Origin of the sequence: Geodermatophilus chilensis, from assembly GCF_002802985.1 — a bacterium.
Classification (GTDB): Bacteria; Actinomycetota; Actinomycetes; order Mycobacteriales; family Geodermatophilaceae; genus Geodermatophilus; species Geodermatophilus chilensis.
This window is the reverse complement of the sequence record NZ_NVPT01000015.1, coordinates 1-51837: the sequence shown is the minus strand read 5'-3', so window position 1 is coordinate 51837 and position 51837 is coordinate 1. Positions and strand designations below refer to the sequence as shown.

47 protein-coding genes are annotated in these 51837 nt (G+C 73.8%); 10 read left to right on the top strand and 37 right to left on the bottom strand.

Translation table 11 applies throughout. The annotated features are described in order from the left end of the window. From CNO22_RS04280 to CNO22_RS28815, 11 genes are all read right to left on the bottom strand, one after another. On the bottom strand, positions 1 to 264 hold a 264-nt coding region (locus CNO22_RS04280), incomplete at its 3' end, for a transposase (protein WP_198588089.1). A 57-nt stretch (positions 265 to 321) separates the two neighbouring features. After that, positions 322 to 711: a metal-sulfur cluster assembly factor gene (locus CNO22_RS04275; protein WP_100498114.1), complete on the bottom strand. Its 390-nt coding sequence runs from the start codon at positions 709 to 711 to the stop codon at positions 322 to 324. Continuing rightward, complete coding sequence (gene sufU / locus CNO22_RS04270; RefSeq protein WP_100498113.1) at positions 708 to 1208, bottom strand: Fe-S cluster assembly sulfur transfer protein SufU; 501 nt, start codon at positions 1206 to 1208, stop codon at positions 708 to 710. The genes CNO22_RS04275 and sufU overlap by 4 nt, the downstream gene beginning before the upstream one ends. After that, positions 1208 to 2536 (bottom strand): cysteine desulfurase, encoded by a 1329-nt coding sequence (locus CNO22_RS04265; RefSeq protein WP_100498112.1) that lies wholly within the window; start codon positions 2534 to 2536, stop codon positions 1208 to 1210. Before CNO22_RS04265 ends, sufU begins: the two co-directional genes overlap by 1 nt. Then, positions 2533 to 3306 carry a Fe-S cluster assembly ATPase SufC gene (gene sufC, locus CNO22_RS04260; RefSeq protein ID WP_100498111.1) on the bottom strand — a complete coding sequence of 258 codons (774 nt, stop codon included), beginning with the start codon at positions 3304 to 3306 and terminating at the stop codon, positions 2533 to 2535. Before sufC ends, CNO22_RS04265 begins: the two co-directional genes overlap by 4 nt. Before the next feature lie 15 nt (positions 3307 to 3321). Then, positions 3322 to 3687 carry a non-heme iron oxygenase ferredoxin subunit gene (locus CNO22_RS04255; protein ID WP_100498110.1) on the bottom strand — a complete coding sequence of 122 codons (366 nt, stop codon included), beginning with the start codon at positions 3685 to 3687 and terminating at the stop codon, positions 3322 to 3324. Between the two features lie 3 nt (positions 3688 to 3690). Next, positions 3691 to 5013, bottom strand: a complete 1323-nt coding sequence (sufD, locus tag CNO22_RS04250; protein ID WP_100498109.1) for a Fe-S cluster assembly protein SufD — start codon at positions 5011 to 5013, stop codon at positions 3691 to 3693. Then, complete coding sequence (sufB, locus tag CNO22_RS04245) at positions 5013 to 6455, bottom strand: Fe-S cluster assembly protein SufB (protein WP_100498108.1); 1443 nt, start codon at positions 6453 to 6455, stop codon at positions 5013 to 5015. The genes sufD and sufB overlap by 1 nt, the downstream gene beginning before the upstream one ends. After that, complete coding sequence (locus tag CNO22_RS04240) at positions 6452 to 7309, bottom strand: helix-turn-helix transcriptional regulator (protein WP_232806778.1); 858 nt, start codon at positions 7307 to 7309, stop codon at positions 6452 to 6454. The genes sufB and CNO22_RS04240 overlap by 4 nt, the downstream gene beginning before the upstream one ends. A gap of 229 nt (positions 7310 to 7538) precedes the next feature. Further along, entirely contained in the window at positions 7539 to 9827 is a 2289-nt protein-coding gene (locus CNO22_RS04235; RefSeq protein WP_232806777.1) for an ATP-dependent Clp protease ATP-binding subunit, read from the bottom strand. Further along, positions 9772 to 10080, bottom strand: a complete 309-nt coding sequence (locus CNO22_RS28815; protein WP_232806776.1) for a Clp protease N-terminal domain-containing protein — start codon at positions 10078 to 10080, stop codon at positions 9772 to 9774. Before CNO22_RS28815 ends, CNO22_RS04235 begins: the two co-directional genes overlap by 56 nt. Before the next feature lie 242 nt (positions 10081 to 10322). On the opposite strand from CNO22_RS28815, the gene CNO22_RS04230 reads away from it, so the two are divergent. Then, a complete protein-coding gene (locus CNO22_RS04230; RefSeq protein WP_100498106.1) occupies positions 10323 to 11267 on the top strand; it encodes a COX15/CtaA family protein in 945 nt (314 codons plus the stop codon). A 109-nt stretch (positions 11268 to 11376) separates the two neighbouring features. Here CNO22_RS04230 and CNO22_RS04225 read toward each other — a convergent pair whose 3' ends face one another. Next, the gene (locus CNO22_RS04225; RefSeq protein ID WP_198588088.1) at positions 11377 to 12291 is read right to left on the bottom strand and encodes a heme o synthase; all 915 of its coding nucleotides are present in this window, start codon (positions 12289 to 12291) and stop codon (positions 11377 to 11379) included. A 368-nt stretch (positions 12292 to 12659) separates the two neighbouring features. Between CNO22_RS04225 and tkt the strand changes: the two genes are divergently transcribed. The 6 genes from tkt to CNO22_RS27455 all read left to right on the top strand — a co-directional run bounded on the left by tkt (position 12660) and on the right by CNO22_RS27455 (position 20023). Next, entirely contained in the window at positions 12660 to 14873 is a 2214-nt protein-coding gene (tkt, locus tag CNO22_RS04220) for a transketolase (protein ID WP_100498104.1), read from the top strand. A 26-nt stretch (positions 14874 to 14899) separates the two neighbouring features. Continuing rightward, entirely contained in the window at positions 14900 to 16006 is a 1107-nt protein-coding gene (gene tal / locus CNO22_RS04215) for a transaldolase (RefSeq protein ID WP_100498103.1), read from the top strand. A 228-nt stretch (positions 16007 to 16234) separates the two neighbouring features. Then, positions 16235 to 17752, top strand: a complete 1518-nt coding sequence (gene zwf / locus CNO22_RS04210) for a glucose-6-phosphate dehydrogenase (protein ID WP_100498102.1) — start codon at positions 16235 to 16237, stop codon at positions 17750 to 17752. A 25-nt stretch (positions 17753 to 17777) separates the two neighbouring features. Next, positions 17778 to 18875, top strand: a complete 1098-nt coding sequence (locus CNO22_RS04205) for a glucose-6-phosphate dehydrogenase assembly protein OpcA (RefSeq protein ID WP_100498101.1) — start codon at positions 17778 to 17780, stop codon at positions 18873 to 18875. 73 nt (positions 18876 to 18948) lie between these two features. After that, positions 18949 to 19764: a 6-phosphogluconolactonase gene (pgl, locus tag CNO22_RS04200; RefSeq protein WP_100498100.1), complete on the top strand. Its 816-nt coding sequence runs from the start codon at positions 18949 to 18951 to the stop codon at positions 19762 to 19764. Between the two features lie 100 nt (positions 19765 to 19864). Next, positions 19865 to 20023: a hypothetical protein gene (locus CNO22_RS27455; protein WP_157936793.1), complete on the top strand. Its 159-nt coding sequence runs from the start codon at positions 19865 to 19867 to the stop codon at positions 20021 to 20023. Between the two features lie 66 nt (positions 20024 to 20089). Here CNO22_RS27455 and CNO22_RS04195 read toward each other — a convergent pair whose 3' ends face one another. The 17 genes from CNO22_RS04195 to CNO22_RS04115 all read right to left on the bottom strand — a co-directional run bounded on the left by CNO22_RS04195 (position 20090) and on the right by CNO22_RS04115 (position 40232). After that, entirely contained in the window at positions 20090 to 20431 is a 342-nt protein-coding gene (locus tag CNO22_RS04195; protein WP_100498099.1) for an RNA polymerase-binding protein RbpA, read from the bottom strand. Between the two features lie 117 nt (positions 20432 to 20548). Then, positions 20549 to 20782: a preprotein translocase subunit SecG gene (gene secG / locus CNO22_RS04190; protein WP_091376136.1), complete on the bottom strand. Its 234-nt coding sequence runs from the start codon at positions 20780 to 20782 to the stop codon at positions 20549 to 20551. Positions 20783 to 20905: 123 nt separating this feature from the next. Further along, a complete protein-coding gene (locus CNO22_RS04185) occupies positions 20906 to 22699 on the bottom strand; it encodes an ABC transporter substrate-binding protein (RefSeq protein WP_232806775.1) in 1794 nt (597 codons plus the stop codon). Between the two features lie 28 nt (positions 22700 to 22727). Continuing rightward, complete coding sequence (gene tpiA / locus CNO22_RS04180; protein WP_100498098.1) at positions 22728 to 23591, bottom strand: triose-phosphate isomerase; 864 nt, start codon at positions 23589 to 23591, stop codon at positions 22728 to 22730. Between the two features lie 15 nt (positions 23592 to 23606). Next, positions 23607 to 24800: a phosphoglycerate kinase gene (locus CNO22_RS04175; RefSeq protein ID WP_100498097.1), complete on the bottom strand. Its 1194-nt coding sequence runs from the start codon at positions 24798 to 24800 to the stop codon at positions 23607 to 23609. A 4-nt stretch (positions 24801 to 24804) separates the two neighbouring features. Beyond that, positions 24805 to 25809, bottom strand: coding sequence for a type I glyceraldehyde-3-phosphate dehydrogenase (gap, locus tag CNO22_RS04170; RefSeq protein ID WP_100498096.1), 1005 nt, complete (start codon positions 25807 to 25809; stop codon positions 24805 to 24807). A gap of 110 nt (positions 25810 to 25919) precedes the next feature. Next, on the bottom strand, positions 25920 to 26591 hold the full coding sequence (locus CNO22_RS04165) for a GGDEF domain-containing protein (RefSeq protein ID WP_157936792.1): 672 nt from the start codon (positions 26589 to 26591) through the stop codon (positions 25920 to 25922). A 43-nt stretch (positions 26592 to 26634) separates the two neighbouring features. After that, positions 26635 to 27603 (bottom strand): histidine kinase N-terminal 7TM domain-containing protein, encoded by a 969-nt coding sequence (locus CNO22_RS04160; protein WP_157936791.1) that lies wholly within the window; start codon positions 27601 to 27603, stop codon positions 26635 to 26637. 155 nt (positions 27604 to 27758) lie between these two features. After that, complete coding sequence (gene whiA / locus CNO22_RS04155; protein WP_100498115.1) at positions 27759 to 28739, bottom strand: DNA-binding protein WhiA; 981 nt, start codon at positions 28737 to 28739, stop codon at positions 27759 to 27761. 27 nt (positions 28740 to 28766) lie between these two features. Further along, a complete protein-coding gene (locus CNO22_RS04150; protein WP_100498093.1) occupies positions 28767 to 29855 on the bottom strand; it encodes a gluconeogenesis factor YvcK family protein in 1089 nt (362 codons plus the stop codon). Continuing rightward, complete coding sequence (rapZ, locus tag CNO22_RS04145; protein WP_100498092.1) at positions 29855 to 30862, bottom strand: RNase adapter RapZ; 1008 nt, start codon at positions 30860 to 30862, stop codon at positions 29855 to 29857. Before rapZ ends, CNO22_RS04150 begins: the two co-directional genes overlap by 1 nt. Before the next feature lie 35 nt (positions 30863 to 30897). Then, complete coding sequence (uvrC, locus tag CNO22_RS04140) at positions 30898 to 32946, bottom strand: excinuclease ABC subunit UvrC (protein WP_100498091.1); 2049 nt, start codon at positions 32944 to 32946, stop codon at positions 30898 to 30900. 104 nt (positions 32947 to 33050) lie between these two features. Next, entirely contained in the window at positions 33051 to 33971 is a 921-nt protein-coding gene (locus CNO22_RS04135; protein ID WP_100498090.1) for an alpha/beta fold hydrolase, read from the bottom strand. 86 nt (positions 33972 to 34057) lie between these two features. Next, the gene (locus CNO22_RS04130; RefSeq protein WP_100498089.1) at positions 34058 to 34351 is read right to left on the bottom strand and encodes a hypothetical protein; all 294 of its coding nucleotides are present in this window, start codon (positions 34349 to 34351) and stop codon (positions 34058 to 34060) included. Positions 34352 to 34461: 110 nt separating this feature from the next. After that, positions 34462 to 35691, bottom strand: a complete 1230-nt coding sequence (locus tag CNO22_RS04125; protein ID WP_100498088.1) for a saccharopine dehydrogenase family protein — start codon at positions 35689 to 35691, stop codon at positions 34462 to 34464. A 33-nt stretch (positions 35692 to 35724) separates the two neighbouring features. After that, the gene (gene uvrA, locus CNO22_RS04120) at positions 35725 to 38616 is read right to left on the bottom strand and encodes an excinuclease ABC subunit UvrA (RefSeq protein WP_100498087.1); all 2892 of its coding nucleotides are present in this window, start codon (positions 38614 to 38616) and stop codon (positions 35725 to 35727) included. Positions 38617 to 38753: 137 nt separating this feature from the next. Then, positions 38754 to 40232: an amidase gene (locus CNO22_RS04115; RefSeq protein WP_100498086.1), complete on the bottom strand. Its 1479-nt coding sequence runs from the start codon at positions 40230 to 40232 to the stop codon at positions 38754 to 38756. 50 nt (positions 40233 to 40282) lie between these two features. On the opposite strand from CNO22_RS04115, the gene CNO22_RS04110 reads away from it, so the two are divergent. Continuing rightward, positions 40283 to 40939, top strand: coding sequence for an MBL fold metallo-hydrolase (locus CNO22_RS04110; RefSeq protein ID WP_100498085.1), 657 nt, complete (start codon positions 40283 to 40285; stop codon positions 40937 to 40939). Positions 40940 to 41176: 237 nt separating this feature from the next. Further along, positions 41177 to 42508, top strand: a complete 1332-nt coding sequence (locus tag CNO22_RS04105; protein WP_198588087.1) for a YncE family protein — start codon at positions 41177 to 41179, stop codon at positions 42506 to 42508. A gap of 22 nt (positions 42509 to 42530) precedes the next feature. On the opposite strand, the gene CNO22_RS04100 is transcribed toward CNO22_RS04105, so the two are convergent. The 6 genes from CNO22_RS04100 to CNO22_RS04075 form a co-directional block, all read right to left on the bottom strand. After that, a complete protein-coding gene (locus tag CNO22_RS04100) occupies positions 42531 to 43292 on the bottom strand; it encodes an SDR family NAD(P)-dependent oxidoreductase (protein ID WP_100498083.1) in 762 nt (253 codons plus the stop codon). Positions 43293 to 43325: 33 nt separating this feature from the next. Beyond that, positions 43326 to 44327: an acetamidase/formamidase family protein gene (locus CNO22_RS04095; protein ID WP_100498082.1), complete on the bottom strand. Its 1002-nt coding sequence runs from the start codon at positions 44325 to 44327 to the stop codon at positions 43326 to 43328. Positions 44328 to 44335: 8 nt separating this feature from the next. Beyond that, positions 44336 to 45586 (bottom strand): alpha-hydroxy acid oxidase, encoded by a 1251-nt coding sequence (locus CNO22_RS04090; protein WP_100498081.1) that lies wholly within the window; start codon positions 45584 to 45586, stop codon positions 44336 to 44338. A 98-nt stretch (positions 45587 to 45684) separates the two neighbouring features. Then, entirely contained in the window at positions 45685 to 47688 is a 2004-nt protein-coding gene (locus tag CNO22_RS04085; protein WP_100498080.1) for a S9 family peptidase, read from the bottom strand. 24 nt (positions 47689 to 47712) lie between these two features. Then, positions 47713 to 48822: a TerC family protein gene (locus CNO22_RS04080; RefSeq protein WP_100498079.1), complete on the bottom strand. Its 1110-nt coding sequence runs from the start codon at positions 48820 to 48822 to the stop codon at positions 47713 to 47715. A gap of 427 nt (positions 48823 to 49249) precedes the next feature. After that, positions 49250 to 50407: a TerC family protein gene (locus CNO22_RS04075; RefSeq protein WP_232806779.1), complete on the bottom strand. Its 1158-nt coding sequence runs from the start codon at positions 50405 to 50407 to the stop codon at positions 49250 to 49252. A 312-nt stretch (positions 50408 to 50719) separates the two neighbouring features. Here CNO22_RS04075 and CNO22_RS04070 point away from each other — a divergent pair, with 312 nt between their 5' ends. Further along, on the top strand, positions 50720 to 51250 hold the full coding sequence (locus CNO22_RS04070; protein WP_100498077.1) for a hypothetical protein: 531 nt from the start codon (positions 50720 to 50722) through the stop codon (positions 51248 to 51250). A gap of 10 nt (positions 51251 to 51260) precedes the next feature. On the opposite strand, the gene CNO22_RS27260 is transcribed toward CNO22_RS04070, so the two are convergent. Next, positions 51261 to 51377, bottom strand: a complete 117-nt coding sequence (locus tag CNO22_RS27260; protein WP_232806774.1) for a UvrB/UvrC motif-containing protein — start codon at positions 51375 to 51377, stop codon at positions 51261 to 51263. Between the two features lie 42 nt (positions 51378 to 51419). Next, positions 51420 to 51677: a hypothetical protein gene (locus CNO22_RS04065; RefSeq protein WP_157936789.1), complete on the bottom strand. Its 258-nt coding sequence runs from the start codon at positions 51675 to 51677 to the stop codon at positions 51420 to 51422. Positions 51678 to 51837: the final 160 nt, after the last annotated feature.

Genomic DNA, 51837 nt, shown 5'->3' with positions numbered 1-51837 from the left:
CCGCAGATCGAACGTCAGCGCCTCGACCGCCTCCCGATCCGAGCGGCCCTCCAGCGCCTGCAGCACCAGCACCGCCGCGACGATGTCGGCCGGCACGCTGGGCCGGCCCAGCGGCGAGGGGAACAGATCGGCGAACAGCGCAGCCGGAAACAACTCCCGGCGATGCTCGGCCAAAAACGCGTACACGCTGCCCGCCGGCAAGAGGTGACCCGACACCAGCTCGGCATCCATCACCACATGCTCAGGGTGGGAAGTGCCCTGCACGACCCCCATCGTCCCGCCGCCGAAGCTCCCAGATCGACAACCTTCTTCAGCAGGCTCCTAGACGCGGAAGCCCAGCGCGCGCAGCTGCTCGCGACCGTCGTCGGTGATCTTGTCCGGGCCCCACGGCGGCATCCAGACCCAGTTGATCTTCACGTCGTCCACCAGGCCGGGGCCGGGGCCGCCGGTGAGGGCCTGACGGGCCTGGTCCTCGATGACGTCGGTCAGCGGGCAGGCCGCCGAGGTCAGCGTCATGTCGATGACGGCCACCTCGTCGACGACGTCGATGCCGTAGACCAGGCCCAGGTCGACCACGTTGACGCCCAGCTCGGGGTCGACGACGTCGCGCATGGCCTCCTCGACGTCCTCGAGCAGCGCCGACTTGTAGGCGGGGAGGTCGCCCGGCGCGCCGTCGGTCGCCGGGGTGGCGTTGTCGGTGGTCTCACTCATGCCTTGTCGCCTCCGGCTGGGGTGGTGGGGTGGGTGGTCGGCACGGCGGTGCTGGCCGCCAGCGCGCGGGCCGACGCGTCCTTGAGGGCCATCCAGCTCATCAGCGCGCACTTGATCCGCGCCGGATACTTCGACACGCCGGCGAACGCGATCGCGTCCTCCAGCTCGTCCTCGAGCTTCTCGGCCACCGACGCGTCGCCCTTGCTCTGCATCAGTGTCATGAAGTGCTCGCCGGTCTCCAGCGCCTCGGGCACCGGCTTGCCGATGACCAGGTCGTACATCGCCGACACCGACGCCTGGCTGATCGAGCAGCCCATCCCCTCGTAGGAGATGTCGGCGAGGGTGTCGCCGTCCAGGTGCACCCGCAGGGTGACCTCGTCGCCACACGTCGGGTTGACGTGGTGCACCTCGGCCTCGAACGGCTCGCGCAGGCCGCGTCCGTGCGGGTTGCGGTAGTGGTCCAGGATGATCTCCTGGTACATCGACTGCAGCTGCATCAGCTCACCTCGCCCTGTGCAACGCCGAAGAAGCGCTGGGCTTCCCGGACGGCGTCGGCGAGTGCGTCGATGTCGTCGTAGCCGGTGTGCACGTAAAAGGTGGCCCGCGTCGTGGCCGGGACGCCGTAGCGGCGCACCACCGGCCAGGCGCAGTGGTGGCCGACCCGCACCTCGACACCGAGGTCGTCGAGGACCTGGCCGACGTCGTGCGGGTGGACACCCTCCACGGTGAAGGAGACCGCGCCGCCGCGCGCGACGGTGTCGGGCGGGCCGATCACCGTGACGCCGGGGATCTCGGCCAGCTTCTCCAGCGCGTAGGCGGTGAGCGCCTCCTCGTGCGCCTGCACCCGCTCCATGCCGAGCTGCTGCAGGTACTCGACGGCGGCGGCCAGCCCGATCACCTGGGCGGTCATCGGGACGCCGGCCTCGAAGCGCTGGGGCGGCGGCATGAAGGTGCTGCCCTCCATGCGCACGACCTCGATCATCGAGCCGCCGGTCAGGAACGGCGGCAGCGCGTCGAGCACCTCGTAGCGGCCCCACAGGACGCCGACGCCCGTGGGCCCGAGCATCTTGTGGCCGGAGAACACCAGGAAGTCCGCGCCGAGCGTGGTGACGTCGACCGGCTGGTGCGGCACCGACTGCGCGCCGTCGACCAGCAGCAGGGCGCCGACCTCGCGGGCCCGCGCGGAGATGTCCCCCAGTGGGTTGATCGTGCCGAGGATGTTCGACTGCTGGGTGACCGCGACCAGCCTGGTCCGCTCGTTGACCACCGTGCCGAGGTCGGAGAGGTCGAGGCGGCCGTCGTCGGTGAGGCCGAGCCAGCGGAGCGTGGCGCCGGTGCGCTCGCACAGCTGCTGCCAGGGCACCAGGTTGGCGTGGTGCTCCATCTCGGTGACGACGATCTCGTCGCCCTGGCCGACGGCGTACCGCCGGAACTCCGGCTCCTTGGCCGTGGCCGCGTTCGACAGGGCGTAGGCGACCAGGTTGATCGCCTCGGTGGTGTTGCGGGTGAACACGACCTCCTCGGCCGGCGCACCGATGAACGCGCCGATGGTGGCGCGGGCCGCCTCGTACCGGCCGGTCGCCTCCTCGGCGAGCTGGTGCGCGCCCCGGTGCGGCGCGGCGTTGCAGGTCAGGTAGAAGTCCCGCTCGGCGTCGAGCACGCTGAGCGGCTTCTGCGAGGTGGCCCCGGAGTCGAGGTAGACCAGCCGCTTCCCGTCCCGCACGGTGCGGGACAGGATCGGGAAGTCCGCCCGGATCGCCTCGACGTCCAGAGGCAGGGGCGCCTTCTGCGCCCCGGCACCGGGACGCGAGACGGTCTGGGTCATGCCTTCGCGGTCTCCTTCGAGCCCTTGAGGTAGGCGGCGTAGCCCTCGTTCTCCAGCTTGTCCGCCAGCTCGCGACCGCCCTCCTCGGCGATCCGGCCGTTGACGAACACGTGCACGAAGTCGGGCTTGATGTACTTGAGGATCCGTGTGTAGTGGGTGATCAGCAGGATGCCCACGTCACCCTCCTCGCGGGTGCGGTTCACGCCCTCGGAGACGACCCGCAGCGCGTCGACGTCGAGGCCGGAGTCGGTCTCGTCGAGGATCGCGATGGCCGGCTTGAGCAGCCGCATCTGCAGGATCTCGTGGCGCTTCTTCTCGCCGCCGGAGAAGCCCTCGTTGACGTTGCGCTCGGCGAAGGCGGAGTCCATCTCGAGCAGGTCCATCTCGCTCTTGACGTCCTTGACCCAGGTGCGCAGCTTCGGGGCCTCGCCCTTGACCGCGGTGGCCGCGGTGCGCAGGAAGTTCGACACCGAGACGCCGGGGACCTCGACCGGGTACTGCATGGCCAGGAACAGGCCGGCGCGGGCGCGCTCGTCGACGCTCATGGCGAGGACGTCCTCGCCGTCGAGGGTCACGGTGCCGCCGGTGATCGTGTACTTCGGGTGGCCGGCGATCGAGTAGGCCAGGGTCGACTTGCCCGACCCGTTCGGGCCCATGATCGCGTGCGTCTCGCCCGAGCGGACGGTCAGGTCGACGCCCTTGAGGATCTCCTTGGCGTCGTCACCCTCCCCCACGCTGACGTGCAGGTCGCGGATCTCCAGAACGGACACTTCTCTTCTCGCTCCTCAGTTGCCGGCCGCGCGGGGAAGGACGTCGTCGGACACAGCGCTTGCCTCCGTGTCGACGAGCACGTCCTCCCCCTCCACGCGGACGGGGTAGACGTCGACCGGCTCGGTGGCCGGCAGGTTGGTGGGCTCGCCGGTGCGCAGGTCGAAGCACGACCCGTGCAGCCAGCACTCGATGGTGGGAGCGCCGTCGAACTCCTCGACGTCGCCCTCCGACAGCGGGACCTCGGCGTGCGAGCAGACGTCCTGGATCGCGTAGACGTCGGCCTCGTACCGGACGACGGCGATGTCGACGTCGGAGAGCTCCACCCGGAGTGCCCCGTTCTCGGGCACCTCGGAGAGGGCGCAGACCCGCTCGAAGGCCATGGGTCAGGCCACCTCGACCGGCTGCTCGTCCAGGCCCGGCAGCGCACCGAGACGGGTCTCGATGGTGCCCATCAGCCGGTCCTGCAGCTCGTCGACGCCGATGCGCGCGACGACGTCGGCGAAGAAGCCGCGGACGACCAGGCGCCGCGCCGTCTCGGCGTCGATGCCGCGCGAGCAGAGGTAGAACAGCTGCTCGTCGTCGAAGCGGCCGGTGGCGCTGGCGTGGCCGGCGCCGACGATCTCACCGGTCTCGATCTCCAGGTTGGGCACCGAGTCGGCGCGGGCGCCGTCGGTGAGCACCAGGTTGCGGTTGAGCTCGTAGGTGTCGGTGCCGGTGGCCGCCGGGCGGATCCGGACGTCGCCGATCCACACCGTGCGCGCGCCCTCGCCCTGCAGCGCGCCCTTGTAGAGCGCGTTGCTGGTGCAGTTGGGCACCGCGTGGTCCACCCAGAGCCGATGCTCCTGGTGCTGGGTCTCGTCGGAGAAGTAGACGCCGAAGAGCTCCGCCGTCCCGCCGGGGCCGGCGTACTGGACGTTGCTGACCAGCCGAACCAGGTCGCCGCCGAGGGTGACCACGACCTGCGTGAAGGTCGCGTCGCGGCCGACGACGGCGTCGAGCTGCCCGCCGTGGACCGCACCGGGCGCCCAGTCCTGCACCGAGACCAGGGTGACCTGCGCGCCGTCCCCGACGAGGACGGCGACGCCGCCGGAGTACCTCGCCAGCCCGGCGTGGTCGAGGACGACGGTCGCCTGCGCGAAGCCGCCGACCTCGACGACGAGCTGGCCCCAGACGACGTCCTCGGAGCCGGTGCCCGACAGCCGCAGCGTGACCGGGCGGTCCAGCTGGGCCTCGGCCGGCACGCGGACGACGGCGGCGCCGCCGCTGCGCTGCCGGGTGAGGGCGGCCAGCCGGTCGACCGGCTCGGGCAGCCCCTTGAGCAGCGGGTCGTCGGCCTCGACGCTGGTCAGCTGGACGCCGTCGGGCAGGTCGGTGTCCCACTGGAGGTGGGCGTCCGACGGGGCGCCGTCCAGCAGCGGGCGGATGCGCTTCATCGGGGTGAAGCGCCACTCCTCCTCGCGGCCGGTGGGCACGCCGAAGGCGTCGGGGTCGGTCGAGGTGAACCGCTCGGCCGGCGAGCCGGTGGGCGCCGGGCCGCCGTGCGAGTGCGCGCCCGGAGCGGCCTGACCGGCGGTGCCGGTGCCGGCGGCCGGGGTGGCGGGCGGGCCCGCCTGGGAGCCGACCCCCTCGCCGAACAGCTCGCCGGCGAGGGTGGCCGACTCGGTGGTCAGGCCGGTGGTGTTGGCGGGACTGTTCTCTGCCGACATCAGCCGACGGCACCTTCCATCTGCAGCTCGATCAGGCGGTTCAGCTCGAGGGCGTACTCCATGGGCAGCTCACGGGCGATCGGCTCCACGAACCCGCGGACCACCATCGCCATCGCCTCGTCCTCGGACAGACCGCGGCTCATCAGGTAGAAGAGCTGGTCGTCGCTGACCCGGGAGACGGTCGCCTCGTGGCCCATCGCGACGTCGTCCTCGCGGACGTCGACGTAGGGGTAGGTGTCCGACCGGCTGATCGTGTCGACCAGCAGCGCGTCGCACTTCACCGTCGACTTCGAGCCGTACGCGCCCTCGTCGACCTGGACCAGGCCGCGGTAGGACGTGCGGCCGCCGCCGCGGGCGACGGACTTCGACACGATCGTCGAGGAGGTGTGCGGCGCGGCGTGCACCATCTTGGCGCCGGCGTCCTGGTGCTGGCCCTCACCGGCGAAGGCGATGGACAGCACCTCGCCCTTGGCGTGCTCGCCGGTCATCCAGACCGCCGGGTACTTCATGGTGACCTTGGAACCGAGGTTGCCGTCGACCCACTCCATGGTCGCGCCCTCGTGGGCGATCGCCCGCTTGGTGACCAGGTTGTAGACGTTGTTCGACCAGTTCTGGATGGTCGTGTAGCGGCAGCGCGCGTTCTTCTTGACGATGATCTCGACGACCGCGGAATGCAGCGAGTCCGACTTGTAGATCGGCGCGGTGCAGCCCTCGACGTAGTGCACGTAGGCGCCCTCGTCGACGATGATCAGCGTCCGCTCGAACTGGCCCATGTTCTCGGTGTTGATCCGGAAGTAGGCCTGCAGCGGGATCTCGACGTGCACGCCCTTCGGCACGTAGATGAACGAGCCGCCCGACCACACGGCGGTGTTCAGCGCGGCGAACTTGTTGTCGCCGGCCGGGATCACCGAACCGAAGTACTCGCGGAAGATGTCCTCGTGCTCCTTGAGGGCGGTGTCGGTGTCGAGGAAGACGACACCCTGCTCCTCGAGGTCCTCGCGGATCTTGTGGTAGACGACCTCGGACTCGTACTGGGCCGCGACGCCGGCGACCAGCCGCTGCTTCTCGGCCTCCGGGATGCCCAGCCTGTCGTAGGTGTTCTTGATGTCCTCGGGCAGCTCCTCCCACGAGGTCGCCTGGGCCTCGGTGGAACGCACGAAGTACTTGATGTTCTGGAAGTCGATGCCGGAGAGGTCCGAGCCCCAGTCGGGCATCGGCTTGCGGCCGAACAGCTTGAGGGCCTTGAGCCGCCGCTCGAGCATCCACTCGGGCTCGTTCTTGCGCGCCGAGATGTCCCGGACGACGTCCTCGCTCAGCCCTCGCTTGGCGGCGGACCCGGCGACGTCGGCGTCCGCCCAGCCGTACTGGTACCGGCCGAGCTGCTCGATCTGCTCGTCCTGGGTCAGCGGCGTGCCGGTCACCGGCTGCTGGGTGCTGGTCATGCGGGCGTCCTCTCCCGGTCGTTCGTGGGGGTGCTGCTGGTGGACGGTGCGGTGCGCGCTCCGGCCTGGAGCCGGTGCGCCGCGCGCTCGTCCGGTACAGGGCGCGCGGGGCCCGTTCTGTTCCCCGCGCGCGTGTGGTCCCCGCCGCTCGCGCGGCGGACCGGTCCCGGGATGTGCGTGGTGCACACCCCGTCGCCGTGGGCGATCGTGGCCAGCCGCTGCACGTGCGTGCCGACGAGCCGGCCGATCACCGCCGTCTCGGCCTCGCACAGCTGTGGGAACTCCGCCGCCACGTGCGCGACCGGGCAGTGGTGCTGGCAGAGCTGCCCGCCACCGGAGATCGCCGAGGCCGAGGCAGCGTAGCCCTCGGCCGTGAGCGCCCCGGCCAGGGCCTGGGCGCGGTCGACCGGCGGGCCCGGCACGGCCTCGACCGCGGCCGAGCAGCGCTGCTCCAGCCCGGCGAGCTGAGCCTCGGCCACGGCGCGCACGGCGTCCGGGCCGCCCTGTGCCGCGACGAACCGCAGCGCGGTCAGCGCCAGGTCGTCGTAGGCGTGCGGGAAGGCGGAGCGGCCGGCGTCGGTCAGGTGGAACAGCCGGGCCGGACGGCCACGACCCCGGGGGGTGCCGGGAGCGTGACGCTCCTCGACCCGACCGGTGGCCACCAGCGCGTCGAGATGTCGGCGGACGGCGGTCGGCGAGACCCCCAGCCGGCCGGCGAGCTCGGTGGCGGTCTGCGGACCGTGCTCCAGGAGCAGGGCGGTGACGCGGTGCCGCGTGCGCCCGTCGTCGGCGAACGGCGAGGGGCGCGACGGGGTGCTCGCCCCACCGCCGACCTGCACCGTGCCGCTTTCCACAACACGAGTCTCACCTAATTCCGGCGGCGTGCAAGCAAGGGGACCCTAAGCCGGGCGCGGCCCTGACCTGCGCCGGGGCCGACGGAGGCGGTGCGCCGCACCTCCTCCGCCGGCCCTGTGACCGACGCCACGCCCAGGGAACCGCCCCGAGCCCGGTGAGAGTAAGGACCCGCCTGCCCCCCACCGCTCGCACGCTCGCGGCGGGACCCTGCAGGGAGGCCGTCCTTCCTCAGACGCCGACGGTCGCGGGCTTCGCGGGCTGGTCGACGGCGAAGTCGAGCCGGCCGTCGCGGACGCCGACCGTGACCCGCTGCCCCCGCTCCAGGCGGCCGTCGAGCAGCAGCCGCGCCAGCGGGTTGTCGACCTCCCGCTGGATGGCGCGGCGCAGCGGCCGGGCGCCGAACTGCGGCTCGAACCCGTGCTCGGCGATCCGGGTGACCGCCTCGTCGGTGACGACCACCTCGATGTCCTGGGCGGCCAGCCGGCGGCGGGTCTCGTCGAGCAGCAGCCGGGTGATCTCGGCCAGCTGCTCGGTCTCCCGCTGCTGGAACACCACGATCTCGTCGATCCGGTTGAGGAACTCCGGGCGGAACTGCTCGCGCAGCCGCCGCATCAGCCGCTCGCGCAGCCCGGCGTCGGCCGCCGCGCCGTCCCCCGAGCCGAAGCCCAGCGGGGTGTTGCGACCCTGGATCAGCTCCGACCCCAGGTTGCTCGTCATGATCAGCACGGTGTTCTTGAAGTCCACCGTGCGGCCCTGGGAGTCGGTGAGCCGCCCGTCGTCGAGCACCTGCAGCAGGGTGTTGAAGACGTCGGGGTGGGCCTTCTCGATCTCGTCGAGCAGCACCACCGAGTACGGACGACGGCGCACCGCCTCGGTGAGCTGGCCGGCGTCCTCGTAGCCCACGTACCCGGGGGGCGAGCCCACCAGCCGGCTGACCGTGTGCCGCTCCTGGAACTCGCTCATGTCCAGCCGGATCATCCGGTCCTCGTCGCCGAACAGCGCCTCGGCCAGCGCCCGCGCCAGCTCGGTCTTGCCGACGCCGGTGGGCCCGAGGAACAGGAAGCTGCCGATGGGCCGGTCGGGGTCGCCCAGGCCGACGCGCGAGCGGCGCACCGCCTCGGCGACGACGCCGACGGCGTCCTCCTGCCCGACGACCCGCTGGTGCAGGTGCTCCTCGAGCTGCAGCAGCCGCTGCATCTCCTCCTGCGTGAGCTGGTTGACCGGGATGCCGGTGGCGCGGGAGACCACCTCGGCGATGTCCTCGACGCCGACCTCGGGGACGCCGGACGTGCCGCCGTCCCCGGTGCGGGCCTGCTCCAGCCGGGCCTGCGCCTCGGTGAGCTGGTCGCGCAGCTCGGAGGCGCGCTCGTACTGCTCGGCGGCGACGACCTGGTCCTTCTCCCGCTGCAGCCGCTCGACCTCCTGCTCGAGCCCGCGCAGGTCCGTGGGCGGGGTCTTGACCCGCCGGCGCACCCGGGCCCCGGTCTGGTCGATCAGGTCGATGGCCTTGTCCGGGAGGTGGCGGTCGGTGATGTAGCGGTCCGAGAGCTCGACCGCGGCCCGGATCGCGTCGTCGGTGAAGCGCACCTCGTGGTGGGCCTCGTACCGGTCGCGCAGCCCGCAGAGGATCTGCACGGTGTCCTCGACGCCGGGCTCGCTGACGAGGATCGGCTGGAACCGGCGCTCCAGGGCGGCGTCCTTCTCGATGTTGCGGCGGTACTCGTCGAGCGTGGTGGCGCCGATGATGTGCAGCTCGCCGCGGGCCAGGGCCGGCTTGAGCATGTTGCCCGCGCCGCCGGAGCCCTCCGAGGCACCCGCGCCGACGACGGTGTGCAGCTCGTCGATGAAGACGATGACCTCGTCAGAGTGCTCGCGGATCTCGTCCATGATCTTCTTGAGCCGCTCCTCGAAGTCACCGCGGTAGCGGGTCCCGGCCACCAGACCGGTGAGGTCCAGCTCGACCAGCCGCCGGCCGCGCAGCGTCTCCGGGACGTCACCCTGGACGATCTGGGCCGCGATGCCCTCGACGATCGCCGTCTTGCCGACGCCGGCCTCGCCGATGAGCACGGGGTTGTTCTTGCGCCGCCGGGAGAGCACCTCGACGGTCTGCTCGATCTCGTCCTCCCGGCCGATCACCGGGTCGATCTGGCCGTTGCGGGCCATCTCGGTCAGGTCGCGGCCGTACTCGTCCAGCGTCGGGGTGCTCGACTGTCCCTGCCCGGGGCCGCCGGGGCGCCCGCCGCCGGGCTGGCCGCCGCCCGTGGCGGCCTGCTGCAGCGCCTCGGGGGTGACGCCGCGCTGGCGCAGCACCCGCCCGCCCGGGGAGTCCGGGTTGACGGCCAGGGCGAACAGCAGGTGCTCGGGGCCGATGTAGGTCGAGCCGAGGGCACGCGAGACGCGGTGGGCGTCGAGCAGGGCGTGCTTGGCGGCCGGGGTGAGGGACGGCGACTCGTCCCGGGGCTCACCCCGCGACAGCTGCTGCTCCAGGGCGGCGCGCAGCTGGTCGGGGGTCGGCACCGGAGCGGGCCAGGAACTGCCGCGTCGTCTCGTCACCGGTCATCGCCCACAGCAGGTGCTCGGTGTCCAGGTCGGCGCTACCACCGGCCACCGCCTGGTGCGCGGCGGCGTTGACCAGCTCCCGCGCCTGCTGGCTGAGGAACTGGGTGATGTCGACGCGCTGCCGGGGCGTGCGCTGCTCCCCGCCCAGGTAGCGGGCGAAGAAGTCGTCGAAGGGGCTCCCGTAGGGGCCCGGGAAGAAGGGGTTGGTCATACCTCACGTCCAAGGGGAGTCGGATCGGTCGATGGGGCACCCGGGAGGTCCCACGGGACTCGGGGACCGGCTCGCGGGGGCTCCCCGCTGCAGCTCCCTTACCCGGGAGGGCGCACCGGCACCGGTGGCGGCGACTGGGCCGCTCGCGTCCCGTACAGCGCGGCACACCGACCCGTTGCTTCCGCCCCGCGCTCCGCTCTCGGCGAACCGGGGACGCCCGTCCGCGCGGCTAGCATCGGCTCGTGCCGGTCCTCCCCACCGCCTTCTCCCCTGCTGCCGTCTCGCGCCTGGCGCTGGCCAACGTGGTCGCCAACGGCGCGATCATCGTCACCGGCGGCGTCGTCCGGCTCACCGGCTCGGGGCTGGGCTGCCCGACCTGGCCGCGCTGCACCAGCGAGAGCTTCGTCGCGACCCCCGAGCTGGCCGGGCACGGCGTCATCGAGTTCGGCAACCGGCTGCTGACCTTCGTGCTCACCGCCGTCGCCGTCGCCCTGCTCGTGGCGGTCTTCCGCTCGCCTCGACGCGACCTGCGCCCGCTGGCCGTGCTGGCCTTCCTCGGCATCCCGGCCCAGGCGGCCATCGGCGGCGTCACGGTGCTCACCGGGCTCGACCCGTGGACGGTGGCGGTCCACTTCCTGGTCTCCGTCGTCCTGACGGCCCTGGGCACGGTGCTGTGGCTGCGGTCCCGGGAACCGGGGGTCGGCCGGCCGCTGGTCCGCCGTCCGATCGCCCTGCTGGTCGGCGGGATCGCCGCGGTCACCGCGGCCGTGCTGGTGCTGGGGACGATCGTCACCGGCAGCGGCCCGCACAGCGGCGACGTCGACGAGAACGACGTCCCGACCGGCGACCGGATGGGCTTCGACATCGAGCTGGTCAGCCAGCTGCACGCCGACGTCGTCTTCCTGCTCGTCGGCCTCACGATCGCCCTGCTGGTGGCCCTGTACGCCACCGACGCCCCGGGCCGGGTCCGCCGCGCGGCCCGCGACCTGCTCGTCGTCCAGCTGCTGCAGGGGGTCATCGGCTTCGTGCAGTACTTCACACAGCTGCCGGTCGTCCTGGTGCTGCTGCACATGCTCGGCGCGGTGCTCGTGACGGTCTACACGGCCCGGCTGGTGTGGTCGGTCCGCGGCCCGGCCTCCGAGCTGCCGATGGACGCCCCGTCGCAGCGCGTCGCCGCCGCGCGCTGACCCATCCGGATGTCGAGGCCACGTCGAGTGGCGGGTCGGCGTGGTGTCCGGGACGTCGAGACCACGGCGACCCACCACTGGACGGCACCCACCGCCGGGGCGCCCGGGTTCAGACCAGGACGTCGACGATGATCGCGATCGAGAGCAGGGTCATGTAGGTGATCGAGACGTGGAAGAGCTTCATCGGTCGCTCGTCCCTGCCGGCGCGGAGGCGGGCCAGCCACTGGTGGGCCTCCCACACGAACCACGCACCGAGCGCCACCGCGGGCACGGTGTAGATCCAGTCGATCGCGGGCGTCACCGGACCGAGGAGCAACGAGACGGCGAGCGTCCCCCACGCCCAGGCGAGCGATTGGCGCCCGACCTCGGCCGGGGTCGCCACCACCGAGAGCATCGGCACCCCCGCCCGGGCGTAGTCCTCGCGGAACCGCATCGCGAGCGCCCAGAAGTGCGGCATCTGCCAGCAGAAGACGATGCCGAAGAACACGATCGCGGGCCAGGCGAGTGACCCGGTGACCGCGGCCCACCCGATGAGCACCGGAGCCGCACCGGGCAGTCCCCCGAAGACCGTGTTGTGCCGGGTGCGCCGCTTGAGCACCATCGTGTACAGCACCGAGTAGGCGAGGATCGCGCCCGCGGCCAGTGCCGTGGCCAGCGGCGTGGTCTCCGACCACAGGAGTGCGAGCGAGGCGCAGGCGAGCACGATCCCGAACACGAGTGCGCCGCCCGAGCTGATCACGCCCATGGGGAGCGGCCGCTTCTGGGTGCGGTGCATCAGCCGGTCGATGTCGCGGTCGTACCAGCAGTTGATCGTGTTCGAGGCCCCTGCGGCCAGGGTCCCGCCCACCAGGGTGGCCAGCAGCAGGCGCCAGGAGGGCCAGCCCCCGGCGGCCAGCATCATCGCGGGCACCGTCGTGACCAGCAGCAGCTCGATGAGCTTGGGCTTGGTCAGCGCCACGTAGGCGCGCACCGTCACCGGCAGACGGCCGGCCTGCACCGCCGGGCGTTCGGAGAGCGTCGTCACCGGGCGGCCACCGACGGGGCGGCGGCCAGCGGGCAGGGCACCACCGGGCACCTGGACAGCACGGGGTCCCTTTCGACCGGGGACGGGAGAACGGCCCAACTGTAGCCCTCGGCCCCCCTCCTCCCCGGTGGGCATGACCAGGGTCTCGTTCCGGGCGGACCACTAGGGTCGATCACGTTGGTGCTGCGCACGCAGCGGGTAGGGCCGACGTCGACGACGACGGTGCGTGCTGGTCCACAGCATCCGGACCGGGACGGACGCGAGGCCGGTCGCTGGAGCCAGGCACCGCCGTCCGCCCGGGCCAGACGAGGTCGCCGCTGATCACCCGGACGGGATCCGCACGGCCGATCCGAGGGAGCACGACACACATGGGAACCCAGAGCACCGCGTCCGAGGCCCCGGCCGAGGCCGCCACCGACGCGCCCACCGGCGACCCGCGCCAGCCGCACCCGACGCTGCCGGAGGACTTCGGGGCGCTCGACCGCCGCGCCATCGACACCGCGCGCGTGCTGGCGATGGACGCCGTTCAGAAGGTGGGCAACGGCCACCCGGGGACGGCGATGAGCATGGCCCCGACCGCCTACCTGCTGTTCCACAAGTGGCTCCGGCACGACCCCAGCGACCCGAACTGGGTCGCCCGCGACCGCTTCGTGCTGTCCATGGGCCACTCGAGCCTGACCCTCTACGTCCAGCTCTACCTCTCCGGCTACGGCCTCGAGCTGGAGGACCTGCAGGCCCTGCGCACCTGGGGCTCCAAGACCCCGGGCCACCCGGAGGTGAACCACACCCCGGGCGTGGAGACGACGACCGGTCCGCTGGGCCAGGGCGTCGGCAACGCCGTCGGGATGGCGATGGCCGCCCGCCGCGAGCGCGGCCTGTTCGACCCCGAGGCCCCCGAGGGCGAGAGCCTCTTCGACCACACCGTCTGGTGCTTCGCCTCCGACGGCGACATGGAGGAGGGGGTCAGCGGCGAGGCGTCGTCCCTGGCCGGCACGCAGCAGCTGGGCAACCTGGTCCTCGTCTACGACGACAACCGGATCTCCATCGAGGACGACACGACCGTCGCCTTCACCGAGGACGTCGGCAAGCGCTACGAGGCCTACGGCTGGCACGTGCAGCATGTCGACGACGGCGAGGACCTCGCCGCGGTCGACGCCGCCTTCGCCGCCGCCAAGGCCGAGACCGGCCGCCCGTCGCTGATCGTGCTGCGGACGGTCATCGCCTGGCCGGCGCCCAACAAGCAGAACACCGGCGCCTCGCACGGATCGGCGCTCGGCGAGGACGAGGTGCGCGCCACCAAGGAGATCCTCGGCTTCGACCCGGACACGACCTTCGACGTCGACGACGAGGTGCTCGCCCACGCCCGCTCGGTCGTGGAGAAGGGCCGCCAGGACCACGCCGAGTGGGACCAGCGGTTCGCCGCCTGGCAGCGGGAGGACGCCGACGCGGCCGCGCTGCTCGAGCGGATGCGCACCCGCACCCTGCCCGAGGGCTTCGGCAAGGACCTCCCCAGCTGGGACGCCGACCCCAAGGGCGTGGCCACCCGCAAGGCCTCCGGCGAGGTGCTCGCCGCGCTCTACCCCGTGCTGCCCGAGCTGTGGGGCGGGTCGGCCGACCTCGCGGAGAGCAACAACACCGCGGTCAAGGGCCAACCGTCGTTCCTGCCGGCCGACCGCCAGACGAAGATGTGGTCCGGCGGGCCGTACGGGCGCACGCTGCACTTCGGCGTCCGGGAGCACGGGATGGGCGCGATCATGAACGGCATCGCGCTGCACGGCGGCACCCGCGTCTACGGCGGCACCTTCCTCACCTTCTCCGACTACATGCGCGGGGCGGTGCGGCTGGCCGCGCTCATGCAGCTGCCGGTCACCTACGTGTGGACGCACGACTCCATCGGCCTGGGCGAGGACGGCCCGACCCACCAGCCGATCGAGCACTTCGCCGCGCTGCGGGCCATCCCGGGGCTGGACGTCGTCCGCCCGGCCGACGCCAACGAGGTCGCCGTCGCCTGGCGGACCGTGCTGGAGAACAACGACCGCCCGGCCGGCCTGCTGCTGTCCCGGCAGAACCTCCCGGTGTTCGACCGCGGCGAGTTCGGCTCCGCCGAGGGCGTGGCCCGCGGCGCCTACGTCCTGGCCGAGGCGTCGAACGGCAGTCCCGAGGTGATCCTGCTCGGCACCGGCTCGGAGGTGCAGATCGCCGTCGCGGCCCGCGAGCGCCTGGAGGCCGAGGGCGTGCCCACCCGGGTGGTCTCGGTCCCGTGCGTCGAGTGGTTCGCCGACCAGGACCAGGCCTACAAGGACGAGGTGCTGCCGCCGACCGTCCGCGCCCGGGTCAGCGTCGAGGCGGGTGTGCCCATGGGCTGGCGCGAGTTCGTCGGCGACGCGGGCCGGATCGTCGGCCTCACCCACTACGGGGCCAGCGCCGCCTACTCCGTCCTCTACGAGCAGTTCGGCCTCACCGACGAGGCCGTCGTGGCCGCCGCCCGCGAGAGCATGGAGGCGGCCCGCTCCGGCGACGCCGTCCCGGCCGGCCCCGTCGCCGCAACCGGCGGCCTGCCGCACCCCACCGGCGACCGATGACCATCCACACCCAGAGAGGGCCTGACATGGCACTGAACGAGAAGCTGGCCGAGCTGTCGTCGGCCGGGGTCGCCGTCTGGCTCGACGACCTCTCCCGCGACCGCATCCGCAGCGGGAACCTGCAGTCACTGGTCGACGAGTACGGCGTCGTCGGCGTCACCACCAACCCGACCATCTTCGCCGCGGCGATCAGCGGGTCGGAGTCCTACGACGACCAGCTGCACGCCCTCGCGGTGCGGGAGGTCAGCGTGGAGGAGGCGCTGCGCACCATCACCGCCTCCGACGTCCGGGACGCCTGCGACCTGCTCGCGCCGGTCGCGCAGCGCCAGCCCGGCGACGGCCGGGTGTCGCTGGAGGTCGCCCCGGGTCTGGCGCACGACACCGACGCCACCGCCGCCGAGGCCGCGCACCTGTGGTGGCTGGTCGACCGGCCCAACCTCTTCATCAAGATCCCGGCGACGCAGGCGGGCCTGCCGGCCATCACGACGTCCATCGCCCGCGGCATCAGTGTCAACGTCACCCTCATCTTCAGCCTCGAGCGGTACCGGGCGGTCATGGACGCCTACCTCTCCGGGCTGGAGCAGCGGCTGGCCGAGGACCCCGACGCCGACCTCGCGCAGATCGCCTCCGTCGCGTCGTTCTTCGTGTCCCGCGTGGACAGCGAGATCGACAAGCGGCTGGAGAAGGCCGGTGCCGACCCCTCGCTCAAGGGGAAGGCGGCGCTGGCCAACGCGCAGCTGGCCTACCAGGCCTACGAGGAGGTCTTCTCCTCCGACCGCTGGAAGGCCCTGGAGGCCGAGGGCGCCCGCCCGCAGCGGCCGCTGTGGGCCTCCACCGGCGTGAAGAACCCCGACTACCCCGACACGCTGTACGTCAGCGAGCTCGTCGCGCCGGGGACGGTCAACACCATGCCGGAGAAGACGCTGCAGGCCTTCGCCGACCACGGCAGCATCGGCACCCCGGTGCAGAAGACCTACGACCAGGCCGCGTCGGTGATGCAGGCGATCGCCGACGCCGGGGTCGACCTCGACGACGTCTTCCGCGTGCTGGAGGACGAGGGCGTGCAGAAGTTCGTCGACTCGTGGGACGAGCTCACCGAGTCGGTCCGGACGCAGCTGGAGGACAAGGCCTGACCCCCGGGTCCGCGTGCACCCTGCCGTCGCCGGGTGCACGGGGACCCGGCTCCGTCGTGGCCGGGGCCGAGCGGGAGGCCCCGGTCCGCGGTCCGCCGCGCCGCGCCCGGGTGCTCACCGCGCGGTTCGGCCGTGGAGACGGAGAATCGACGCAGCTCCGCACTCCCCCGTCGACCGGTGCACCGCCGCGCCGGACGCCGGGTCCCCTCCCGACCTCGAGGACGGACCATGATCACCAACCCGCTGCGCGATCCGCGGGACCGGCGGCTGCCCCGCGTACCCGAGCCCTGCGCCCTGGTCGTCTTCGGCATCACCGGGGACCTCGCCCGCAAGAAGCTCCTCCCGGCCGTCTACGACCTGGCCAACCGCGGACTGCTGCCCACCAACTTCGCCCTCCTCGGCTTCGCCCGCCGCGACTGGGGCGACCAGGACTTCGCCGAGCTGGCCCGCGAGGCCGCGCGCAAGGCCGCCCGCACCCCGTGGCGCGAGGAGGTCTGGGAGCGGCTGGCCGGCAGTGTCCGCTTCGTGCAGGGCTCGTTCGACGACGACAACGCCTTCGATGAGCTCGCCGCGACCCTCGGCGAGCTCGAGGGCAGCCACGGCATCGGCGGCAACGCCGCGTTCTATCTGTCCATCCCGCCGGCCATGTTCCCGGTCGTGCTCAAGCAGATGCAGCGCACCGGCATGGCCGAGAGCACGCCCGACCGCTGGCGCCGGGTGGTCGTGGAGAAGCCGTTCGGCACCGACCTGGCCTCCAGCCGGGCGCTCAACGAGCTGGTGGACTCGGTGTTCACCGCCGAGGACGTCTTCCGCATCGACCACTACCTGGGCAAGGAGACCGTCCAGAACCTGATGGCGCTGCGGTTCGCCAACACGCTGTTCGAGCCGGTCTGGAACGGCCACCACGTCGACTCGGTGCAGATCACCATGGCCGAGGACGTCGGGATCGGCGGGCGGGCGCAGTTCTACGAGCAGACCGGCGCCGCCCGGGACGTGCTGCAGAACCACCTGCTGCAGCTGCTCGCGCTGACCGCGATGGAGGAGCCGGTCGAGTTCTCCGCCGAGGAGATCCGCACCGAGAAGCTCAAGGTGCTGCGCGCGGTCTCGCTGCCCGAGGACCTCCCGACCTTCGCCGTCCGCGGCCAGTACGAGCAGGGCTGGCTGGCCGGCCAGCGGGCCACCGGGTACCGGCAGGAGGAGGGCGTCGACCCGCACTCCACCACCGAGACCTACGCCGCCGTCCGGCTGGGCGTGGAGACCCGGCGGTGGGCGGGCGTGCCGTTCTACCTGCGCACCGGCAAGCGGCTGCCGCGGCGGGTCACCGAGATCGCGCTGGTGTTCAAGCGGGCGCCGCACCTGCCCTTCGCCGACACCGACACCGAGGAGCTGGGCAACAACCAGCTGGTGATCCGCGTGCAGCCCGACGAGGGGATGACCCTCAAGTTCGGGTCGAAGGTGCCGGGCAGCGTGATGGAGGTCCGCGACGTGGCGATGGACTTCCTCTACGGCGAGCAGTTCACCGAGGCCAGCCCCGAGGCCTACGAGCGGCTGCTGCTCGACGTCCTGCTGGGCGACGCGACCCTCTTCCCGCGCAACGCGGAGGTCGAGGCGTCGTGGGCGGTGATCGACCCGCTCGAGGAGTTCTGGGCCGGGACGACGCCGCAGCCCTACCGGGCCGGCGAGTGGGGACCGCGTGCGGCCGACGAGATGCTCGCCGCCGAGGGCCGCCGGTGGCGTCGTCCGTGAGCGGCGCCCGAGAGGAGGAGACACCGTGACGACCCTGTGGGACACCAGCGGCTCCGCGGTGGTCAAGGAGCTGGCCGCGCAGCGGCGCACCGGCGGCGCCGTGCTCTCCGGCGTCGCGCTGACCCTCGTGGTCGTGGCCGACGAGAACCGGGTCGCCGAGGCCGAGGAGGCCGCGACCGCCGCCGCCGAGCAGCACCCCTGCCGGTTGCTGATCGTCGTGCGCCGCCAGATCGAGGCGCCGACCCCGCGGCTGGACGCCGAGGTGCTCATCGGCGGGCGGCTGGGCCCCGGCGAGGCCGTGGTCATGCGTATGTACGGCCGGCTGGCGCTGCACGCCGAGTCGGTCGTGCTGCCGCTGCTGGCCGCCGACGCCCCGGTGGTGACCTGGTGGCACGGCACGCCGCCCGAACGGCTGGCCACCGACGCGCTGGCCGTGATCGCCGACCGGCGGATCACCGACAGCTCGCTGGCCGAGGACCAGCTGGCCGCGCTGCGCGCCCGCGCCGCGGACTACGCGCCGGGCGACACCGACCTGGCCTGGACCCGCAGCACGCCGTGGCGCTCCACGTTGACCTCGACCGTGGACTCGGTGTCCGGGCGCCGCGGTGACGCGGTCCGGGTGCTGGGCGGGCAGGTCGAGGGCGACGCGGGGCACGCCACCGCACTGCTGCTGGCCGGCTGGCTGAGCGCGCGCTGCGGCTGCGAGATCCCGGTCATGGCCAGCGAGCGGCGCCCCGGCCCCAGCGGCGTCTCCGCCGTGGTCCTGGAGCTCGACCAGGACGAGCAGGTGCGGGTGGAGGCCGACCGGCGCGGCGGGGCGGTCATCGCCCAGCCCTACCGCCCGGAGGCCACCGTGGCGCTGCCCGACCGCCAGCTCGGCGACCTGGTCGGTGAGGAGTTGCGCCGGCTGGACCCCGACGAGCCGTTCGCCGAGGCGCTGGAGTCCACGACCGGCGTCGCGGACCTCGCGCACCGCTCCGCCGTGCGCGAGCACGTGTGGTTCGACCCGGCCGAGGCCGGCCGGGACGGTGGAGAGCCGCTGGACACCGTGCCGGAGGACTCCGTCGGGTCCGACGAGGTCGCCGTCAACAGCGAGCGCAACAGCGCCGAGGTGGCACCGTGAGCGAGCTCGCGAGGTCACGCGAGGACGCAGCACGCTGCGTCACGAGCCGGACGAGCGCCGGCGAGGTCGGCTCGTGACGCTGCCCCCCGGCGACCGGATCGCCGCCGGCCTGGCCGAGGAGGGCCGCCCGGCGCCGGACGTCGTCGTCGAACCCGACGCCGACCGGCTGGCCCGGGCGGTCGCCGCGGCGCTGGTCGCCCGGCTGGCCGCGGCGCAGGCCGTGCACGGGACGGCGTCGGTCGTCCTCACCGGCGGCGGCATCGGCACCGCCGTGCTCGAGCGGGTCGCCGACCTGGTCCGCGAGCCGGCGCGCGAGCGGGTGGACTGGACCGCTGTCGACGTCTGGTGGGGCGACGAGCGCTGGGTCCCGGCCGACGACGAGGAGCGCAACGAGCTCGGCGCCCGGCGGGCGCTGCTCGACGCGGCGGGCGTCCCGACCGAGCGCGTGCACGCGATGCCGGCCTCGGACGCCGGGTTCGCCGAGCCCGAGGACGCCGCGGCCTGGTACGCCGGGCAGCTGGCCGCCGCGGCACCGGAGGGCGAGCCGCTCCCCCGCATCGACGTGCTGCTGCTGGGCATGGGCCCGGAGGGGCACGTGGCGTCGATCTTCCCGGGGACGCCGGCGGTCTCCGACGAGCGCACCGTGGTCGCGGTGCGCGACTGCCCCAAGCCGCCGCCGACCCGGGTGAGCCTGGGCTTCCCCGCGATCAACGCGGCCGAGGAGGTGTGGCTGCTCGTCTCCGGCTCGGCCAAGGCACCGGCCGTGGCCCGGACGCTGCGCGGCGGCGCCACACCGGACGAGCTACCGGCGGCCGGGGTGCACGGGCGCCGGGCCACCCGCTGGCTGCTGGACGCCGAGGCCGCCGCGGAGCTCGACCGGCGGAGCTGAGCCGGGGTCCGGCGACCCTGGTGGGGGCGCCGGCCGGCGAGCAGAGTGCGGTCCGCGCCCGGCAGCCGCCGGGCCACCGTCCCACTCCGTGGAGCCTGCGATGACGCTCTCCGCCCCCGCCGTCCACCGCACGCCCCGCCCGGCGCGGGAGGTCGTCCCCGCGCCACCGCTCGGGCACCGTGGCTGCTACTGGAACTGGGACCGGGCGGCCTGGGTGGCGTGGACGACCGTGCCCCTGCCTCGACCGCCGCAGGAGTGAGCACTCCCGGCCCCTCTGCAGGGGCCCGCCGCGAGCCTGCGAGCGGTGGGGGGGCAGAGGGGTCCTTCAGGCACCGCGGCGGGCCCGCAGCTTGGCCAGCGCCTCCTCGAGGAGGGCGTCACCGTCGGCGTCGCTGCGCCGCTCGCGGACGTAGGCCAGGTGGGTCTTGTAGGGCTCGGTGCGCGGCGCGGGCGGCGGGGCCGCCTGGTCCTGGCCGGCCGGCAGGCCGCAGCGCGGGCAGTCCCACAGCTCGGGCACCTCGGCCTCGGAGGCGAAGGACACCTGCGTCTCGTGCCCCTGGGCGCACCAGAACGGCACCCGCCGGCGGGGAGCGGCCTCGCCGCGCTCGGCCTCCCCCATCGGACCCGCGCCCACCCGCGTGCCCCGGATCGCGTTACCACCAGCCACCAGTGCCCCCTGTGCCTCTCAGCGGTGTGCGGCGACGAGCGGCCGCCGGGGCAGTCTATGGCCTGGATCTTGCTCCGCAGAGGACTTTGGTCCCGATGACCTCGGCCTTCGTGCCGCTCAGACCTTGAGCAGGATGCCCAGGCCGATGATGCAGACCGTCCAGATCAGGCCGATGAAGACCGTGAGCCGGTTGAGGTTCTTCTCCACCACCGAGGAGCCGGACAGCTGCGAGGAGACCGCGCCGCCGAACATCGAGGACAGGCCCCCGCCCTTGCCGCGGTGCAGCAGGATCAGCACCACGAGGAGCACGCTGGTAAGTACCAGCAGCACGTTGAGGACCAGCTCGACCATGCCCCGAGGGTAGCCGACCGGCCGCCGCCGGCCGTTCAGCCGACCGTGTCCGCCGCTCCGCCGGCCGTCAGCGGCTGTACCCGCGGTCCGCTCCTCCCACGGTGCCGTCGGTCCCCCGGGCTGTCAGCGGACGCCGGCGGTCGCCAGGTCGTAGCCGGTGTACGGGCCCATCACCACGCCGTTGCGCAACCGCTGCCCGGCGAGCAGCTGGACCCGCGACTCGGCCAGCGGCACGTACGCCCCGGTGGCGGTGGCGGCGGTCGCCACCTCGCGCCAGGTGGCGCGGGCGGCCTCCGGGTCGCCGGCCGCCGCGTGCGCGGCGTCGATGAGCCCGTCGATCGCGGGGTCGGCCAGCCGGGCGAAGTTGGTGTTGCCGACCGTGCTCACCGACCGGCCGTCGACCAGCGGGACGAGGAACGAGCCGGGGGTCGGGAAGTCGGCGGTCCAGGTGGCCAGCACGATGCCGATGCCGTTGTCGCGGACCCGGTCGGGGTTGCCGACCTCGGTGGCGTAGAAGCTGGGCGCGTCCAGCGGGCGGACCTCGGCCCGGATGCCGATGCGCGACAGCTGCCCGGCGACCTCCTCGGCGACGGCCACGCCGGTCGGGGCGTCGGGGACGGCGAGCACGGTGTCGAAGCCCTCCGGCTGCCCGCAGGTGCGCAGGGCCTCCTCCGCCGTGGCCGGGTCAGGGGTCGGGTCGGGCTCCTCGGGCCCGCCCTCGACGCCGCGCGGCCACAGCTGCGAGGTGCGCACGGCCTCCGCCGGACCCCCGAGGACCTCCTGCACCGCCGCCCGGTCCACGACCGCCGCAACCGCGGCCCGGCAGGAGGCGTCGTCGAACGGCGCGACGTCGGTCGGCAGCGCGAGCAGCCGGACGACGTTGTTGGTCACCTCGTCGATCCGGTCGACCAGCCGGACGTCGCCGCCGGTGTCCTCGCCCAGGCGGGCCGTCGTCGGCGCCTGGATGCCGGCGCCGGAGATGTCGACGTCGGCCGAGCCGGCCAGCAGCGCCTGGTCGCGCTCCACGCCGGTCAGCCCGGTGCGCACGACGACCCGGTCGGGCAGCGCGGTGCGCACCTCGTCGGTCGCCGGGTCCCACTGGGGGTTGCGCTCGAGCACGATGCCGGTGACGTCGTCCCGCGTGGTCACCGCGTACGGGCCGGAGGACACCGGGTCGCGGCCGTAGTCGGCACCGGTGTCGCTGTCGGCCGGCACCGGGCTGCTCGAGGGCAGCGCCATGACGTAGGGGAAGTCCGGCTGCGGCGCGCGCAGCCGGAAGGTGATCGTCCGGTCGTCGGGCGTCTCGACCGAGGCCAGGCCCAGCCGGCCGGGTGTTTCGTCCTGGTAGGGCCCGGCGTAGGGGTTGCCCGGGTCGTCGAGCAGCTCGACGACCCGCGTGGGACCGCCGACGATCACGTCCGAGGCGAACGAGCGCTCGATGCCGTACTTGACGTCGCGCGAGGTGATCGGCGCGCCGGTCTCGAAGCGGACGCCCTCGCGCAGGGTGAACGTCCAGGTGGTGCCGCCGTCCGGCGTGGTGCCCAGGTCGGTGGCGAGGTCGGGCACCAGCTCCCCGGTGTGACCGGGCTCGGAGGAGTAGGTGACCAGGGTGCGGGTGTAGAGCCGCATGAGGTTCCACACGCCCGGCAGGTAGGACCGCTGCGGGTCGAGGTTGTCGGCCTCGCCGGTCACCACCCGCAGCGTTCCCCCGGTGGCCCCGGACGGCGCCCGGACCCCGGCGACGCCGGTGTCGGGGCCGCCGCCGAAGACGGGGAGCGTGGGGCGGTCCTCACCGGCGTTGGCACAGCTGACCGCCACCCCGACGACCAGCAGGACGACGGCGGCGATGCCGACCACCCGGCCGCGGGTGCCCCGCGTCCAGGCAGGGCCCCGCTCCAGCGTGCTGTCCAACCCCACCCGCTCCCCGCCTGTCCGGCGGCGGCGGTCAGCCGCCGTCGGCGGCTGTCCGACAGATCTGCGCGAACTCGTCGGCGTCCAGGCTGGCGCCACCGACGAGTGCACCGTCGACGTCCGGCCCGGCCAGGATCCCGGCCGTGTTCGCGGCCTTCACCGACCCGCCGTAGAGGATACGGACGATACCGGCGGTCTCGGCGCCGAAACGCTCGGCGAGCCGTGACCGTAGGGCACCGCACACCTCCTGCGCGTCCTCGGGCGTGGCGACCTCGCCCGTGCCGATCGCCCACACCGGCTCGTACGCGATGACGACCCCTCCGCCGGACCCGGAACCCCCGCCGCCGAAGATCCCGGTTCCGTCGCCGGGTGTCGTGAGCTGCTCGGCGCCGAGGCCCTCCAGCGCGGCGTCGAGCTGGGCGGTGCAGTGTGCGACGTGCTCACCGGCCCGGCGTACCTCCAGCCCCTCCCCCACGCAGAGGATCGGCACCAGCCCGTGCCGCAGGGCCGCCTGCACCTTGCCAGCCACCACGGCGTCGTCCTCACCGTGCAGCGCGCGCCGCTCGGAGTGGCCGACGACCACGTAGCGGCAGGCCAGCGCGGCGAGCATCGCGCCGCTGACCTCGCCGGTGTAGGCGCCGGAGTCCTGCACCGAGAGGTCCTGCGCGCCGTAGCCGATCTCGAGCTTGTCGCCGGTCACCAGCGTCTGCACGCTGCGCAGCGCGGTGAACGGTGGCAGGACGACGACCTCGGCCGCCTCCAGCTCGGGATCCTTGAGGCTGAAGGCCAACTTCTGCACCAGCCCGATCGCCTCGAGGTGGGTGAGGTTCATCTTCCAGTTGCCGGCGATGAGGGGCCGGCGTCCCTCGCGGCGGACCGGGGTGCCCCTGCGTGCCATGTCCGTCCTCCTCGCTCAGTCGGCCAGCACCGCGAGGCCGGGCAGCTCCCGGCCCTCGAGGTACTCCAGCGACGCGCCGCCGCCGGTGCTGATGTGGCCGTAGGCGGCCTCGTCGAGGCCGAGCTGGCGCACCGCGGCGGCGGAGTCGCCGCCCCCGACGACCGACAGGCCGTCGACCGCCGCCACCGCCTCGGCCACCCCGCGGGTGCCGGCCTGGAACGGCGCGAGCTCGAAGACGCCCATCGGCCCGTTCCAGAAGACGGTGCGGGCACCGCCCAGCTCGCGGCCGAAGGCCTCCACCGTGCGCGGGCCGACGTCCAGGCCCAGCTGGTCGTCCGGGATCCGGTCGACCGGGACGGTGGTCGTCTCGGCCTCGGCGCTGAACTCGGGCGCGCAGACGACGTCGACCGGCAGCACGATGCGGTCGCCGGCCTCGGCCAGCAGCCGCCGGCAGGTCTCGACCTGGTCGGCCTCCAGCAGTGACTTCCCGACGCCGTGCCCCTGGGCGGCGAGGAAGGTGAAGCACATGCCCCCGCCGACCAGGAGCCGGTCGACCTTGGGCAGCAGCGCCTCGATGACGGCGAGTTTGTCGCTGACCTTGGAGCCGCCGAGCACCACGACGTAGGGCCGCTCGGGGTCCTGCGTCAGCCGGGTCAGCACGTCGAGCTCGGTGGCCACCAGCCGGCCGGCGACGTGCGGCAGCCGCAGCGCCACGTCGTACACCGAGGCGTGCTTGCGGTGCACGGCGCCGAAGGCGTCGTCGACGAAGACGTCGGCGAGGGCGGCGAAGCGGTCGGCCAGCTCCCCCCGCTCGGCGTCGTCCTTCGAGGTCTCGGCGGCCTCGAAGCGGACGTTCTCCAGCAGCAGGACGTCGCCGTCGCCGAGCGCCCCGGCCCGGGCCCGGGCGTCGTCCCCGGCGACGTCGGCGGCCAGCGGGACGTCGCTGCCGAGCAGCTCGCCGAGCCGCGCGGCGACCGGCGCCAGCGAGTACTGGGGGTCCGGCGCGCCCTTGGGCCGGCCGAGGTGGGCGGCGACCACGACGCGGGCACCGGCGTCGCGCAGCGCCTGCAGCGTCGGCAGGCTGGCGCGGATCCGGCCGTCGTCGGTGATCGCCTTGGTGGACTTGTCGAGCGGGACGTTCAGGTCGGCGCGCACCAGCACGCGCCGACCCGAGACGCCCTCGGCGAGCAGGTCGTCGAGGGAGCGCATGGGGTTACAGCGAGCGGCCGACGAGCTCGACCGAGTCGACGAGCCGGTTCGAGTAGCCCCACTCGTTGTCGTACCAGCCGAGCACCTTGGCCATCGGGCCGAAGACCTTGGTCAGCCCGCTGTCGTAGATGCAGCTGGCCGGGTCGGTGACGATGTCGGAGGAGACGATCGGGGCGTCGGTGTACTTGAGGACCCCGGCCAGCGGGCCCGCGGCGGCCTCGCGGTAGGCGGCGTCGATCTCGTCGGCCGGCACCTCGCGGGAGAGCTGGACGGTGAGGTCGGTGGCCGAGCCGGTGGGTACGGGGACGCGGACGGCGTAGCCGTCGAGCTTGCCGTTGAGCTCGGGCAGCACCAGGCCGATCGCCTTGGCCGCACCGGTGGACGTGGGGACCATGTTGAGCGCGGCGGCGCGGGCCCGGCGCAGGTCCTTGTGCGGGCCGTCCTGCAGGTTCTGGTCGGCGGTGTAGGCGTGGATCGTGGTCATCAGACCGCGCTCGATGCCGAAGCTGTCGTTGAGGACCTTGGCCAGCGGCGCCAGGCAGTTCGTCGTGCAGGACGCGTTGCTGATGATCGTCTGCGAGCCGTCGTACTTCTCGTGGTTGACGCCCATGACGATGGTCAGGTCGTCGCCGGAGGCCGGCGCCGAGATGATGACCTTCTTGGCGCCGCCGGCGGCGACGTGCTTGCGGGCGTCGTCGGCCTTGGTGAAGAAGCCGGTGGACTCGACGACGACGTCGACGCCCAGCTCGCCCCACGGCAGGTTGGCCGGGTCGCGCTCCGACAGCACCTTGATGGTGGTGCCGCCGATCTTGATGCCCTCGCCGTCGGCGGCGACGTCCTCGGACAGCACGCCCAGGACGCTGTCGTACTTGAGCAGGTGGGCGAGGACCTCGGGGCTGGTCAGGTCGTTGACCGCCACGATCTCGATGTCCTTGCCGCTGGCCGCGGCCGCCCGCCAGAAGTTGCGCCCGATCCGGCCGAACCCGTTGATGCCCACCCGTACGGTCACAGCTGACCTCCATGTGCTCGATTGGTCTGTCGCCCCGGTCGGCCGCGCGGGCGCGCGGCCGCGATCTGCGACGACCCTATCGGCCACGGCCTGGGTGGTCCGGTCCAGGCTCAGCGACCGGGCACCAGCACCGGGACGACCGCGCCGCCGAGGGTGGGGACGGCGGCGGGGACGCGGTCGGGGTCGCCGGGTGCCGCGGCCACGACCCGGTCCCGTCCGGTGGCCTTGGCGGTGTAGAGGGCCTGGTCGGCGGCCCGGAGCAGCGCGGCCGGGTCGCTGCCGTCCGCGGGACAGACCGCGACGCCGATGCTCACCGTGATGCCGACGTCGTCGCCGTCCAGCACGTGCCGGACGGCGGCGACCTGCCGGCGGACCTGCTCGGCGCGCTCGACCGCCTGGTCCCGCCCGGCGCCGGGCAGCACCAGCACGAACTCCTCGCCGCCGAGCCGCGCGGCGGTGTCGCCCGTGCGCACCGCGGCGGACAAGGTCGCGGCCACCGAGGTGAGCACGGTGTCGCCGGCGGCGTGGCCGAAGCGGTCGTTGACGCTCTTGAAGTGGTCGACGTCGAGCACCAGCAGCGACAGCTGCCCGGTGCGCGGACGGCGGGCCAGGTCGGCGACGAGCACGCGGTCGAGGTGCCGGCGGTTGTGCAGCCCGGTCAGCGGGTCGCGCACGGCCTCCTCGGCGAGCTCGGCCCGCAGCCGCTCGATGACCTCGACCTGCTCGGCCAGCTGCCGGTTGAGCCGCTCCACGGCGGCCTGCCGCTCCTGCTGCTCGCTCACGTCCCGGACGACGAGGATCCGGCCCAGGACGCGCCCGCGGGCGTCACCGACCACCTCGTCGCGGACGTCGAGCCACAGGCCGGGGGACGACCTCGGCGACCCGGTGACCGTCCCGGCGTTCGGTCCCCCCGAGGACGTCGACCGCCACGGCACCGGCGACCTCGACGAGCGGCCGGCCGACCGGGTCCTCGGACAGCTCCGGCCGCAGCCGGCGCAGCATCCGGGCAGCCGCGGGATTGACGTCGATGAGCAGACCGGCGGGGTCGACGACCAGGACGGCGTCGGGAACGGTGTCGACGACCTGCTCCCGGGCGACCGGGACGACGCGCAGCAGGCCCACCCGGAAGATCGCCCAGCAGTCGACGAGACCGGTCACCACGAAGAACAGCGGGGTGACGTCGGTACCCGACCCGTCGAGCTGGGCGATGACGGACAGGACGCTGCCGAGGGTCGAGAAGGCGGCGGAGCAGAGCAGCACCCCGGCCTGGCGGCGGAAGACGCCCGCGCCACGCAGCCAGCGGCGGGCCAGGTGGCCGTAGGCGATCCCGACGAGGACGTAGGACCAGGCGCTGTGGACGAGGAACAGCGGCCCGAGGGTCACCTGCGCCTCGTCCCCCACCGGACCGGGCGGCAGGTCCGACATCACCAGGCCCCGCGTGGCCGGGAGGACCGCCGCGAGGACCAGGAGGGCCGGCACGAGGGCCAGCAGGGCGCGGCTGCTGCGCGGCGCCCGCCACCCGGGGTCGGACACGGTGCGGGCGACCGCGTAGGTCCCGACCACCACCAGGCTGATGGCGGCCAGCAGCACGGGGGCGTACAGGCGGCGGACGACGGTGGAGTCCACGAGGAGGACGGTCACGTCGGCGGCCGACCACGTGGCCACCCCGGCCATCGTGGCGGCCAGCGCCGTCGCGGCCGGCGTGCGGTCCCGCCATCGCCAGGCGAGCAGGCCGGTGCACGTGGCGACCAGTGCCGCGCACGCGAACACGAGCGCGGAGACCTGCGGGCCCATCCCGGCTCCGATCCGACCGGCGCGACTCTGCTGCACGCCACTGGCGTGGGCATCGGCGCCGTCGGGACCGGACTGGAGGTCGGCCACCCCTCGGGGTGACGACGCGGGAGGCCCCGCGGTCGGGGCCTCCCGCGTCGTACAGGCGTCGCGGACCGCTACTGCGTCAGCATGTCCTCGGTGACCACGGACTCGGTGTCCGGGATGCCGAGGTCCTTGGCCCGCTTGTTGGCCATGGCCAGCAGCCGGCGGATCCGGCCGGCGACGGCGTCCTTGGTCATCTGCGGGTCGGCGCGCTGGCCGAGCTCCTCCAGCGACGCCTGGCCGTACTCGAGGCGCAGCCGCCCGGCGATGAGCAGGTGCTCGGGAGCGTCGCCGTCGAGGATCTCCAGCGCCCGCTCCACCCGGGCACTGGCGGCGACCGCGGCGCGGGCCGAGCGGCGCAGGTTGGCGTCGTCGAAGTTGGCCAGCCGGTTGGCGGTCGCCCGGACCTCGCGGCGCATCCGCCGCTCCTCCCAGGCCAGCACCGCGTCGTGGGCGCCCATCCGGGTCAGCAGCGCGCTGATCGCGTCGCCGTCCCGCACGATGACCCGGTCGGCGCCGCGGACCTCACGGGCCTTGGCGGCGATGCCCAGCCGGCGGGCGGCGCCCACGAGCGCCATCGCGGCCTCGGGACCGGGGCAGGTGACCTCGAGCGAGGACGAGCGGCCCGGCTCGGTCAGCGAGCCGTGCGCGAGGAAGGCCCCGCGCCAGGCGGCCTCGGCGTCGTTGATCCCGCCGCTGACCACCGACGGCGGCAGCCCGCGGACCGGACGGCCGCGCTGGTCGACCAGCCCGGTCTGCCGGGCCAGGCCCTCGCCGTGCTTGGCGATGCGCACCAGGTAGCGCACCCCGCGGCGGATGTTGCCGCCGGCCAGCACGCTCACCCCGCTCGTGTAGCCGTAGACCTCGCTGATGTCGCGACGCAGGCGGCGGGCCACCGACCCGGTGTCCAGCTCTGCCTCGATGACCACCCGGCCACCGACGATGTGCAGCCCGCCGCTGAAGCGCAGCAGCGCGGTGACCTCGGCCTTGCGCTCGGAGGTCTTCGTGCACTCCACCCGCGACAGCTCGTCCTTGACCATGGCCGTCATCGCCATGCCGTCCACCCCCACGTTCCCCCGGGCTCAACCAGCCCCATGTGCGGCGTTCCCTTCGTCTCCCCCTCGTACCGGGTCCGGTACGAGAGGTTGCGGTACCCGCTCGTGTTTTTCCATGCCCTGCCGCGTCCCGAGCGCCTCCCGGAGTGCTCCGGCCAGGCGCACCGGGTCGTGCCGCGGCACGCCGCCGTCCTCGGCGACCGGGGCCAGCACGAGCTCGGCACCGCACTCACGTACCGCAGAAAGGAGACCACAGCGGTCAACGACCGATTCCACATCGGCGATCACCGTGTGCAATGCCACTCCGCCCAGATGGCCCTGCAGGACGGTGAGGTGCTCCTCCGGGGAGAAGCCGTCGGTCTCCCCCGGCTGCGGCTCGAGGTTGAGGACGACGACCACCCGGGCGCTGCTGGCGGCGAGCGCGGCCCGCAGCCGCGGCACCAGCAGGTGCGGCAGCACGGAGGTGTACCAGGAGCCCGGGCCGAGCGAGACGACGTCGGCCGTGGCGATCGCGTCGAGGACGGCGGCGTTCACGGGCGGGTCGTCCGGGGCCACCAGGATGTCGCGCACCCGGCCCGGCGTCGAGGCGATCGCCACCTGCCCGCGGATGGTGCGGGTGCGCCGGGGGTCGTCCGGGTCGGTGCTCTCGACCGTCGCGACCAGGTCCAGCGGGACGTCGGCCATCGGCAGCACCCGCCCGCAGGCGCCGAGCAGCCGGCACAGGTCGTCGAGTGCCCGGACGGTGTCCCCGCCGTGCAGCTCGGTGAGCCCGGTGAGCACCAGGTTGCCGACCGGGTGGCCGGCGAGCACCCCGCTGCCGCCGAAGCGGTGCTGCAGCAGCGCGGCCATCTGCCGGGTCTCGACGTCCTCGCCGGCCAGCGCGGTCAGCGCCATCCGCAGGTCACCGGGCGGCAGCACGGGCATCTCCCGGCGGATCCGCCCCGAGGAACCCCCGTCGTCGGCGACCGTGACGACCGCGGTGAGGTCCGGCGTGATCCGCCGCCAGGCGGCGAGCGCGGCGGCCAGGCCGTGTCCCCCGCCGAAGGCGACCACCCGCGGCGGCCGGGCCACGGTCCCGTCCGCGGCGGCGGGCGGGACGGCGTGCGCGGCGCCCACTACTCGCGGCCCAGGTCGCGGTGCTGGACGGCGGTGTCGACGCCGTCGGCGCGCAGCCGGCGGGCGAACTCCTCGGCGATGGCGACGCTGCGGTGCTTGCCGCCGGTGCAGCCCACGGCGAGGGTCAGGTACCGCTTGCCCTCGCGCCGGTAGCCGGGGATGAGCAGCCGCAGCACGTCGGTGTAGCGGTCGAGGAAGGGCTGGGCGGCGTCCTGGCCGAGGACGTAGTCGCGCACGTCCGGGTCCTGGCCGGTGTGCGGCCGCAGGTCGGGCAGCCAGTGCGGGTTGGGCAGGAAGCGTGCGTCGACGACGAGGTCGGCGTCCAGCGGCAGCCCGTACTTGAAGCCGAAGCTGAGCACCGTCGCGGTCAGCGGCGGCGCCTGGCCCTCGCGGGCGAAGGCGTTCTCCAGCGTGGCCCGCAGCTGGTGGATGTTGAGGTCGCTGGTGTCGACCCACAGGTCGGCCTCGCCGGCGATCCCGGTCAGCAGCGCCCGCTCGGCGGTGATGCCGTCGATGAGCGTGCCGCTGCCCTGCAGCGGGTGCTCGCGCCGGTTGGACTCGTACCGGCGCACCAGCACCTCGTCGCGGGCGTGCACGTACACCACGCGCGGGCGGTGGCCGGCCTCGGCCAGCACCCGGATGGCCTCCTGCAGGTCGCTGGAGAAGGCCCGGCTGCGCACGTCGACGACCGCGGCGAACCGGCGGACGTCACCGCGGGCGCCGAGCTCGACCATCGGCAGCAGCAGCGCCGGCGGCAGGTTGTCGACGACGAACCAGCCGAGGTCCTCCAGCACCCGCCCGGCGCTGTTCTTGCCGGCGCCCGAGAGCCCGGTGACGACGACGACGTCCAGCGGCGCGGTCTCGGTCGAGGACGGGTCCAGCGGGGGCGGGACGTCGCTGTGCGGGTGGCCCGGGGTGCCAGGGGGCACCTCGAGGTGGGCGGTCCCTCGGTGGACGGTGTCCTGCTCGGCGTCCTGCGGGGCGGTGTCCTGGGCCCGCTCGCTCACGATGCCCCCCCGTGCGCTCGCGTGGGGTGCTCCGCTCACGAGGCCACCAGTCCGACCTCGGCGGTGGCGCCGGAGCCGCTGCGGGGGGTGCCGCGCTCGGCCGGGCCGGCCGGGGCGGTCGTCGTCTCGACGGTCTCCTCGGCGGGCGCGGCGTCGTCCGCCGGCTGCTGCTCCGTCGGCTCCGCCACCGCGGCGAGCACCGCCTCCGCCGTCCGCCGGCCGATGCCGGGGACGGCCATCAGCTCCTCGACGGTGGCGGCCCGCAGCCGCTTGAGGGATCCGAACTGCTTCATCAGCGCCTTCCGCCGCGTCTCCCCGAGCCCGGGGACGTCGTCCAACAGGGAGACCAGCATGCTGGTGGACCGCTTCTGCCGGTGGTAGGTGATCGCGAACCGGTGGGCTTCGTCACGGACCCGCTGCAGCAGGTACAGCGCCTCGGAGGTGCGCGGCAGGACGACCGGGTCCGGTTCGTTCGGCAGCCACACCTCCTCCATCCGCTTCGCCAACCCGCAGACGGCGACGTCGACGACGCCGAGCTCGTCCAGCGACCGGGCGGCCGCGGCGACCTGCGGCGCGCCGCCGTCGACCACGAGCAGGTTGGGCGGGTACGCGAAGCGGCGGGGCCGGCCCTCCTCGGCGGCCACACCCTGCTCGTCGCGGCGGTCGGCCTCCTCCTTGAGGTGGCGGGCGAACCGGCGGCGGACGACCTCGGCCATCGCGGCGGTGTCGTCGGTGCCCTGCTGGACGGAGAACCGGCGGTAGTCCGACTTCTTGGCCAGCCCGTCCTCGAACACCACCATCGACGCCACGACGTTGGTCTGCTGGACGTGCGAGACGTCGATGCACTCGATCCGCAGCGGCGCATCGGGCAGCTCGAGCGCCTCCTGCAGCTCGCTCAGGGCGAGGGACCGCGCCGTCAGGTCACTGGAGCGCTTCACCCGGTGCCGGGCGAAGGCCTCCTTGGCGTTGCGCTCCACCGTCTCCAGCAGGGCCCGTTTGTCGCCGCGCTGGGGCACCCGCAGGCTGACCCGGCTGCCGCGCAGCTCGCTGAGCAGCTCCTCGTAGACGTCGGCGTCGTCGGGCAGCTCGGGGACGAGCACCTCCTTGGGCACCGCCTCCCCCGCCTCGCCGACGCCGGTCGCCTCGTCGACGCCGCCGTAGACCTGCAGCAGGAACTGCTCGACCAGCTCGCCGGTGGTGACCTCCTCGACCTTGTCGACGATCCAGCCGCGCTGGCCGCGGACCCGCCCGCCGCGGACGTGGAAGACCTGCACCGAGGCCTCCAGCTCGTCCTGCGCGAAGGCGACGACGTCGGCGTCGGTGCCGTCGCCCAGGACGACGGCCTGCTTCTCCATCGCCCGCTTGAGCGCGCCGAGGTCGTCGCGCAGCCGGGCGGCCTTCTCGTACTCCATCGCCTCGGCGGCCTCGGTCATCTCGCGCTCGAGGCGGCGGACCATCTGGTCGGTGCGGCCGGCCATGAAGTCGCAGAAGCCGTCGACGATCTCCCGGTGCTCCTCGGCGGAGACCCGGCCGACGCAGGGCGCGGCGCACTTGCCGATGTAGCCGAGCAGGCAGGGCCGGCCGATCTGCCCGGCGCGCTTGAAGACGCCGTTGGAGCAGGTGCGGGCCGGGAAGACCCGGGTGAGGGTGTCGAGCGTCTCGCGGATCGCCCAGGCGTGCGCGTACGGGCCGAAGTAGCGGACGCCCTTCTTCTTCGGGCCGCGCATCACCTGCAGCCGCGGGTACTCCTCGTTCAGCGTCACGGCGAGGCTCGGGTAGCTCTTGTCGTCGCGGTAGCGGACGTTGAACCGCGGGTCGAACTCCTTGATCCAGTTGTACTCGAGCTGGAGGGCCTCGACCTCGGTGCCCACGACGGTCCACTCGACGGAGGCCGCCGTCGTCACCATCTGCCGGGTGCGCGGGTGCAGGCCGGCCACGTCGGCGAAGTAGCTGTTCAGCCGCTGCCGGAGGCTCTTGGCCTTGCCCACGTAGACGACCCGGCCGTTGGGGTCGCGGAACTTGTAGACGCCGGGCGACTCCGGGATGCTGCCGACCGCGGGTCGGTACGTGGACGGGTCGGGCATGTACCCCAGGTTAGGTGGGCCGGACGACGGTTCGCCGTCCAGATGACACCGGTGTGGTTCGCCGGGTCGGACGCCTCCCGCGCCCGAGAGGCGGTGACCGGGCGTCAGGTGCCGAGCCGGGCGCTCAGCCAGGCGAGCAGGTCGCCGGTCACCTCGTCGCGGTTGGTCTCGTTGAAGACCTCGTGCCGGGCGTCGGGGTACACCCTCAGCTCCACCGGCAGGCCACGGCCGCGCAGCAGGTCGGCCAGCGCGGCGACCTGGGCGGCGTCGGTCCCGCCGACCGGGTCGCGCTGCCCGGCCAGCAGCAGCACGGGCAGCCCGTCGGGCAGCCCGGCCACGCCCTCGGGGGTCGCCGCACGGGTGACGAGGGCGAACATGCCCGCGCCGTAGCGGTACGTCGGGGGGAAGTCGTCGCCGCACAGTGGGTCGGCCACGTAGGCGTCGACCTCGGCGGCGTCGCGGCTCAGCCAGTCGAACGGCGTGCGCGCGGGCTCGAAGGGCGCGTTGAAGGCGCCGAGGGCGTCCATGGGCTGGTCGCCCATGCCGCCGGCGACGGCCGCCTCCAGCTGCGGCACGGCCGCGGCCAGGTTCGGCGCGACGCCGATCGGACCGGACAGCACCAGGCCGGCCAGGTGCGCGCCGTCCCGCTCGGCGGAGGCCAGCGCGACCGCGGAGCCCAACGAGTGGCCGAGCAGCACGTGCGGGACGCCGGGGTGCTCGGCGGCGAGCCGCTGCCCGAGGTCGCGGACGTCGTCGAGGACGGCGTCGCTCGTGGCGCCCGGGCCGAAGCCGCCGGGGCCGGTGGACTCCGCGCTGAGCCCGTGCCCGCGCTGGTCGAGTGCCGCGACGGCGAAGCCCTCGGCGGTGAGCGCACGGGCCAGCCGCTCGTAGCGCCCGGCGTGCTCGGAGAGCCCGTGCACGAGCTGGACGGTCCCGCGCACCGCGCCGTCGGGCGTCCAGCGGCGCTCGGCCAGCCGGACGCCGTCGGGCGCCTCGGTCCAGGTGACGGGGGCGGGGCTGGTCATCGGGCGGGCCTCCTCGGACGGCGTCGTCGCCGGTCAGCCTGCCCGTACGCGCCCGACCGCGCAGGGCCGGGGTCCGCCCCCGGCCGTCAGCCGACCGGGCGGGAGCGGTGCACGGCCCACGGCCCGTGCGCCGCGAGGGCGGCACCGACCCGGCCCGCGAGCCGCACCGCCCGCCGGGCCAGCACGAGGGTCGACAGCACGCCCACGCCACCGGCGAGGAAGGCGACCGCGCCCGGGACCGCCGACCCGGTGACGGCGAGCACCGCGACGGTCACCAGGGCGAGCAGGACGACCGTGGACCGCACGCCGCCCCCGGGTGGGGACGTCGGCGAGCCGCAGTTCGACAGGTCCGGGTCACAGTCGGGCGTGAGCGCGGTCACCGGCGCCTCCTCGATTGGGAAACCGCCACGCCGAGGACAGCGGCGTGACGTCCGTCACACGGAGGGTAGGGCCCGGTCGCTCTGCGCTCAAGTGCGCCGGTGTCCCCCGTTCAGGTCTCCACGACCTCGTAGGTGTGCCCGGCGGTCCGCAGGCGCTCGACCAGCACGGAGCCGAGCGCGGTGGCGGGGGTGAGCGACCCGGCCCGGGCCGGCAGCCGGTCGCCGTCCAGGGCGAGCCCGAGGGCGGTCTCCCCCAGCATGACGGCGGTGGCGGCGTAGCCGGGGTCGCCCTGGCCGGCGACGGTGGCGCGGTAGCGGCGCCCGCTCGCGGTGGTCGCGTCGACGTCCATGCGGAACCAGCCCCGCGCCCGGGCCTGCTCGCCGGGGCCGGTGCCCGGCTCGGGCAGCACCCGGTCCAGCAGGGCGCGGGTGGGCGGCAGGCTCATCGCGGCGGCGAAGCCGGCCAGCGCGGTTGTGACGGCGGTGGCCGTCGCCGCGCCGGGGATCCCCCGGCCGCAGCCCATCACCTCGCCGTAGCGCAGCCCGCGGCCGTACGCCCAGTCCTGCAGGGCGTTGCTGCGCCGGACGACGCGGGTGTTGAACGGGGCCATGACGAAGGGCGCCGTCCACCGGCCGTCCGGGGTGCGCGACGGCGGACCGGCGTCCCGCGGCTGGCGGGTGTCGGGCTCGGCGGCGCGGTCCGGGCTGAGCGCGAACGGGTCGCCGGCCAGCCGGCGGGCCGCCGCGTCACGGCCCAGCTCCTCGAACTGGGCGCGGATCGAGTCGACGGTGCCGCCGCTGAAGCCGCCGCGTGCGGTGGCGACCAGCTGGACCTCGCGCAGGCCGCCGGCGCCGTCGGCCCGCGCCCGCTCGGCGAGCAGGAGGGCCGACAGGTCGGAGGGGATGGAGTCGTAGCCGCAGGCGTGCACGATGCGGGCGCCGGTGTCGCGGGCGACCGCGTCGGTGCGGTCGATGGCCCGGCGGACGAACAGCACCTCGCCGGTGAGGTCGGCGTAGTGCGTGCCGGCCCGGGCGCAGGCCTCGACCACCGGCAGGCCGTGGCGGACGTACGGGCCGACCGTGGTGGCCAGCACCCGGGTCGAGGCGGCCAGCGCCGCGAGGGAGGCCTCGTCGGTGGAGTCCGCCTCGACCAGTGGCCAGCCGCGGGCGGCTGCGGGGAGCTCCCCGCGCACCTGCTCGAGCCGGCTCAGCGACCGGCCGGCCAGCGCGATGCGGAGGCCGGCCGGGGCGGCGTCGGCGAGGTATGCGGCGAGCAGCCGGCCGACGAAGCCGGTGGCGCCGTAGACGACGAGGTCGTGCGTGCGCGCGGGATCGGCCACCCGGCCATCCTCGCCTCGGTGCCCGACCCCCGCTCAACTGGCCTTGCGGCGGGCCTGCTTCTTCGGCGCCGCCGCCGCGGCCACCGCGTCGGGGTCGAGCAGCCGGACCAGGTACCGGCCGGTGTGGCTCTCCGGAACCGTGGCGAGGAACTCCGGCGGCCCCTCGGCGACGACCGTGCCGCCGCGGAAACCGCCCTCGGGACCCATGTCGATCAGCCAGTCGGCGCTCTTGATCACGTCGAGGTTGTGCTCGATGACGATGACCGAGTTGCCCTTGTCGACCAGGCCCTGCAGCACGATCAGCAGCTTGCGGATGTCCTCGAAGTGCAGCCCGGTGGTGGGCTCGTCGAGCACGTAGATGCTGCGGCCGTTGGAGCGCTTCTGCAGCTCGCTGGCCAGCTTCACCCGCTGCGCTTCACCGCCGGAGAGGGTGGTCGCCGGCTGGCCCAGCCGCACGTACCCCAGCCCGACCTCGGTGAGGGTGCGCAGGTACCGAGAGATCGCCGGGATGGCGGCGAAGAAGTCGGCCGCCTCCTCGATCGGCATGTCGAGGACCTCGGCGACCGTCTTGCCCTTGTAGTGCACCTCGAGGGTCTCCCGGTTGAACCGGGCGCCCTTGCACACCTCGCAGGGCACGTAGACGTCCGGCAGGAAGTTCATCTCGATCTTCAGCGTGCCGTCGCCGGAGCAGGCCTCGCAGCGGCCGCCCTTGACGTTGAAGGAGAAGCGGCCGGGCTGGTAGCCGCGGATCTTCGCCTCCGACGTGCTGGCGAACAGCTTGCGCACGTGGTCCCAGACGCCGGTGTAGGTCGCCGGGTTGGACCGCGGGGTGCGGCCGATCGGCGACTGGTCGACGTGCACGACCTTGTCGAGCTGGTCGAGGCCGGTGATGGTGCGGTGCCGGCCGGGCACCATCCGCGCCCGGTTCAGCTCGTTGGCCAGGACCGTGTAGAGGATGTCGTTGACCAGGCTCGACTTGCCCGAGCCGGAGACGCCGGTGACCGCGACGAGCATCCCGAGCGGGAAGGTGACGTCGACGCTCTTGAGGTTGTGCTCGCGGGCGCCCTTGACCACCAGCTCGCGGCCGGGTGTGGGCTGGCGGCGCACCTGCGGGACGGCGATCTCCTTGCGGCCGGACAGGTACGCACCCGTCAGCGACCGCTCGCTGGCCATCAGCTCCTCGACGGTGCCGCTGACGACGACCTCGCCGCCGTGCTCACCGGCGCCCGGGCCGATGTCGACCACCCAGTCGGCGGTCTTGATGGTGTCCTCGTCGTGCTCGACGACGATGAGCGTGTTGCCCATGTCGCGCAGCCGCACGAGCGTCTCGATCAGGCGGGTGTTGTCGCGCTGGTGCAGCCCGATGGAGGGCTCGTCGAGCACGTAGAGGACGCCGACCAGCCCGGAGCCGATCTGGGTGGCCAGCCGGATCCGCTGCGCCTCGCCGCCGGCCAGGGTGGCGGCCGGCCGGTCCAACGACAGGTAGTCCAGCCCGACGTCGACGAGGAAGGACAGCCGGGCCTGGATCTCCCGGAGCACGCGGTCGGCGATGGCCCGCTCACGCTCGCCGAGCTCCAGGCTGTTCAGCCACTCGGCGGCGTCGCCGATGGACAGGCCGGTGACCTCGGCGATGGAGCGGCCGTTGAGCTTCACCGCGAGGATCTCGGGCTTGAGCCGGGTGCCGTGGCAGACGGGACAGGGCACGTCGCGCATGTAGCCCTCGTACTTGTCCCGCATGTACTCGCTGTCGGTGTCCTCGTGCCGCCGCTCGAGGAAGGGCAGCACGCCCTCGAACGCGGCGTAGTAGCTGCGCTCGCGGCCGTAGCGGTTCTTGTAGCGGACGTGCACCTGGTCCGGCGAGCCGTGCAGCACGGCCTTCTGGACCTTGGCCGGCAGCCGCTCCCACGGGTCGTCCATGGAGAAGCCGAGCTGCTGGGAGAGGCCGGTGAGCAGCCGGGTGAAGTACTCGTTGCTCATCGAGGTGGCCCACGGGGCGATCGCGCCCTGGGCCAAGCTCTTCTCGGGGTCGGGCACGACGAGGTCGGGGTCGACCTCCTTGCGGGTGCCGATGCCGGTGCACTCGGGGCAGGCGCCGAACGGCGAGTTGAAGGAGAACGAGCGGGGCTCGAGCGCCTCGAAGGACAGGCCGTCGTCCACGCAGGCGAGGTGCTCGGAGAAGGTGCGCTCGCGGTACGGGTCGTCCTCGGGGAGGTCGACGAAGTCCAGGACGACGAGGCCGCCGGCCAGGCCCAGTGCGGTCTCCACCGAGTCGGTGAGCCGCCGCTTGGCGCTCTCCTTGACGGTGAGCCGGTCGACGATCACCTCGATCGTGTGCTTCTCCTGCTTCTTGAGCTTCGGCGGGTCGGTCAGCTGGTGGACCACGCCGTCGACGCGGACGCGGGAGAAGCCCTGGGTCTGCAGCGAGCTGAACAGGTCGACGTACTCGCCCTTGCGGGCCCGGACGACGGGGGCGAGCACCTGGAACCGGGTGCCCTCCTCCATGGCCAGCACCTGGTCGACGATCTGCTGCGGGGTCTGCCGCGAGATCGGCTTGCCGCAGTTCGGGCAGTGCGGCTGCCCGGCGCGGGCGTAGAGCAGCCGGAGGTAGTCGTAGACCTCGGTGATTGTGCCGACGGTCGACCGCGGGTTGCGGTTGGTCGACTTCTGGTCGATGGAGACGGCCGGCGAGAGGCCCTCGATGAAGTCGACGTCGGGCTTGTCCATCTGGCCCAGGAACTGGCGGGCGTAGGCCGACAGCGACTCGACGTAGCGGCGCTGGCCCTCGGCGAAGATCGTGTCGAAGGCGAGGCTGGACTTCCCCGAGCCGGACAGCCCCGTGAAGACGATCAGCGCGTCGCGGGGCAGGTCGAGGTGGACGTCCTTGAGGTTGTGCTCGCGGGCGCCGCGGACGACGAGACGGTCCAATGTGATCCCTGTCGGTCAGCCGGGCCGGCCGGTCTCGCCGGGCCCGCGGTGGAGATGTCGGGGTGTCGATACGGGCAACGCCGTCACTGCCCGGGCGCACTCCGTGACGACGGCGACGTTGCCGCTCGCCGGAGTGCTCAGACGGGAGCCGGGGACGAGGCTCCGGCGGGGTCGAAGACGGGCGCGTGACGACGCCAGGGCAGCCGACGCTCCAGCTCTCCGGCCAGCCAGAGTAGTCGCCTCTCGGCACCCGGGGGGCCGGCGAACTGGACCGCCAGCGGCTGCCCCGTGGGGCGGGTGCCGACGGGCAGGACGAGGGCCGGGAGGCCGGCCAGGTTCCAGGCCGGCATCCACGCCGCCCAGCGCACGTTCGCGGTCACGTTGGCCAGGAACGACCGCTCGTGCCAGGGCCGGGCGGGCAGCGGCGGGCCGGTCTCGACCGGGGTGAGCAGCAGGTCGAGGACCTCTCCGCCCCCCACCCCTCGCAGGCTCGGGGCGGGCTCCTGCGGAGAGCCCGAGCTGTCCGCCCCGGCGAAGAAGGCGCTCATCCGCTCGCGGAACCGCTCGGCCGTCTCGGGGCGGACCAGGCCGGCGGCCCGGACGGCGCGGCCGATGCGGGCGTGCGTGCGGCTGCGCGGCTGCAGGTCGGCGGGCGGGATGCCGAGGTGCGCGGCGTCGTCGGCGGCGCCGGCCATCCAGCGGGCGAAGGTGCCCACCGCGGCACCCGGGGTGATCGGCGGGTCCCGGCGGACGACGGTGTGGCCGGCGGCGGTGAGGGCGGCGACCACCGCGTCGACCGCCGCTCGGGCCGGCCCGTCGGCGCGCATGCCGGGCAGCGGGGAACGGGTGGAGACGGCGATCCGCAGCGGCCGGCCGGGCGCCTCGAGCGGGGCCGGCTCCTCCCCCGCCAGCACCGCGTGGGCCAGGGCGAGGTCGGCGACGGTGGTGGCCAGTGCGCCGTTGACGGCCATGCCGGACCAGTCGTCGGCCCCGATGCCGCCGGGGACGACGCCCCGGCCGGGCTTGAGAGCCACCAGACCGCACGCCGCGGCGGGCAGCCGCAGCGAGCCCATCCCGTCGTTGCCGTGCGCGAGGGGCACGGCGCCGGAGGCGACCGCTGCCGCGCTGCCGCCGGAGCTGCCGGCCGGCGAGCGGGCGGTGTCCCAGGGGTTGCGGGTGACCGTGCCCGGTCCGTCGGTGGCGGCGTAGAGGCACAGCTCGGGCACCCGGGTGATGCCGACGACGACCGCACCGGCCCGGCGCAGCCGGGTGACCACCTCGGCGTCCCGGGTCTCCGGCGGTCCGGTGCGGGCGGCGGAGCCATCGGTGCAGACCTCGCCGGCGACGGCGACGTTGTCCTTGACCGCGACCGGCACCCCGGCCAGCGGCATCGCGAAGCGCGTCAGCGCGGTGTCGACGGCGTGTGCCTCGGCGAGGGCGGCCTCGCGGCGGACGACGCGGAAGGCACCGACGCGCGGCTCCACCTCGTCGAGGTGGGCCAGGTGCGCGCGGACGACCTCGACCGCGGTCAGCTGCCCCGACCGGACGCGGGTGGCCAGCTCGGTGGCCGGGAGCCCGACGATCTGACCGGCCGGGAGACCTCCGCTAGCGTCCATGCGTGGACCGTAACCGCGGCCACCGACACTCATCGAACGGGAGGCTGGGGATGGGCTACACCGGCGATGTCGAGGTGGGTGGGCCGGCCGACGTCCGGGAGCTGCCGGGGCTGACGATCAGCAAGCTGGCGGTCAGCGAGATGGCCAACAACGCCTACCTGCTGCGCGACCCCGACTCCGGCGAGGCGGTGCTCATCGACGCCGCGGCCGAGCCCGAGGCGCTGCGCGCCCTCATCGGGGACGCCCACGTGCACACCGTCGTCACCACGCACGGGCACTGGGACCACCACCGCGCGCTGCCGGAGGTCGTCCAGGCCACCGGTGCGGTCACCGTCGCGCACCCGGCCGACGCCGGCGACCTGCCCGTCCCGGTCCAGCGGCCGGTCGTGCACGGCGAGACCGTGCGGGTCGGCGGGCAGACCCTCGAGGTGATCCACCTGCGCGGGCACACGCCGGGCAGCATCGCGCTGCTCTGGCGCGGGCCCGAGGGCGCCGGCACGCACCTGTTCACCGGCGACAGCCTGTTCCCCGGCGGCGTGGGGAAGACATGGTCGCCGGAGGACTTCACCAGCCTCGTCGACGACGTCGAGGAGCGGCTGTTCGGCGCGCTGCCCGACGACACGTGGGTCTACCCCGGGCACGGGAAGGACACGACGCTGGGTGCGGAGCGCCCGCACCTGCCGGAGTGGCGCGCCCGCGGCTGGTGAGCCCGGGCGTCGCACCCGGACGGCGGTCGGGTCCGCCGGGGCGGGTCCGCGGAGCACCATCCGCGCATGGCAGAGCCCCCCGCAGGCCCAGCTGCGGCCCGGCCCCCGCACGAGACCGGCCCCGGCCGTGGCCACTGGTGCACGGACCTCCCGGGTGCCCGGCAGCTCGATGGGGCGCGCCACCACCCGAGGCTGCACCGAGCGAGGCACTCGAGGAAGAGGCGCCGCCGGTACGCCGTGGCGCTCGCGGTCGGCGTGGCGCTCGCCGTGGTCGCTGTCGCCCTGTTGCGGGGCGGGGACGACACCACGAGCAGGGTGTCGGCGGCTGCGGCACCGCAGGAGACGGTCGGCGCCGGGACCGCCCCGGCCGCTCCCCCACCTCCGGCGCCCAGTCCGGCCACGCCTGCCCTGGGTCCGTCCGTCCCCGTCGGATCTCAGCTGAGCCACGTCGCGGTCGCCCCTGACGGCCGCACGGCCTACGTCGCCGACCCCGCCGGACGCGCGGTGCTCGTCGTCGACACCGCGTCCAGCGAGGTGGTCGGGACCGTCCCGGTCGCCGAGGGGCCGCCGCAGCAGATCGCCGTCACGCCGGACGGCCGACGCGCCTTCGTGTCGGCCCACGACGCCGAGGCCGGCGTGAACGCCGTCGTGGTGCTCGACCTCGCCTCCGGCACGGTCGTCGACTCGGTCCCGACCGGCCGTGGTCCGCACACCGCCGCCGTGAGCGCCGACGGTGGACGCGTGTACGTGCCGGTGTCCCTCGGCGCCCATCTCGACGTCATCGACGCGCGGACCGGCGACGTGCAGGACGAGGTCGACACCACGCCCAACCCGCGCGCCGTGGTGCTCAGCGACGACGGCCGCCTCGCGTACGTCGCCGACCCCGTCGCGGACGTCGTCTCGGTCGTCGACGTGGCGACCGGGGACGTCGAGGCCACGATCCCGGTCGGCAGCGACCCCCAGGCCCTTGCGGCGTCCCCCGACGGCGACCGAGTCGCGGTCGTCAACGCGACCAGCGGGGACGTCTCGCTGGTCGACACCGCCACGCGGACCGTCGTCGCCACGGTGCCGGGGGTCGGCGCGAGCCCGCAGCACGTGGCCTACGCGCCGGACGGCCGGCACCTCTACACGGCCAACGCCGGCGACGGCACGGTCTCGGTCGTCGACACCGCGACCGGGACCGTCACCGCCCGGGTCCCCACCGGACCCACGCCCACCGGCGTCGCCGTGCTCCCCGACGGGAGCCGTGCCCTCGTCACCCACGGCCGACGGCACGGTGCGCTTCCTGGAGACGGCGTAGGTCACTCCTCGAAGAGCGCGACCAGCTCGTCCGGGGTGCCGGCCACGTGCAGGGGGACGACGGACACCGTCCACTCGGGACGGCGCTGGTCGATGCCGATCGCCAGGTCCCAGGCGGCGCGGGCCGACAGCGGGCCGAAACAGGCGTCGTCCCCGTCGTCGCTGAGGGCCACCTCGACCAGCCAGGTGTCGGAGAGATCGGCGGCCAGCTCGGCGAACTCGGGGTCGGTGCCGTCCTCGGGTTCCGGGGAGTCGGCCTGGACGGGGTAGATCAGTGCCATGCCCCAGCCTCTCAGAGCTGGATGCCGCGGGTGAGGGCGCCGTCCACCACGAGGTTGGTGCCGGTCGTGAAGCTCGCCACCGGGCTGGACAGGAAGACCACTGCGCGGGCCATCTCCTCCGCCGTCCCCATGCGGCCGGTGGGGTTGAGGGCGAGCGAGTCGGCGAACAGCTCCGGGCTCCCGTTCTCGATGCCCTGCCAGAAGCCGCCCTCGAAGTACGTGTTGCCCGGGGAGACGACGTTGGCGCGCACTCCCCGCCCGGCCAGCTGGAACGCCAGCCCCGAGATGTAGCCGATGATCGCCGTCTTCATCGTCCCGTAGGGGCCCGCGGCGAAGTCGGCCTCGCGCCCGGAGACGCTGGAGATCGCCACGATCGAGCCGCGGCCGCTGGCCTCCAGGTGCGGCAGGGCGGCCGTGGCCAGGCGCACGGTGCCCATCAGGTCGACCTCGAAGGAGGCGTACCAGTTCTCCTCCCCCGGCCCGGCCGCCAGCGCGCTGACGTTGGCGACGACGGCGTCCAGCCCGCCGAGCCGGCCGGCCGCGGCCTCGACCCAGCCGGTCAACGCCGGCCCGTCCCGGACGTCGAGCCGCGCGCCGGTCGCCCGGCCACCGCGCTCGGCGATCGCCTTCTCGGTCGCCTCGATCTCGGCGGCGTCGCGGGCGCAGAACTCCACGACCGCGCCCTCGTCGACGAAGGTCTCGACGATGGCGCGGCCGATGCCGCGGGTGCCGCCGGTGACGAGCACGCGGGAGCCGGTGAGCTGCAGGTCCATGGGTGCCTCCGGGTGGGGGTCAGAGGAGGGTGGTCAGAGGAGGGTGGCGGCGCGGCGGCGGAGGTCGTCGTGCAGCCCGCCGTAGGCGGCGGCCGGCGGCAGCAGCGACTTCCGGGCCTTGACGACGGTGCTGTAGTTCGCGTCGACGACGTTGGCGATCGGCACCTCGCTGATCTGCGAGAGCAGCTGGTAGGCGTCCATCGGGTGCAGGCCGTGGAGCTCGCCGAACCAGCGCACCAGCTCGACCTGGCCGATCCGCCAGGCGTCCTCCAGGGGCCGGCTGGAGCCGACGGTCATCCAGTGCGTGTCGTCCTCGAGGCGCGGCCACAGCGGCGCCCCGCCCTTGATCAGCTCGACGAGGAGCGTGGTGGTCATCGCCCCCTCGACCGCGGTGCCGCAGGCCTCCCCCTCGCCCTGGCGGTAGTGGCCGTCACCGATGGAGAACAGCGCGCCCTGGACGTTGACCCCGAGGAAGCAGGTGGTGCCCGGCCGCATCTGCGGGGTGTCCATGTTGCCGCCGAACCGCTCGGGCACCAGCGAACTGCGCACCTCTCCCCCGGGCGGTGCGACGCCGACCGTGCCGAGCATCGGCTCGACGGGGAGGGCGATCTCCAGCTCGGTGTGCTGCGCGGCGAAGGTGACCGTGTTCGCGGTCCGGTCCAGCTCGTAGATCCAGGTGGTGTCGGGCAGCGGATCCTGCAGGGTGGCGACGCGGTCGGTGCTGGTCAGCCCGCCGAAGAACGGGATCGCCGCCGACGCGCCCCAGTCCCGCGCCGGCTCCATCGCCACGAAGTGCAGGGCCAGCGTGTCCCCCGGCTCGGCGCCCTCGACGTGGAAGGGGCCGGTCTGCGGGTTGACGAAGCGCAGGTCGACCTTCTCGGTGGAGAGGTCGGTGGGCTTCTGCAGGGCGCCGCAGAACGCGTCGTCGGACCACACCCGCAGCGCTGTCCCCGGTCTGATCCGCATGAGCGGTGGGACGCCTCCGAAGGTGAAGGCGTACTGCTCGAACGTGGGCGTGACCTCGACGACGTCCATGCCGCACCCTAGGGACGCGCGGGGACCGGCGGCAACGCCGCGGCAGCACCCCGCAGCCGGACGCGGTCGGGCGTCAGCTCCGCGACCGACGGGACGCCGAGCAGCTGCAGCGTGCGGGTGATCTCCCGGGCCAGGATGTCGGCGACCCGTTGCACCCCGCGCTCCCCGCCGGCCATCAGCCCGTAGAGGTAGGCGCGGCCGACCAGGCAGGCCCGGGCGCCGCAGGCCACCGCGGCGACGACGTCGGCCCCGTCGAGGATGCCGCCGTCCAGGTAGACCTCGGCCCGGTCGCCCACCGCCGCGACCACCGCGGGCAGCTCCTCCAGCGGTGTGGGCGCGCGGTCGAGCTGGCGGCCGCCGTGGTTGGAGACGACGACGGCGTCCGCGCCGGCGTCCACGACCGCGCGGGCGTCCTCCGCCGTCTGCACGCCCTTGACGACGAGCGCGCCGCGCCACGTCTCCCGCAGCGTCCGCAGGTCGGCGAGCGTGGCGGCCGGCTCGAAGACGCGGTCGGCGAGCTCGGCGACGGTCCCACCCCAGGAGCGCAGCGAGGCGAACTCCAGCGGCGGGGTGGTGAGCAGGTCGACCCACCAGCGCGGGTGGACGGCGGCGTCGGCGATCGTGCGCAGGGTCAGCGCCGGCGGGATGGTGAAGCCGTTGCGGACGTCGCGCAGCCGCGACCCGGCGACCGGGGTGTCGACGGTGAGCACCAGCGCCTCGTAGCCGGCCGCCGCGGCCCGGGCGACCAGCGCCGCGCTGGCCTCGCGGTCGCGCCACAGGTAGAGCTGGAACCACCGCCGGGCACCGGGCGCCGCGGCGGCGAGCTCCTCGACGGTCGTCGTCCCCATGGTGGACAGCGCGTACGGGATGCCGACCCGCTCGGCCACCCGGCCGACCGCGGACTCCCCCTCGGTGTGCATGAGCCGGGTGAAGCCGGTCGGTGCGAACACCAGCGGCAGGGACGACGGCCGGCCCAGCACCGTCGTGGACGGGTCGACCGCGGCGACGTCGCGCAGCACGCTGGGGCGGAACTCGACGCGGGCGAACGCCTCCCGCGCGCGGCGCAGGCTGACCTCCGCGCCGGCGGCGCCGTCGGTGTAGTCGAAGACCGCCCGCGGCGCCCGGCGGCGGGCGACCTCGCGCAGGTCGCCGACGGTGGCGGCCGCGGCCAGCCGGCGGTCGGTCGCGTCCCCGGGGAGACTGCGCACGCGGACCAGCTCGCGCAGCTCGGCCCAGCGGGGCACCCGGCGCTCGACCACGGCGGACCTCCTCGTGTCGGGTCGGCCCACCCTCGCAGGCCGGGCGTCATCCCGCAGGTGGCTGCCCGCTCGGGACCCGGTCGGGCAGCCACGCGGCGTCAGCGGGTGTGCGGGGATCGCCATTCCCGCGCGAAAGGCGAATCCCCCGCGGCCGGTGGCGGTCCGCCGTCCACGACCTCAACCGGGAGGTCCTCATCCGGGGTGACCGGCAGCCAGCGCGCCCACCAGCGCAGCAGGTGCTCGAGCCGGGCCAGCCGGTGCCGGGGCCGCCCGCTGCGGCCGAGGTCCGATCCCTCCCCGGGGAAGAGCAGGAACTCCGCCGGGACGCCGCGGCGCTTGAGCTCGACGTAGCGCCGCACGCCCTGCTCGCGCGGGAAGCGCCGGTCGTCCTCCCCGTGCACCACGAGGGTCGGCGTGGTGGTCGCCACGGGCCGCGGCGGGTCAGCGCCGAGATACTGGTCGACGAACCACCAGCCGACGTCGGAGGTGCCCACCAGACCGGCCGGGTCGGTGAGCCCCCCGTCGACGACGGCCGCGGCGAACCGCGTCGTCCCCCCGGTGAGCACGGTCGCCAGCCAGCCGCCGTAGCCGGTGCCCATGACCCCGACCCGCTCGGGGTCGAGCGCCGGGTCGGCCAGCACGGCGTCGAGGAACGCGGTGACGTCGTCGGCGTCCACCGTGCCGCCGGCGCCGCGCACCGCGCGGGCGTGCGCCTGCCCGTACCCGGGCGAGCCCCGCGGAGCGCAGCGGACGACGGCGTAGCCGGCGGACACGAGCACTTGCGTGTCCACCGACAGCGACCAGCCCTCCGAGCGGTGCAGCGGGTCGGGCAGGCACAGCAGCACCGGATGCGGCCCCGGCCCCCCGGGCACGGTCACCCACCCGTGCACATCGGTGCCGTCCGGTGCGGTCGCGGTGCGCTCCTCCGCGCGGTGCAGCCGCCCGGTGGCGCCCAGCGCCCGGCCGAAGCCGGTGAGCAGCCGCCGCCGGCCCGGCGTGACGGCGATCAGCTCACCCGCCGAGCGGTCGTGCCGCACCGTGGCGACGACGACCCCGCCGGCCGCGGCCAGCCCGTGCACGGTGAACGGCCCGTCGACCAGCGCGTCGGGCGGCCCCCCGTCCAGCGGCACGCGGAGCAGCTCGACGGCGCCGCGCGACCGCACCCCGAGGTGGGCCGCTCCCCCGGCCAGCACGGTCGCCGGCGTCGCGTCGCCCCGGTCGGTGGCGGCCGGGGCGAGCACCGGCTCGGGCGCACCGCCGGTCGCCCGCACCCGGCACAGCGTCGCGCCGCGGCCGACGACGTCCAGCCCGTCGGCGCCCAGCTCGAGCCGGGCGGTCAGCCAGATCCAGTCGCCGGAGGGGTCGTAGGCGGGCCGCGCGCACCACGCCCGGCCGTCGGTGACCCGGCGCAGCGTCCCGCCCGCGGCCGGGACGGCGTACACGTCGCGCACCAGGTCGCGGTCGGCGCGGGCGTGCCGGGCGGAGACGAACGCCAGCTCGGCGCCGTCCGGGCTCCAGGTGACGTCGGTGTCGTCGGCGGTGCCGTCGGTGACCTGCCGGGGCCGCGGCGGCGTCCCGTCGTCCTCCCCGTCGGCCGGCAGGTCGAGGACGAAGACGTGGCTGTGCCGGTCGGTCACGACCCCGGCGCCGTCGGCCTGCCAGCGCAGCGTGGTGACCAGCCAGGGCGGCTGCGCGGCGCGGTCGGTGCCGGAACGGTCGACCTGGGGTACCCGGGCGGTGAAGGCCAGCCGGCGGGAGTCCGGCGACCAGACCGGCCGGCCGATCCCCAGCGGGGCGTCGGTCAGCCGGCGGGGAGCGCCGCCGGCCGTGGGCAGCAGGTGCAGCTGTGCCGGCTCGCCCGGCTCGGCCCCCCGGTAGGCCAGCCAGCGGCCGTCCGGGGAGAACACCGGGTCGGTGTCCCGCGGGCCGGGCGTCAGCGGGCGGGCCGGCGCCGACCCGTCGGTGGGCACGGCCCACAGCCGGCTGCGCTCCGCGTCGTCTCCCGGGTCGGGCCGGGTGACCGCGACGACGGCCATCCGCCCGTCCGGGGAGACCGTGGGGACGCCGGGGGTGCGCAGCAGCGCGAGGTCGTCAGGGCGCACGGTGGTGCTTCCCGGGCGCGCGGCTCAGCGGCGGCGGGTGTTCTCCTCGTCGGGCTCCGCCGAGAGCCGCGACTCGGCCTTGGCCGCGGCCGCGGGGCCACCCGTGGCGACGGACTCGGCGGTCTCCGGGTCGACGTGGGGAGCCCCGAGGCCGGCCTCCTCCTCGGGCAGCTGGCCGCGGGTCTTCAGCAGGCTGGCGACCGTGGCGATGAGCAGGACGCCGAGGATGACGCTCAGCGACAGCCAGATCGGGATCGTCGGGACCGCCTCGACGTGCTCGCCGCCGTTGATGAACGGCAGGTTGTTCTCGTGCAGGGCCTCGAGGATCAGCTTGACGCCGATGAAGGCGAGGATGACCGCCAGGCCCAGCGACAGGTAGACCAGCCGCTTGAGCAGGCCGCCGAGCAGGAAGTACAGCTGCCGGAGCCCCATGAGCGCGAAGACGTTCGCGGTGAAGACGATGAACGGCTCCCGGGTGAGGCCGAAGATCGCCGGGATGCTGTCGAGCGCGAACAGGAGGTCCGTCGTCCCGAGGGCGAGGAAGACGATGACCATCGGGGTCCACAGCTTCTTGCCGTTCTCCGTGACGCGGATCTTGGCGCCCTGGAAGTCCTGCGTCATCGGCAGGACCCGGCGCATCCGCCGGATGAAGGCGTTCTCCTCGTAGTCCTCGTCGTCGCCACGGTGCCGGACCAGGTTGATCGCGGTGTACACGAGGAAGGCGCCGAAGATGTAGAAGACCCAGATGAACCGCTCGATCACCGCGGCGCCGAGCAGGATGAAGATCCCGCGCAGGACCAGGGCGATGATGATGCCGACCATCAGCGCCTCCTGCTGCAGGTGCCGGGGCACCCGGAAGCGGGCCATGATGATCACGAAGACGAAGAGGTTGTCCACCGAGAGCGAGTACTCGGTGAGCCAGCCGGCGTAGAACTCCGTCGCGTACCTGCCGTTGGTGAAGGCGAGCAGCAGCAGGCCGAACAGCAGCGCCAGCGCCACGTAGAAGCTCACCCAGATCCCGGCCTCCTTCACGGAGGGCTCGTGCGGGCGGCGGGCGACGATGGCGAGGTCGGCGAGCAGCAGGACCGTGAGCCCCACGAACGTCGCGACCTCGAACCAGACAGGGAGTTCCATGCGGCCATTTCCTCCGGGGACTGGCAGATCAGCACCGGAGGTCTCTCCCACCGCCGACCCGGAGGCCGACGATCGGCAGCACCGGAGGCCGTGGGACCTCGTGATGACGACACTGCCGCGGGGGGATACTCCCCTCCATCGAACGGCCCCGGACCGGCGCAGCCGTCAGCGGCTGCGGCCTTCTGAAGCCGTGGCGCTCACCGTACCTGCTCGCTGGTCGTCCCTCGACGTGACGTCCCGGACGCCGTCCGGGCGCGCCGCGCCCCACCCCGGACCTCGGAGCCTCGCCAGGACCTCCTTTACACGGGGCTGCCGCTCTGACCCAGAGTCCCTGGTCCGGCGTGCCCGGCGGCTGTTCGCCACAGTCGGACGACGACACCGGGCCCGCCCTCAGGAGAGGACGGGCCCGGTGTGGTGGGTCGAGCGGTCAGCCGCGGTAGCGGGTGGAACCGCTGGGTGCGTGCTCGCCGGCATCGGTCACCGGCGCGTCGTGCGGCGAGGGCGGCGCCTCGTCCGGAGCCGTGGCGTGCGGGTCGTGGTCGCCGGGGCCCATGGCGACGAGCCCCGCGCGGCCCGCTGCCGGGTCCCCGGCGTCGGTGGGCGACTGGACGCCGCGCGCCGCGTCGCGCCGGTTCTTCGCCAGGCTCGCCACCGTGGTCACGACCAGCGTGGCCAGGATGACCGTCAGCGACAGCCAGGTCGGCACCTCGGGGATCACCGTGACGTGCTCGCCGCCGTTGATGAACGGCAGCTCGTTCTCGTGCAGCGCGTGGATGAGCAGCTTCACGCCGATGAAGCCGAGGATCACGGCCAGGCCGTAGGACAGGTAGACCAGCCGGTCGAGCAGGCCGTCGATGAGGAAGAACAGCTGTCGCAGACCCAGCAGCGCGAAGGCGTTGGCGGTGAAGACCAGGTAGGTCTCCTGGGTCAGGCCGAAGATCGCCGGAATCGAGTCGACGGCGAAGAGGATGTCCGCGCTGGCGATGGCGACCAGGGCGATGGCCAGCGGGGTGATGTGCCGCCGGCCCCGGATCGTGGTGATCATCCTGTCGGAGTGGTACTCGTCGGTCGTCGGGAAGACCTTGCGGGCCAGCCGCAGCGAGGCGTTCTCCTTGAACTCCTCGTCGTGCGAGTGGCCGCCGCTCTTCGCCTGCGCCCACGCGGTCCAGATGAGGAAACCGCCGAAGATGTAGAAGATCCAGCTGAACTGCTCGATGGCCGCGGCGCCGACGAAGATGAACACCGTCCGCAGGGCCAGGGCGAAGGCGATGCCGAACAGCAGCACCTTCTGCTGCAGCTCCCGTGGTACCGCGAAGCTGGCCATGATCAGGACGAACACGAAGAGGTTGTCCACCGAGAGGCTCTTCTCGGTGATGTACCCGGCGAAGTACTCACCGGCGTACTGGCCGCCGGAGAACCACAGGACCAGCAGGCCGAAGACCACGGCGATGGCGATGTAGACCGCCGACCAGACGGCCGACTCACGGAGCGTCGGCGCGTGCGGCGTGCGCACGTGACCGACGAAGTCGAAGACGAGCATGCCGACGATCGCGGCGATCGTCAGCGCCCACACCCAGAAGGGCACGTCCAAGGCAGATACCTCCGGTGACTCGGCGGCGCGCACGGCGCCGCCATGTCGGACCTGAGGTCTCTCCCGCCCCCTCGCCTCTGAGGTGGCCAACGGCGCCGGGGTCCATGGGGACTCCGTACTGACGACACCGCCGCGCGGGGATACTCCCCTCCACGGAACCGCCGATGCCGGCCCACGTATCGGGGCCGCCATTGAGCGGGTCACTTCCCCACCGACGCTACGGGGATGCGCCGTGTTCCCTCGATGAGAACAATCTCATCGCCGCGTGACGTGGGCCACGCTGCCCGGCCACGGCAGGGTGGAGGCGTGGGCGTCGATCACACCTACTTCGCCGCCCGCGGGGATGCCGACGCAGCCGCCGCGGGCAGCCGGCCCGGCGGACCGCTCGGCGGGCCGACCGTCACGGGGACCCGCCGGATCGGCTGGTTCCGCCGGGAGCCGGTGACCGTGGAGCTCGGCCCGGCCTGGCCGGGGTTCACGACCCGAGGCTGGGAGCCGACCGTGCTCATGGGCACGCTCGAGGAACTGCTGACCGTCCGCCCGTACGACGACGTGGCAGCCGACCCCCGCTTCGCTTGTGCCCCCGGAACAGGCCCGGACGACGCCGACGACGTGGTGGTCACGCTGACCGACACGCTCCGTGATGCACTCGCCGCCGCCTCGGACGAGCGTCTCCACGAGGTGGCCGCCTCGTGGAGACGCACCGAGGAGCTCCAGCAGCCCCGCTGGGAGGCCACCGCCGTCGAGGAGCACGTCGGCATTCTCCGCCGGCTGCGGGACCTGGCCCGCAGGGCGGCCGCCGACGGCCATCGCCTGTACTGCCACGTCGAGCTCTGACCGACGGCGCTCAGGCGTGCGCGGCGTCGAGTTGCCGCAGCTCCTTCAGCTCGGTGAGCTCGTCGCGCAGCCGGTCGGCCAGCTCGAACTGCAGCTCCCAGGCGGCGGCCAGCGCCTGGTTGTTCATTTGGATGATGAGGTCGGCCAGCTCGCACGCGAGCAGGCGATGTCAGCCTGACAGATACTCGATCACCGCCATGATAGCCGCATTTCTCATTTGCCGCGCTCGAACGTCACCCACATAGTAGAGCGTCTTGAATTTGGTTTCCGACGCAGACAGCACATCGCCAATGCTGTCCAACTGCAGTTCGGCCAACTTGTCTTTCTGGAAGGGCGTCAGGTCCAAACAGGAGACAGCGGCCGCCAGTCGCGCCTGAAGAGCAACATTGCCGTCTCGCTGCAATGCATCCAAGGATACTTCCTGCATCGACCGATACGTAGAGTGATTGGCGCCAAACTCCTGCATGCGCCGGACATCGAACCCACGAGTGACTGTTCAGGTCGTTGCTGGGATCCAGACGTTTCCGCTGGTGAGTTCGGTCAGGACGTCGAAGGGTCGGCGACCGTGCTTGGCCGCGGTTGACAGA

Coding starts and splice junctions, on each gene's coding strand:
- CNO22_RS04275 (WP_100498114.1), bottom strand. CDS start 711: ATGAGTGAGACCACCGACAACGCCACCCCGGCGACCGACGGCGCGCCG.
- sufU (WP_100498113.1), bottom strand. CDS start 1,208: ATGCAGCTGCAGTCGATGTACCAGGAGATCATCCTGGACCACTACCGC.
- CNO22_RS04265 (WP_100498112.1), bottom strand. CDS start 2,536: ATGACCCAGACCGTCTCGCGTCCCGGTGCCGGGGCGCAGAAGGCGCCC.
- CNO22_RS04255 (WP_100498110.1), bottom strand. CDS start 3,687: ATGGCCTTCGAGCGGGTCTGCGCCCTCTCCGAGGTGCCCGAGAACGGG.
- sufD (WP_100498109.1), bottom strand. CDS start 5,013: ATGTCGGCAGAGAACAGTCCCGCCAACACCACCGGCCTGACCACCGAG.
- sufB (WP_100498108.1), bottom strand. CDS start 6,455: ATGACCAGCACCCAGCAGCCGGTGACCGGCACGCCGCTGACCCAGGAC.
- CNO22_RS28815 (WP_232806776.1), bottom strand. CDS start 10,080: ATGACCAACCCCTTCTTCCCGGGCCCCTACGGGAGCCCCTTCGACGAC.
- tkt (WP_100498104.1), top strand. CDS start 12,660: ATGGGAACCCAGAGCACCGCGTCCGAGGCCCCGGCCGAGGCCGCCACC.
- tal (WP_100498103.1), top strand. CDS start 14,900: ATGGCACTGAACGAGAAGCTGGCCGAGCTGTCGTCGGCCGGGGTCGCC.
- zwf (WP_100498102.1), top strand. CDS start 16,235: ATGATCACCAACCCGCTGCGCGATCCGCGGGACCGGCGGCTGCCCCGC.
- CNO22_RS27455 (WP_157936793.1), top strand. CDS start 19,865: ATGACGCTCTCCGCCCCCGCCGTCCACCGCACGCCCCGCCCGGCGCGG.
- secG (WP_091376136.1), bottom strand. CDS start 20,782: ATGGTCGAGCTGGTCCTCAACGTGCTGCTGGTACTTACCAGCGTGCTC.
- tpiA (WP_100498098.1), bottom strand. CDS start 23,591: ATGGCACGCAGGGGCACCCCGGTCCGCCGCGAGGGACGCCGGCCCCTC.
- CNO22_RS04175 (WP_100498097.1), bottom strand. CDS start 24,800: ATGCGCTCCCTCGACGACCTGCTCGCCGAGGGCGTCTCGGGTCGGCGC.
- CNO22_RS04160 (WP_157936791.1), bottom strand. CDS start 27,603: ATGGGCCCGCAGGTCTCCGCGCTCGTGTTCGCGTGCGCGGCACTGGTC.
- whiA (WP_100498115.1), bottom strand. CDS start 28,739: ATGGCGATGACGGCCATGGTCAAGGACGAGCTGTCGCGGGTGGAGTGC.
- uvrC (WP_100498091.1), bottom strand. CDS start 32,946: ATGCCCGACCCGTCCACGTACCGACCCGCGGTCGGCAGCATCCCGGAG.
- CNO22_RS04135 (WP_100498090.1), bottom strand. CDS start 33,971: ATGACCAGCCCCGCCCCCGTCACCTGGACCGAGGCGCCCGACGGCGTC.
- CNO22_RS04115 (WP_100498086.1), bottom strand. CDS start 40,232: ATGGACGCTAGCGGAGGTCTCCCGGCCGGTCAGATCGTCGGGCTCCCG.
- CNO22_RS04110 (WP_100498085.1), top strand. CDS start 40,283: ATGGGCTACACCGGCGATGTCGAGGTGGGTGGGCCGGCCGACGTCCGG.
- CNO22_RS04100 (WP_100498083.1), bottom strand. CDS start 43,292: ATGGACCTGCAGCTCACCGGCTCCCGCGTGCTCGTCACCGGCGGCACC.
- CNO22_RS04095 (WP_100498082.1), bottom strand. CDS start 44,327: ATGGACGTCGTCGAGGTCACGCCCACGTTCGAGCAGTACGCCTTCACC.
- CNO22_RS04080 (WP_100498079.1), bottom strand. CDS start 48,822: ATGGAACTCCCTGTCTGGTTCGAGGTCGCGACGTTCGTGGGGCTCACG.
- CNO22_RS27260 (WP_232806774.1), bottom strand. CDS start 51,377: ATGAACAACCAGGCGCTGGCCGCCGCCTGGGAGCTGCAGTTCGAGCTG.
- CNO22_RS04065 (WP_157936789.1), bottom strand. CDS start 51,677: ATGCAGGAAGTATCCTTGGATGCATTGCAGCGAGACGGCAATGTTGCT.